The 57,671-nt window shown below is 60.0% G+C and carries 49 protein-coding genes and 3 pseudogenes (1 of these 52 running past the window's edge); 23 read left to right on the forward strand and 29 right to left on the reverse strand.

The genetic code is table 11. The features are described 5' to 3' along the window. The 3 genes from C9413_RS00720 to C9413_RS00730 all read right to left on the reverse strand — a co-directional run. Positions 1–971, reverse strand: a 971-nt coding sequence (locus C9413_RS00720) for a nickel/cobalt transporter (RefSeq protein WP_246703673.1), incomplete at its 3' end; no start/stop codon positions are given. Positions 972–1,024: 53 nt separating this feature from the next. Next, positions 1,025–1,666, reverse strand: coding sequence for a DUF1007 family protein (locus tag C9413_RS00725; protein WP_039846137.1), 642 nt, complete (start codon positions 1,664–1,666; stop codon positions 1,025–1,027). Positions 1,667–1,768: 102 nt separating this feature from the next. Continuing rightward, on the reverse strand, positions 1,769–2,662 hold the full coding sequence (locus C9413_RS00730) for a LysR family transcriptional regulator (protein WP_022715917.1): 894 nt from the start codon (positions 2,660–2,662) through the stop codon (positions 1,769–1,771). A gap of 524 nt (positions 2,663–3,186) precedes the next feature. Between C9413_RS00730 and odc2 the strand changes: the two genes are divergently transcribed. Beyond that, the gene (gene odc2 / locus C9413_RS00735; protein WP_028739747.1) at positions 3,187–4,320 is read left to right on the forward strand and encodes an ornithine/lysine decarboxylase; all 1,134 of its coding nucleotides are present in this window, start codon (positions 3,187–3,189) and stop codon (positions 4,318–4,320) included. 88 nt (positions 4,321–4,408) lie between these two features. Continuing rightward, positions 4,409–4,999, forward strand: coding sequence for an N-acetyltransferase (locus tag C9413_RS00740; protein WP_039846136.1), 591 nt, complete (start codon positions 4,409–4,411; stop codon positions 4,997–4,999). 40 nt (positions 5,000–5,039) lie between these two features. Here the strand turns inward: C9413_RS00740 and C9413_RS00745 are convergent, their stop codons facing one another. After that, positions 5,040–5,996 carry an NAD-dependent epimerase/dehydratase family protein gene (locus tag C9413_RS00745; RefSeq protein ID WP_039846135.1) on the reverse strand — a complete coding sequence of 319 codons (957 nt, stop codon included), beginning with the start codon at positions 5,994–5,996 and terminating at the stop codon, positions 5,040–5,042. A 151-nt stretch (positions 5,997–6,147) separates the two neighbouring features. On the opposite strand from C9413_RS00745, the gene C9413_RS00750 reads away from it, so the two are divergent. Next, a complete protein-coding gene (locus tag C9413_RS00750; protein ID WP_039847003.1) occupies positions 6,148–7,158 on the forward strand; it encodes a serine hydrolase in 1,011 nt (336 codons plus the stop codon). A gap of 53 nt (positions 7,159–7,211) precedes the next feature. On the opposite strand, the gene C9413_RS00755 is transcribed toward C9413_RS00750, so the two are convergent. The 3 genes from C9413_RS00755 to C9413_RS00765 form a co-directional block, all read right to left on the reverse strand. Further along, on the reverse strand, positions 7,212–8,201 hold the full coding sequence (locus C9413_RS00755) for a WD40 repeat domain-containing protein (RefSeq protein WP_039847002.1): 990 nt from the start codon (positions 8,199–8,201) through the stop codon (positions 7,212–7,214). Further along, on the reverse strand, positions 8,201–9,298 hold the full coding sequence (locus C9413_RS00760; RefSeq protein WP_039847001.1) for a GTP-binding protein: 1,098 nt from the start codon (positions 9,296–9,298) through the stop codon (positions 8,201–8,203). The genes C9413_RS00755 and C9413_RS00760 overlap by 1 nt, the downstream gene beginning before the upstream one ends. A 123-nt stretch (positions 9,299–9,421) precedes the next feature. After that, on the reverse strand, positions 9,422–10,213 hold the full coding sequence (locus C9413_RS00765; RefSeq protein ID WP_039846134.1) for a creatininase family protein: 792 nt from the start codon (positions 10,211–10,213) through the stop codon (positions 9,422–9,424). A gap of 87 nt (positions 10,214–10,300) precedes the next feature. On the opposite strand from C9413_RS00765, the gene C9413_RS00770 reads away from it, so the two are divergent. The 3 genes from C9413_RS00770 to C9413_RS00780 all read left to right on the forward strand — a co-directional run bounded on the left by C9413_RS00770 (position 10,301) and on the right by C9413_RS00780 (position 12,932). Beyond that, positions 10,301–10,813, forward strand: coding sequence for a MarR family winged helix-turn-helix transcriptional regulator (locus tag C9413_RS00770; RefSeq protein WP_039847000.1), 513 nt, complete (start codon positions 10,301–10,303; stop codon positions 10,811–10,813). A 123-nt stretch (positions 10,814–10,936) separates the two neighbouring features. Beyond that, the gene (locus tag C9413_RS00775) at positions 10,937–11,959 is read left to right on the forward strand and encodes a LacI family DNA-binding transcriptional regulator (protein ID WP_022715909.1); all 1,023 of its coding nucleotides are present in this window, start codon (positions 10,937–10,939) and stop codon (positions 11,957–11,959) included. A gap of 16 nt (positions 11,960–11,975) precedes the next feature. Beyond that, positions 11,976–12,932 carry a 2-hydroxyacid dehydrogenase gene (locus C9413_RS00780; RefSeq protein ID WP_170250112.1) on the forward strand — a complete coding sequence of 319 codons (957 nt, stop codon included), beginning with the start codon at positions 11,976–11,978 and terminating at the stop codon, positions 12,930–12,932. Positions 12,933–12,936: 4 nt separating this feature from the next. Here C9413_RS00780 and C9413_RS00785 read toward each other — a convergent pair whose 3' ends face one another. Next, positions 12,937–13,449: a GNAT family N-acetyltransferase gene (locus C9413_RS00785; protein ID WP_063855996.1), complete on the reverse strand. Its 513-nt coding sequence runs from the start codon at positions 13,447–13,449 to the stop codon at positions 12,937–12,939. A gap of 37 nt (positions 13,450–13,486) precedes the next feature. After that, positions 13,487–14,260 carry a gamma-glutamyl-gamma-aminobutyrate hydrolase family protein gene (locus C9413_RS00790; RefSeq protein WP_039846132.1) on the reverse strand — a complete coding sequence of 258 codons (774 nt, stop codon included), beginning with the start codon at positions 14,258–14,260 and terminating at the stop codon, positions 13,487–13,489. A gap of 294 nt (positions 14,261–14,554) precedes the next feature. Between C9413_RS00790 and C9413_RS00795 the strand changes: the two genes are divergently transcribed. Both C9413_RS00795 and C9413_RS34375 read left to right on the forward strand, forming a co-directional pair. After that, positions 14,555–15,661 (forward strand): TRAP transporter substrate-binding protein, encoded by a 1,107-nt coding sequence (locus C9413_RS00795; RefSeq protein WP_039846131.1) that lies wholly within the window; start codon positions 14,555–14,557, stop codon positions 15,659–15,661. A gap of 86 nt (positions 15,662–15,747) precedes the next feature. Next, positions 15,748–15,994, forward strand: a pseudogene (locus C9413_RS34375) (group II intron maturase-specific domain-containing protein); the annotation flags it as partial. A 45-nt stretch (positions 15,995–16,039) separates the two neighbouring features. Here C9413_RS34375 and C9413_RS00805 read toward each other — a convergent pair. Both C9413_RS00805 and C9413_RS00810 read right to left on the reverse strand, forming a co-directional pair. After that, the gene (locus C9413_RS00805) at positions 16,040–17,599 is read right to left on the reverse strand and encodes a TRAP transporter large permease subunit (RefSeq protein ID WP_039846130.1); all 1,560 of its coding nucleotides are present in this window, start codon (positions 17,597–17,599) and stop codon (positions 16,040–16,042) included. A 21-nt stretch (positions 17,600–17,620) separates the two neighbouring features. Continuing rightward, positions 17,621–18,160: a TRAP transporter small permease subunit gene (locus tag C9413_RS00810; RefSeq protein WP_039846129.1), complete on the reverse strand. Its 540-nt coding sequence runs from the start codon at positions 18,158–18,160 to the stop codon at positions 17,621–17,623. A gap of 320 nt (positions 18,161–18,480) precedes the next feature. On the opposite strand from C9413_RS00810, the gene C9413_RS00815 reads away from it, so the two are divergent. The 6 genes from C9413_RS00815 to C9413_RS00840 all read left to right on the forward strand — a co-directional run bounded on the left by C9413_RS00815 (position 18,481) and on the right by C9413_RS00840 (position 25,058). Next, on the forward strand, positions 18,481–20,784 hold the full coding sequence (locus C9413_RS00815; RefSeq protein ID WP_039846128.1) for an EAL domain-containing protein: 2,304 nt from the start codon (positions 18,481–18,483) through the stop codon (positions 20,782–20,784). 130 nt (positions 20,785–20,914) lie between these two features. Further along, positions 20,915–21,667 carry a hypothetical protein gene (locus tag C9413_RS00820; RefSeq protein WP_039846127.1) on the forward strand — a complete coding sequence of 251 codons (753 nt, stop codon included), beginning with the start codon at positions 20,915–20,917 and terminating at the stop codon, positions 21,665–21,667. Between the two features lie 118 nt (positions 21,668–21,785). Next, positions 21,786–22,010 carry an aa3-type cytochrome c oxidase subunit IV gene (locus tag C9413_RS00825; RefSeq protein WP_039846126.1) on the forward strand — a complete coding sequence of 75 codons (225 nt, stop codon included), beginning with the start codon at positions 21,786–21,788 and terminating at the stop codon, positions 22,008–22,010. A gap of 97 nt (positions 22,011–22,107) precedes the next feature. Further along, positions 22,108–23,265: a Re/Si-specific NAD(P)(+) transhydrogenase subunit alpha gene (locus C9413_RS00830; RefSeq protein ID WP_039846125.1), complete on the forward strand. Its 1,158-nt coding sequence runs from the start codon at positions 22,108–22,110 to the stop codon at positions 23,263–23,265. Next, on the forward strand, positions 23,255–23,653 hold the full coding sequence (locus C9413_RS00835; RefSeq protein ID WP_170250113.1) for a proton-translocating transhydrogenase family protein: 399 nt from the start codon (positions 23,255–23,257) through the stop codon (positions 23,651–23,653). The genes C9413_RS00830 and C9413_RS00835 overlap by 11 nt, the downstream gene beginning before the upstream one ends. A 10-nt stretch (positions 23,654–23,663) precedes the next feature. Beyond that, positions 23,664–25,058 (forward strand): NAD(P)(+) transhydrogenase (Re/Si-specific) subunit beta, encoded by a 1,395-nt coding sequence (locus C9413_RS00840; RefSeq protein ID WP_039846123.1) that lies wholly within the window; start codon positions 23,664–23,666, stop codon positions 25,056–25,058. A gap of 99 nt (positions 25,059–25,157) precedes the next feature. Here C9413_RS00840 and C9413_RS00845 read toward each other — a convergent pair whose 3' ends face one another. The 5 genes from C9413_RS00845 to rpsU (C9413_RS00865) form a co-directional block, all read right to left on the reverse strand. Further along, positions 25,158–25,637 (reverse strand): DUF992 domain-containing protein, encoded by a 480-nt coding sequence (locus C9413_RS00845; RefSeq protein WP_039846122.1) that lies wholly within the window; start codon positions 25,635–25,637, stop codon positions 25,158–25,160. A gap of 61 nt (positions 25,638–25,698) precedes the next feature. Continuing rightward, on the reverse strand, positions 25,699–27,357 hold the full coding sequence (locus C9413_RS00850) for a sensor histidine kinase (protein WP_039846121.1): 1,659 nt from the start codon (positions 27,355–27,357) through the stop codon (positions 25,699–25,701). Positions 27,358–27,575: 218 nt separating this feature from the next. Continuing rightward, entirely contained in the window at positions 27,576–28,640 is a 1,065-nt protein-coding gene (locus C9413_RS00855) for an FAD-binding oxidoreductase (protein ID WP_039846120.1), read from the reverse strand. Between the two features lie 27 nt (positions 28,641–28,667). After that, complete coding sequence (locus C9413_RS00860; RefSeq protein WP_039846119.1) at positions 28,668–29,537, reverse strand: tetratricopeptide repeat protein; 870 nt, start codon at positions 29,535–29,537, stop codon at positions 28,668–28,670. 135 nt (positions 29,538–29,672) lie between these two features. Further along, on the reverse strand, positions 29,673–29,885 hold the full coding sequence (gene rpsU / locus C9413_RS00865; RefSeq protein ID WP_003585885.1) for a 30S ribosomal protein S21: 213 nt from the start codon (positions 29,883–29,885) through the stop codon (positions 29,673–29,675). 366 nt (positions 29,886–30,251) lie between these two features. Here rpsU (C9413_RS00865) and C9413_RS00870 point away from each other — a divergent pair, with 366 nt between their 5' ends. The 5 genes from C9413_RS00870 to C9413_RS00890 all read left to right on the forward strand — a co-directional run bounded on the left by C9413_RS00870 (position 30,252) and on the right by C9413_RS00890 (position 33,794). Next, complete coding sequence (locus tag C9413_RS00870) at positions 30,252–30,461, forward strand: cold-shock protein (protein WP_039846118.1); 210 nt, start codon at positions 30,252–30,254, stop codon at positions 30,459–30,461. Positions 30,462–30,569: 108 nt separating this feature from the next. Beyond that, a complete protein-coding gene (locus tag C9413_RS00875) occupies positions 30,570–30,872 on the forward strand; it encodes a hypothetical protein (protein WP_039846117.1) in 303 nt (100 codons plus the stop codon). 52 nt (positions 30,873–30,924) lie between these two features. Then, on the forward strand, positions 30,925–31,161 hold the full coding sequence (rpsU, locus tag C9413_RS00880; RefSeq protein WP_022715889.1) for a 30S ribosomal protein S21: 237 nt from the start codon (positions 30,925–30,927) through the stop codon (positions 31,159–31,161). Positions 31,162–31,214: 53 nt separating this feature from the next. Next, on the forward strand, positions 31,215–31,445 hold the full coding sequence (locus C9413_RS00885) for a hypothetical protein (protein ID WP_039846116.1): 231 nt from the start codon (positions 31,215–31,217) through the stop codon (positions 31,443–31,445). Positions 31,446–31,625: 180 nt separating this feature from the next. Next, a complete protein-coding gene (locus C9413_RS00890) occupies positions 31,626–33,794 on the forward strand; it encodes an adenylate/guanylate cyclase domain-containing protein (protein WP_039846115.1) in 2,169 nt (722 codons plus the stop codon). Positions 33,795–33,798: 4 nt separating this feature from the next. Here C9413_RS00890 and C9413_RS00895 read toward each other — a convergent pair whose 3' ends face one another. Beyond that, the gene (locus C9413_RS00895) at positions 33,799–34,797 is read right to left on the reverse strand and encodes a FecR domain-containing protein (protein WP_170250114.1); all 999 of its coding nucleotides are present in this window, start codon (positions 34,795–34,797) and stop codon (positions 33,799–33,801) included. A gap of 245 nt (positions 34,798–35,042) precedes the next feature. Here C9413_RS00895 and C9413_RS00900 point away from each other — a divergent pair, with 245 nt between their 5' ends. The 4 genes from C9413_RS00900 to C9413_RS00915 are packed head-to-tail and all read left to right on the forward strand — an operon-like array spanning position 35,043 to position 40,195. Beyond that, positions 35,043–36,296 (forward strand): sarcosine oxidase subunit beta family protein, encoded by a 1,254-nt coding sequence (locus C9413_RS00900; protein ID WP_039846114.1) that lies wholly within the window; start codon positions 35,043–35,045, stop codon positions 36,294–36,296. Between the two features lie 26 nt (positions 36,297–36,322). Then, on the forward strand, positions 36,323–36,664 hold the full coding sequence (locus tag C9413_RS00905) for a sarcosine oxidase subunit delta (RefSeq protein WP_039846113.1): 342 nt from the start codon (positions 36,323–36,325) through the stop codon (positions 36,662–36,664). After that, the gene (locus C9413_RS00910; protein WP_039846112.1) at positions 36,661–39,654 is read left to right on the forward strand and encodes a sarcosine oxidase subunit alpha; all 2,994 of its coding nucleotides are present in this window, start codon (positions 36,661–36,663) and stop codon (positions 39,652–39,654) included. Before C9413_RS00905 ends, C9413_RS00910 begins: the two co-directional genes overlap by 4 nt. Continuing rightward, positions 39,647–40,195 carry a sarcosine oxidase subunit gamma gene (locus tag C9413_RS00915; protein WP_039846111.1) on the forward strand — a complete coding sequence of 183 codons (549 nt, stop codon included), beginning with the start codon at positions 39,647–39,649 and terminating at the stop codon, positions 40,193–40,195. The genes C9413_RS00910 and C9413_RS00915 overlap by 8 nt, the downstream gene beginning before the upstream one ends. A gap of 30 nt (positions 40,196–40,225) precedes the next feature. On the opposite strand, the pseudogene C9413_RS32975 reads toward C9413_RS00915, so the two are convergent. From C9413_RS32975 to C9413_RS00970, 12 genes and pseudogenes are all read right to left on the reverse strand, one after another. After that, positions 40,226–40,632 (reverse strand): annotated as a pseudogene (locus C9413_RS32975) (HIT family protein). Between the two features lie 73 nt (positions 40,633–40,705). Next, positions 40,706–41,194 carry a MaoC family dehydratase gene (locus C9413_RS00920; RefSeq protein ID WP_039846109.1) on the reverse strand — a complete coding sequence of 163 codons (489 nt, stop codon included), beginning with the start codon at positions 41,192–41,194 and terminating at the stop codon, positions 40,706–40,708. Positions 41,195–41,282: 88 nt separating this feature from the next. Then, entirely contained in the window at positions 41,283–43,262 is a 1,980-nt protein-coding gene (gene glgX / locus C9413_RS00925; protein ID WP_170250115.1) for a glycogen debranching protein GlgX, read from the reverse strand. Positions 43,263–43,272: 10 nt separating this feature from the next. Further along, positions 43,273–44,904, reverse strand: a complete 1,632-nt coding sequence (locus C9413_RS00930; protein ID WP_039846107.1) for an alpha-D-glucose phosphate-specific phosphoglucomutase — start codon at positions 44,902–44,904, stop codon at positions 43,273–43,275. A gap of 5 nt (positions 44,905–44,909) precedes the next feature. After that, positions 44,910–46,352: a glycogen synthase GlgA gene (gene glgA / locus C9413_RS00935; RefSeq protein ID WP_039846106.1), complete on the reverse strand. Its 1,443-nt coding sequence runs from the start codon at positions 46,350–46,352 to the stop codon at positions 44,910–44,912. Between the two features lie 4 nt (positions 46,353–46,356). Continuing rightward, positions 46,357–47,619 carry a glucose-1-phosphate adenylyltransferase gene (gene glgC, locus C9413_RS00940; RefSeq protein ID WP_039846105.1) on the reverse strand — a complete coding sequence of 421 codons (1,263 nt, stop codon included), beginning with the start codon at positions 47,617–47,619 and terminating at the stop codon, positions 46,357–46,359. Between the two features lie 22 nt (positions 47,620–47,641). Next, complete coding sequence (gene glgB / locus C9413_RS00945) at positions 47,642–49,849, reverse strand: 1,4-alpha-glucan branching protein GlgB (RefSeq protein ID WP_039846104.1); 2,208 nt, start codon at positions 49,847–49,849, stop codon at positions 47,642–47,644. Then, positions 49,846–52,308, reverse strand: a pseudogene (locus tag C9413_RS00950) (glycogen/starch/alpha-glucan phosphorylase). Before C9413_RS00950 ends, glgB begins: the two are co-directional and overlap by 4 nt. A gap of 276 nt (positions 52,309–52,584) precedes the next feature. Further along, the gene (locus C9413_RS00955) at positions 52,585–53,778 is read right to left on the reverse strand and encodes a pilus assembly protein (RefSeq protein ID WP_348648760.1); all 1,194 of its coding nucleotides are present in this window, start codon (positions 53,776–53,778) and stop codon (positions 52,585–52,587) included. 376 nt (positions 53,779–54,154) lie between these two features. Further along, complete coding sequence (locus tag C9413_RS00960; RefSeq protein ID WP_039846103.1) at positions 54,155–55,042, reverse strand: transglutaminase family protein; 888 nt, start codon at positions 55,040–55,042, stop codon at positions 54,155–54,157. Continuing rightward, on the reverse strand, positions 55,039–57,459 hold the full coding sequence (locus C9413_RS00965; RefSeq protein ID WP_039846102.1) for a circularly permuted type 2 ATP-grasp protein: 2,421 nt from the start codon (positions 57,457–57,459) through the stop codon (positions 55,039–55,041). The genes C9413_RS00960 and C9413_RS00965 overlap by 4 nt, the downstream gene beginning before the upstream one ends. A 14-nt stretch (positions 57,460–57,473) precedes the next feature. After that, positions 57,474–57,671, reverse strand: the 3' portion of a protein-coding gene (locus C9413_RS00970) for a transglutaminase family protein (protein ID WP_039846101.1). It continues 3,126 nt past the right edge of the window; only the last 198 of its 3,324 coding nucleotides appear in the window; its start codon lies off the right edge, out of view — the gene reads right to left on this strand; it ends in the stop codon at positions 57,474–57,476.

Here is a 57,671-nt window from a genome sequence, read left to right on the forward strand (position 1 = left end):
ATCGCCGGGAGTGCGCCACAAGTTGCGCACGGGGTGCCATCCGAGAGGGGCCCCGCGGAGCCATGGCCGCGGGGGGGGGCGGCGGGCGCGGTGGGGGGGCGGGAAAGGACCGCGAGGATGGCGACGGGGAGGGCCGTGCCAAGCGACATGGCGAGCACAAAAAGAATACCGCCGAGATAAAGGCCGTTCAGCAGCGAAAAGGTCATGACGAGCAGCGCGCCGGAGCAGGGGCGAAGGCCGACAGCTACGATCGCAGACCAGGCTTCCCGGACACTGAAACTGTCGCCGCCCAGCAGCGACGGGTCCGGCGCATGAGAGCGGCCGCAGGTTTCGCAGGCCATTCCGGTGATGAAGTTATGTCCCGCCTTGCGTGCCTGCTTCTCGCCGAAGGCATAAGCTTGCCTGCGGCTTTCATTGTCCTTCCAGTCGAGCATCATGCTGACCGGACCGGCAGAGGTCTCCACGACTTCACGCTTTGGCAGGCCGCTGATCATCGAACGCAATTTGCGAAAGAGCAGCCAGCCACCGAAGGCGATGACCATGACGAAGCTTGTGATCTCCATCGCATTCGTCGCCTGCGTCAGCGTTATGCCGCTGCCACGCAGGATGAGCCAGGCACCTCCGACGAGCGCCACTGCCACTGCACCTTGAATGAAGGCTGAGATGAAGGAGATCACTACGCCGCGCTTCAGCTCGATTTCGTTGGCGATCATATAGGAGGAGATCACCGCCTTGCCATGCCCAGGACCGGCCGCATGGAAGACGCCATAGGCGAAGGAAAGGCCGATCAGCGAGGCCAGCTGCCACGGGTCTTCACGCATTGCCTTCAAGGCGTCCGTCAGCGCGCGGTAGAAGGCCTGCTGTTCGTAATTGATGTAGGCAAGCAGCGGCGCCAGCGGTCCGCCTGTCGGCTGGAAACTCGGCTCCGCAGTTCCAATCCCGAGCGGCGATTGCGCATGCGCCACATTCATCAGCGCAAGCAGCGCGAATGCGACCGTTGGAAGGAACAGCAAAGCGTTCCGTTTCAGCATGAAACCTCCAGCCGGGTGGCAAAGAGCTTGGACATGTCCGTGCCGGTCGGATCGTTGAAGAAGGCATCGGTCAGCGACTGCTTGTTTTGAGAAATCACCTGATCGGCGTCCGGCCGCAGCACATCATTCTTGCAGTTCTTGAAGCCGTCGCCGACTGTTCCCAGCTCCTTGTCCGTCGGGAAGTCGATCGAGGTGTAGAGCGTGGGGTCGTAGACGCCGAAGGTGAGTTTGCCCTTCAGCGGCATCTTCTCCGAGGGCTTTACCGCGAAGAACATTAGAAGCTGGCCTTCCTTGTAGTCGACGTGAATGATGTCCGGCTTCTGCACGGTCACGTTCTTTCCGTCGATCGTCAGATTCATGTAGTAGTCGTAGTCCGAGAGCGACTCGCGGACAGTCTTGCCGACTTCGGCGAGCTCGTTCGGCTCCAGCTTCAGATCGGTGTTCTTGTCGAAATCCATGACGACGGAGGAGGAGAACACCTCGTCGAAACGCCAGACGTTTCGCAACTCCTGAACGCTCCCGTCGGGCGCTGCCACGACTTCGAGCCGCGCTTCCACGAAAATATGCGGGTGTGCCATGGCCGCGGCCGGCGCAAGCAAGATCAGCGCCGCCATCAGGTAAGTGGATTTTTTCATGTGTCGGGTTACCGCTCTGCCCAAATCGGTTGGTGTCTTCTTGCCGGAGAATGGGACGGAATTGGGACCGGCCTCAAGGTGGCAAAGTGAATCAGGCCGGCTTCAAGCCTGCTTCTTGAACCAAGCATGGAGGTAATCCACGAAGATGCGGACCTTTGCCGGCAAGTAGCGCCGATGCGGATAAACGGCATAAATCCCGCGATCGGTCGGTATATAGTCGTTGAATAGCGTCACGAGCCGGCCGTCCTCGATCGGCTTGCGAGCGATGAAGTCCGGGATGACCGCAATGCCGATGCCGGAAAGAGCTGCGCGCAACGTCGCATGCGGGCTGTTCACCTCGATCGGTCCGGAAACCGCGACGGCGAAGGACGTGCTGTCCGGATTGTAGAAACGGACGCTTGCCTGCGTGCGCGAGTTCGTATCCACGATGAAGGGAACGTTGGAAATGTCCGTCGGATGTTCGAGGTTCGGATAGCGCTCGAGAAACTCCGGCGTGGCGCAGACGTGGACGCGGAAATCCGAGATCTTTCGCGCGATCATTCCCGAATCTTCTAGCTTCGTGACGCGGATCGCCAGGTCGAAACCTTCTTCGATCAGATCGACGAACCGGTCGTCTGCGGCGATTTCCAGCTGCAGGTCCGGGTTCTCCTTGGCAAAATCGATCAACGACTGACCGACGTCGGCATCGACAAAGGTGCGCGGCACCGAGATCTTCAGCCGGCCTTTGAGCTGCGCGTTGTTCTCGCGGACCAGATCGGCGAGGTTGTCGATCTCCTTCAGGATGTCGGAGGCGGTGCGGTAATAAGTATGCCCAGCCTCGGTCATCGAAAACTGCCGGGTGGTGCGATTGAGCAGCAGGGCACCCAACTCGTCTTCCAGCTCGCGCACATATTTGGAAAGCAGCGCCTTGGAGCGGCCGGTGCGCCGCGCTGCGGCGGAAAAACCTTCCGCTTCAACGACATCGATGAAGGCGCGTATGCGCGTCAGTGTGTCCATGGCCATCTCCCGTTGGTGCGAAAGATTGAACAAATTGAGCGCGGCTGTTCAATTTATTTTTTTAGCGAGGGGCAAAAAAATTCTTGATTATGACTGCGAATATTCTTATCTCGTCCTCAGCCCAAAGTCGCACGTGCCCATGGGTGTCCGCCGACCCTCGATTAGGTGAGGTCATCGGTAAGGTACCTGGAACTAACCCCTCCAGTCGCTATTCCGGCCAACCGGGAAATGCGAGGACGCCTAAGCAACGACGGTGCGGGCCTTTCTGGTGTCTTCCGGCTTTCCATCAGCCGGGGTTACTGAAGAGGCACACCTTCATTGCCGGAAGTGCGGTTGGGATTTTCCCTCCAATCCATGGCAGACAAAGCCGAACTATGCCGCTGTCGTGGCGTTGGTTCAAAATTTGCGCATCGAGCGCTTGCTATGGTTCCGGGGTCTCCACCGGCTGGTTCCAATGCGAGCATTCGTATGCCCTTTGTCCTCCGGTTTTTGCCGGAGCTCTGGAATTGGAAGAGGGAATCGATATGACCACCCAGCGCATCCGCGACTTTCTCGCAACCCGACGTCCCGACGGTCCCTGCCTCGTGGTCGACCTCGACGTCGTGCGCGACAATTTCAACGCCTTCCGTCATGCGATGCCGGACAGCGCGATCTACTATGCTGTCAAGGCAAACCCGGCTCCGGAAGTGCTGAAGCTGCTGGCTTCCCTCGGCTCCAATTTCGATTGCGCGTCTGTCGCTGAAATCGAAATGGCCCTGGATGCCGGTGCGACCGCTGCCCGCATCTCCTACGGCAATACGATCAAGAAGGAGCGCGACGTCGCCCGCGCCTGTGCGCTCGGCGTCAGCCTCTTTGCGGTCGACAGCCACGAGGAAGTCGAGAAGATCTCGCGCGCCGCTCCCGGCGCCCGCGTGTTCTGCCGCGTGCTTACGGATGGCGAAGGCGCCGAATGGCCGCTGTCGCGCAAGTTTGGCTGCGTCCCGCAGATGGCTGTCGATGTTCTTGTCTATGCCCATCAGCTCGGGCTCGAATCCTATGGCGTCTCGTTCCATGTCGGTTCGCAGATGACCAAGGTCGATGCTTGGGATTCGGCTCTTGCCGATGCCAAGCGCGTTTTCGTGCAGCTTGCCAAGCAGGGCATCCATCTGCAGATGGTCAACATGGGTGGCGGCTTCCCGACGAAATACCTTCGTGACGTTCCGTCGGCCGAGGCTTATGGCCGTTCGATCTACCAGAGCCTGCGCGATCACTTCGGCAACCAGATCCCGAAGACGATCATCGAGCCGGGCCGCGGTATGGTCGGCAATGCCGGCGTCATCAAGGCTGAAGTGGTGCTTGTCTCGAAGAAGTCGGACAACGACACGGCGCGCTGGGTATTCCTCGACATCGGCAAGTTCGGCGGTCTCGCCGAAACGATGGATGAGGCCATCCGCTACCCGATCCGCACCGAACGCGACGGCGACAAGATGGAGCCCTGCGTCATCGCCGGCCCGACCTGCGATTCGGCCGACGTGCTCTACGAAAAGAACCTCTACCCGCTGCCGGTGAGCCTCACCATCGGTGACGAGGTTCTAATCGAAGGCACCGGTGCCTATACCACAACCTATTCGGCGGTTGCTTTTAATGGCTTTGAGCCGCTGAAGGCCTACGTCATCTGATCCAGCCGGCCCCGTAGCCAATCGGGGCGGCACCTTCACAATTTCCTTTCGACACCGTCTGAAACGGTTTTGAGTTCGGGAGGCCAAGATGGCCGCTGTTCTTGATTCTGTCCGCGCATTCTTTGCGCCCTCCATCTTCACCATCGATTCCGAGAATCCGTCGGATGTCGTACCGCGCGAGAACCTGCTCGATCGCGCCATGGGTCCGAACCGCCGCAAGAAGTCGTCGGAGAAGATCCGGCGCGGCCGCATCCCGGCAGAAGGCTTGGCACTTGTCGCGCGTGACCGCGACGGCCATGTCATCGGCACCGTCCGCCTCTGGAACATCGAAGCTGGCGTCAACGCCGACGGTACGTCGATCAATGCCTTGCTGCTCGGCCCTTTGGCCGTCGATCCGACCTTTGAGGGCAAGGGTGTCGGTTCGGCGGTGATGCGTGCGGCCATTCTCGAGGCCAAGAACCGCGGACATGGCGCGATCCTGCTCGTCGGAGATGCCGCCTATTACGAGCGCTTCGGCTTCTTTGCCGAGAAGGCTTGCCATCTCGTCATGCCCGGCCCGTTCGAACGCTCGCGCTTCCTGGCGCTGGAGTTGACGGAAGGCTGGCTTGACGGCGCAGCCGGCATGATTGTTCCATCGGGGCGCATGCTGGCCAAGGCGCCGCTCCGGAAGGCTGCCTGACGGGTCAAGCCTCTCCCTGAAACGGGAGGGGTTTTTTCTATTAAGCCCTTATGCGTCCTTGCGCGACAAGCCACTGGGCCGACTCCTGCACAGCCTGGAGGGAGCTGTGGCGCGGCGTGAACCCCAGCAGACGCCTTGCCTTCTCCATTGAGCAATTCGGGCTCCGGGCGATGTGCTCCCACGTCGCCCTTGCGTCCTCGGCGCTTTCCATTTTCGACCATTCGTCATAGGGGAAAAACTCAAGCTTCGGCTCATGACCGAACCAGCGAAACATCGCTTCGGCATATCCTCTCAACGTCAGTGCCTGGTCGGAAACCGCGTGGAAGCTTTCTCCGGTTGACGCCCGCCAATTGCTGATCGCTGCCATGAACATACCTGCGACATCGTCAGCGTGAACATGATGAACGGTCTCCAAACCGAGATTCGGCAATCTCAGCGTCTCGCCGCGCGCAATCGTCGAAAAGACGGAAATGTTGAAATGTCCGGCGGGGTTGAGTGGAGGCCAGCCCGGTCCAACGATATGGCCGGGATGGATGAGGGTTGCGGGAAAGGCCCTCCGTCGTGCCTCGCCTAGAAGATAGTCCTCGATTGCCTTCTTCTGCTCGCCATAGTCTCCAAAAGGCGTTTTCGGGGCATCCTCGCGCGTTGGAACCGAAATGGAATGGCCGTGCGTCCAGATGGTGCCGGTGTGCAGGAAATGACCGACATGGCCATCCAGTACTCCCGCCAGGTGGCGTGCGCTCTCCAACGTGAAGCAGATCATGTCGATGACGATATCGGGCCTCAGTGCGCGGACGGCGGGGCCGAAGCTGCCTTCCTCCTCCATCTGCGCCCGATCCATCTTTTGCCGTTCGACGCTCTGCCATGTTGCGTGGGGACGATAGGGGTCCGCTTTGCCGCGGCTGATTGCAACGACGTCATGCCCCGCCTCGACAAGACGCGGGACGAGATATGTGCCGACATGGCCAGTTGCTCCGATCACGATTACGCGTGCCATCGTTTCTACGCTCCTGCCGTGTGTTGAGCTGGTCCGGCCAGTATGTTGGGCGCCCGGTCGATAGGACAAGCCGGATCATAAACTTTCACGTCCGCGTGAATCGGCACTTCGGACGGATGAATTCTGCTTGGGATTGCGCTAGCTCATGGCGATGACCAGAGCCTTCCTCATATGGTTTGCCCTTTTCCTTTCCGCTGCGCCGGTCTCAGCCCAGCAGGAAAACGATCGCCTTGCGTCGCTGCTCGACAACTTCGCTTCCCGCGAGGAACTGAAATCGCTGAAAACCATCATCATTTCCCGGGACGGAAAGATTGTTGCCGAGCGCGGCTATCGCGGACATACCGCGTCAGAATCGACCAATATCAAGTCCGCTTCGAAAGCGATCATCTCCGCCCTTGTCGGCATCGCCATCAGCAAGGGTGTGCTCGAAGGACCGGACCAGAAGATTGCCCCGATCCTGAAGGCGGATCTGCCGCAATCACCCGATCCGCGGCTGAACGAGGTCACCATCGGAAACCTGCTGTCCATGCAGGCGGGGTTGGGCCGTATGTCGGGACCGAACTACGGACGCTGGGTTGCAAGCCGAAACTGGGTGCGTTTTGCACTCTCGCAACCCTTCGACGATGAGCCCGGGGGCCGAATGCTGTACTCGACCGCCTCGACACATCTCCTGTCTGCAATCCTGACGAAGGCGAGCGGCAAGACAACCCTTGCCCTGGCAAGGGAATGGCTCAGGCCAGTCGAAGGCTTTCGGATCGGCGCCTGGGAGCGCGACCCACAGGGCATCTATCTCGGCGGAAACCAGATGGCCATGAGCGCCCGCTCGTTGCTTGCTTTTGGCGAGCTCTATCGCAACGGCGGCAAGACGCGGGAGGGGCGACAAGTCGTTCCAGCCGAGTGGATTGCCGCGTCCTGGCAGCCGCGCACCAACTCGCGCTTCTCGGGCGATGCCTATGGCTACGGATGGTTTGAGCGCAATCTCGGCGGCGAGGACGTGCATTTCGCCTGGGGCTACGGTGGGCAGATGCTCTACATCGTGCCGTCGCTCAATCTGACCGTGGTAATGACCTCGCAGGAAAGCGGACCATCGGCCCGCAACGGCTACCGCGATGCCTTGCACGGCGTGCTGGGCGAGATTGTCGAAAATGCCCGGACATCCTGACCGGAAGGGATGGCGAAGGCACTCAGCCATCCCCATCGGAAGAGTTTGAGCGGTCAGGCAGAGATATCGACGACGCCGCAGTCGCCTGCTTCCGAGGCGAAGGCCAGCAGCTTGCCGTTCTTGCTCCAGCTCATCGCGGTGATAGCGCCCTTGCCGGGGCGGCGGATCAGCGCCTCTTTACTGTCTGCAATCCGCACGGCAAGGATCATGCCGTCGATGAAACCGATTGCAAGGATGTCCTCAGCCGGATGGAATTTGACCGCGGTCGCCATGATGTTGGCGCGCGTGCCGAGCTCCAGCGGCGCCTTGCCCATCGGGCCGTCCTTGCCCTGGAAGGGCCAGACGATCGCTGCTGGCGCGCCAGATGAGGCGAGCCACTTGCCCTTGGCGGACCAGGAAAGCGACTTCACCTTGGCCGGATAACCGGTCATGCGCATGTGACGCGCCTCAGCCCCCGGCTTGGCGTCAAGCTTCCATCCGTGCAGGGCGTTTTCCTGCATGGCGGTCACGAGGAAATTGCCGTCGGGCGAGAATGTGACACCCGTATGCGCGCCCTTCCATTCCAGATCGACCGGCTTTGCGTTCATGCCAACCCAGTGCAGCGATACTCCGTTGTAGCGCGCTGCAGCGATGCGCATGCCTTTCGGTGCAAAGGCAAGGCCTTCGACCGTCCGCTCCTCGGTGAATTCCTTGATGTCACCATTCGAAAGACGAACGAAGGCGCTCTTTCCATAGGCATAGGCGACGGCACCTTGCGGGCCGGCCGCCACCTGCGAAATCCATTTGCGCGGCACGTTAGCGATCTCGCTGACGCCGGCGTCGGCCGCAATGCGCAACACCTTGCCATCTTCGCCGCCGGAAATCAGGCTTTCGCTATAGGGATCGCGGATGCAGGTGAGCATGCCCTGATGGGCTTCGCAAACCTTCTCGCCGCCATCCAGCCGGTGAAGCGTGCCGGTGGCATTCGCGAAGAAGGGGACATCACCTAAAAATTCGACGGCCAGAATGTGGCCGTCGAGATCAAGCGGGGCGACTGTTGGCATCAGGCCGCGGCCTCGCATGCCTTGAAGGAGGCTTCGAGCTTTTCGCGGTCGAGTTCGCGGCCGATGAAGACGAGCCGCGTTTCATGCTTCTCGCCATCCTTCCAGGGACGCTGGTGGTCGCCCTCGACGATCATGTGCACGCCCTGGACGACATAACGCTCGGCATCGTCCTTGAAGGCAATGATGCCTTTAAGGCGCAGGATGTTCGGACCCTGCGTCTGGGTGATTTTCTGGATCCAGGGGAAGAAGCGCTCGGGGTTCATCTCGCCGCCGCGGAGCGACACCGATTGCACCGTCACGTCGTGGATCGGCGACACCGCACCGTGGTGATGATGGCCATGGTCATGATCATGGTGGTGGTGATCATGATCATGACCATGGTGATGGTGGTCGTGATCGCAATCCGGGCCACAGACGTGATCGTCGTGATCCTGCTCCAGGAAGTGCGGGTCGTTTTCCAGCGCGCGTTCAAGGTTGAAAGCGCCCTGATCGAGCACGCGGGCGAGATCGACGCCGGAGCGGCTCGTCTTGTAGACGCGAGCCGACGGGTTGATGGCCCGGACGATATCCTCGATCTGCGCCAGTTCTTCCGGCGAGACGAGATCAGTCTTGTTGATGAGGATGACGTCGGCAAAGGCAATCTGGTCTTCGGCCTCGCGACTGTCCTTCAGGCGCAGCGGCAGGTGCTTGGCATCGACAAGGGCGACGACGGCGTCGAGTTCCGTCTTGGCTCGCACGTCGTCATCCATGAAGAAGGTCTGGGCGACCGGCACCGGATCGGCAAGTCCGGTCGTCTCGACGATGATGCCGTCGAAGCGTCCGGGGCGACGCATCAGGCCCTCGACGACGCGGATCAGGTCGCCGCGCACAGTACAGCAGACGCAGCCGTTGTTCATCTCGTAGATTTCCTCGTCCGACTCGACAATCAGGTCGTTGTCGATGCCGATCTCGCCGAATTCGTTGACGATGACCGCGTATTTCTTGCCGTGGTTTTCGGACAGGATGCGGTTAAGCAGCGTCGTCTTGCCGGCGCCGAGATAGCCGGTGAGCACGGTGACGGGGATGGGCTTGTGCTGAATCGAAATTGCGTCGGTCATGAGAACCTCGAAGAATGGGCTTGCCGCCAAGGGGGCTTTAAACGGACGGTTCCATATAAGGATTTGGACGCGTCAGTTCAAAGGTTTTATAATGTTATAAGATCACATTGTTTTCGGATCGCTCTATTTGAGCTCGGATGTGTCAAACGCGTCCACATCCTGCAGAAGTTCTATCAGCCCCTTAACCGCATAGCCGACCAGCGCTTCGCCTTTCTCGACCGTTGCGGCAGCGGCGTTTCCGGCCGCGCCTTTGACGTTCAGATCGAGCATCTTCCAGCCGAAGGCGTGCGGCCCGTAGGCCCGTAGATGCTTGAAGCGCCTGGCAAATTCCAGCTGCCTTGAAGCGAAGTTCTCAACCTTGGACATGGCGACACTACCGGGATGCAGTGCCAGCATGACCGAGGTTTCGATATCGCCGCCGTGGATGTCGATCGCCTTGCTTTCAGCTGAAATCACCTCTTCCGGCACGCCGAAACGGGTCCAGCTGGTCGCAACGGCCAGCATGTTGAACTTCACCCGCGCTTCGGTTGCGACGATTGTCATCAAGGGTGAATTTCCGCCGTGGGCGTTCAACATCACCAGTTTGCGGCAGCCGAGATCGCGCAGCATTCCAGCAATTGCGAGCCAGCGGTTGATCGCTTCGCTGTACGTCAGCGTCCTCGTACCTACGACATCCATGTGTTCGATCGAGTAGCCGACCGGTTCTGTGGGCAGGAAAGTGACCGGCAATGTTGACGGGAGGGCGGCCTTTAGCCTTTCGACGATGCCTTCGGCAATCAGCGTATCGGTTTCGAAAGGAAGGTGCGGGCCGTGCTGCTCATGCGCGCCGAGCGGCAGAACCGCGATCCAGTTCCGGCGATCTTCGGCCGAAAGTGCGGCATCGTTGTCTGCGAAGTTCCGGGCAGGCGCTGTCATCCGGTTTCAATGCCCCTTGTTTATGACGTGAACCTGCGCAATGTCATAACGCAGCGTTGTCACGGCTTAAAGATCAAAGGGATGGCGATGGGGAAGAAGCACAAAGACGGCAAGAAAAACAAGTCCAAGAAAAAGGACCAGACCGCATATACGCTTGCAGATCTTTCGCCGGCTTTGACGCAGGCTGCGCGGTCGATGCGCACGGTCCTCTCCCGTAGTCTGCTTGAAAGCGGCCTTTACGCCGGCCAGGACGGCGTCATTCTTTCGCTTGCCGAAACCGACGGGATGACGGCAGGCGGCCTTGCTCAGAAACTCGGAGTCAAGGCGCCGACGATGACTCGCACCATCGGCCGCATGGAAGCCCAGGGCTTCCTGGAGCGCAAGCCGGATGCGGAAGATGCGCGACTGACGAAGGTCTACCTCACCGAACTCGGGCGCGGCAGCGTGAAGGCCATCGAGATGGCGGCGTCGGCCTGCGATCGGACGGCTACGCTTGATTTTTCGGAGAAAGAAATCCGCAACCTCGTGCGCCTTCTAAAGGCGATCGACAACAATCTCCAGGCAGAAGCAGTGCCGTTCGAAGAACCCGACGAAATTTGACGGTCGAGTAAAATTCGGTTTGCCTCTCCGCATTTAATCTTTTAATTAAACATTTTAAGGGGGCGCTCTTTTTCCGGTTCCGCGATGCGCTCCACCATCTCGCGCGTTGCCTGGGGAGGATGCGTGGCTCAAAAGATCAAACTTTCGACAATTGCCGAAACACTCGGCATTTCAACGGCAACGGTATCGCTAGCCTTACGCGACAGCCCGCTCGTTGCGGGCAATACGCGGGAAAAAATCAAGGAACAGGCGCGCGCGCTCGGCTATATCTACAACCGCCGGGCCGCAAGCCTGCGTACGTCTCGCTCGGGCATCGTCGGCGTCGTCGTGCACGACATCATGAACCCGTTCTACGGGGAAATCCTAAAAGCGATCGAGAGCGAGCTCGATCGCAGCCGTCATACCTTCATCCTGTCCAACCACTACGATTCGGTCGAGAAGCAGCGCACTTTCATCGAGACGCTGCTGCAGCTCGGCGGCGATGGCGTCATCATGTCGCCCGCAATTGGCACACCGCCGGAGGACATGCAGCTTGCCGAGGCCAACGGCATGCCGGCGATCCTTGTCGCGCGTTCGATGGAGGGGATGGACCTGCCGACCTATCGCGGTGACGACAGCTACGGCATTTCGCTTGCCACCAATCACCTGATCGGGCTCGGCCACCGCTCAATCGCCATGATCGGGGGAACGGATCAGACCTCGACCGGCCGCGACCGCTATCAGGGCTATGTCAATGCGCTGCGCAAGGCGGAGATCGAAGTCGATCCCAACCTGCGCATTCCCGGTCCGCGCTCGATGCAGGGCGGGTTCGAGGCGGCTGTGCATTTCCTGTCGCTGCCGCAAAAGCCGTCGGCGGCCGTCTGCTGGAACGATCTCGTTGCCATCGGGCTCATGAACGGCATTGCCCGTGCCGGTCTTGTGCCAGGCAAGGACATCTCGGTTACCGGCTATGACGATCTCGAGGAAGCCTCGCTCTCGACACCGGCGCTGACGACGGTCTGGAATGGGCAGGCTGAAGTCGGCCGTCTTGCCGCCCGGGCGCTTCTCGATCGCTTGGCCGGCAGTCACGAGCCGGACGGCATCCACCTGATCAAACCCGAGATGCGCATCCGCCAGTCGACAAGCCCTTACAGACCCCGCCAGTAAGACAAGAGGAAAAGCCATGTCCCGCATCGCCATTCTCGTTCCAGGGAAGATACACGAGCGTGTTCTTGCGACCTTGAAGGACCGTTTCGAAGTTGTCGCGGTCGAAAAAAGCGAGACGTTGGAACTCGACGCTGAAACCGCAAACCGCATTCGCGGCGCGGCCGTCAGCGGCGCGTTTCCCGGCAGTTGGATGGATCAGCTGCCGAGCCTTGAGGTGATCGCGAGCTTCGGCGTCGGCTATGACGCCGTGGACGTCAGGCATGCTGCGGAAAAAGGAGTGGTCGTCACCAACACACCGGATGTATTGAACGACGAGGTCGCCGATACGGCGATCGGCCTGCTGCTCAACACCGTCCGCGAGCTGCCGCGGGCGGCGAACTGGCTGCGTGAGGGCCACTGGACGCCGGGTTCGGCCTATCCATTATCGCGCTTTTCCTTAAAAGGAAGGCATGTTGGTCTCTACGGCCTCGGGCGCATCGGCCAAGAGATCGCCAAGCGCCTCGAACCGTTCAAGGTGAAAATCAGCTATCACACACGCACGAACCATCCAGATATCGCCTATGATTATCACCCGACGCTGAAAGGTCTCGCCGACGCTGTCGATACGTTGATTGCGATCGTTCCGAAGACGCCTCACACCCACAAGACGATCGATGCGGAGATCCTTTCCGCACTCGGCCCCGATGGCATTCTGATCAATGTCGGCCGAGGCTGGACGGTGGATGAAGCAGCGCTCGTTTGGGCGCTGAAGAGCGGCGCACTCGGCGCTGCGGGCCTTGATGTCTTCTACGGCGAGCCGGTGGTCCCGGCGGAACTCTTCAGCTTGCCGAATGCGGTGCTGCTGCCGCACGTCGCCTCCGCCTCGATCCCGACGCGCAACGCGATGGCCGATCTTGTTGCCGCCAATCTGATCGAATGGTTTGAGAAGGGCAGGCCGCTAACCGCGGTGCCGGAGACGCCTTCGGCAAGGTAAGTGCTCAGTCAACGATGCGCCGCGCCATAACGACATCATCGATTTCTTCGCCGTCGTGAATAATTCCGCCCGGAATTCGCCCGACTTGGCTGAAGCCCTCGCGCTCGTAGAAGCGGATTGCGGGCGGGTTCTGCGCGCTTACGGCCAGCTCCAGCTGTCTGATGCCGACCGCTCGAGCGTGCCCGGTCAGTCGTTGCAGTAGCGCCGAAGCGGCGCCCAAACCGCGAAAGCTCTTATGCACATAAACCATAATAATCGTGGCACGATGGGCCATCTTGCTCGATTGCTGCCGCATCAGGCCCATCATGCCAACTGGTTTTTCTCGGTGGAATGCCACAAACACTGCATTGTTCGTGAGGCGGTGACGCCATTCTTCGTTTGTTAGGCTCTCCCAATCGGCGGCGGTGCTCGCATAGGCCGCGGGCTCGGTCTGCAGCGCCTCCAAGCGGATTTGCCGAAAAGCCTCAATATCCTCGGGGCCGAGGAGCCGTATATTGATCTGCCCGCCGTGAGCCACTGTCGATACCTGTCGTTCTGCCGTGCAACCGGAGCGCCTAAGCCTTAACCTTCATGGAGACATTCTTATTCGCCGCATATTCCCTTGCCGCGTCCCCGAATGCCGCAAAGATCTGGTTCGAGGGCTTGTCGGTTTCGGCCCAGTATTCCGGATGCCACTGCACGCCGACGGCAAAAGCTTTGGCGTCGATGACGGAAACGGCTTCGATCGTCCCGTCTTCGGCGATCGCCTCCACCTGTAGGCGAGGCGCCGTCTTGGCGATTGCCTGACGGTGCAGCGAGTTCACGAGGACTTCGCCCGGACCGATGATGCGGGCGATGCAGGAGCCTTCCTTGACGAAAACGCTCTGGCGGATAGCATACATTCCGTCGCGATCGACATCGGCTGGCTTTCTGTGGTCCCAGATGCCCTCCTGCTCGTGGATTTCACTGGCAAGGGAACCGCCGAGCGCGACGTTCAGCTCCTGTATGCCGCGGCAGATCGCCAGCAGCGGGATGGCTCGATCGATTGCACGGCGGATGAGGGGTAGGGCCGTTGCATCACGCGCGGGGTCGAAGGGGCCATCGCTCTCGCGGGCCTCGGCAGCGTAGAGCGATGGGTGGACGTTGCTCGCGGAGCCCGAAACCAGCAGTCCATCCACTCGGTCAAGGATTGCGTCAGTGTCATAACCTTTCTCGAACGCAGGAATGATGAAGGCCATCACGCCCGCAGCGTTCAGCGCCGCGCGTACATATTGATGCTGGACGGCATGCCAGTCGGCGCCATCGAGGGTGCGGGTATCGGCAGGAACGGCGACGATCGGCTTCATCATTTTTGGTCCGGAAAGCTCTCGATTCTTCTATTGTGAAAACCGAGATCGGCCTCAAAGTCAACTTCTCGGCGCAATGGCAGGCCAAATTGCGGCGATCTGCGCCATTCAAAGCATAGAGACCTTGCTAAACTGCTGATTTTCGATGGAAACACGTCATTCGCCAAATTGCTGCCGTGATGCCAAAGTCTGATCGACTAAAGCTTGAAACACACGCGGCCGCATGCTTAGCTCGCCTCCATTGCTGCGGGCAGGGATGAAATTGTCCGCGCATGCCATCTGTACGGGAGGTTTTTGATGGATCGTCGTTCGTTTATTAAGAAGGCTGGAACTGCTGGGGCAGGTGCCGTTGCGGCAAGCGCACTCGCCGCGCCGGCGATCGCGCAGGAGAATCCGAAAATTTCGTGGCGCATGACTTCTTCGTTCCCGAAGAGCCTGGACACGATCTTTGGCGGTGCGGAAGATATCGCCAATCAAGTCGCCGACGCGACCAACGGTGCCTTCAAGATCCAGCCTTTTGCAGCCGGTGAAATCGTGCCCGGCCTGCAGGCGGCCGACGCCGTGAGCTCGGGTACCGTTGAATGCTGCCACACCTGCTCGTACTATTTCGTCGGCAAGGATCCGACCTATGCAATCGGCACGGCCATTCCCTTCGGCCTCAACGCCCGTCTCACCAACGCCTGGTTCTTCGAGGGCAATGGCATCAACCTGATGAACGAATTTTATGCCACCCAGGGCATGTTCGGTCTTCCGGCCGGCAATACCGGCGTCCAGATGGGTGGCTGGTTCCGCAAGGAAATCAATACGCTGGATGACCTCAAGGGCGTCAAGATGCGTATCGCCGGTCTTGCCGGGCGCGTCATGGAAAAGCTCGGTGTCATCCCGCAGCAGATTGCCGGCGGTGATATCTATCCGGCGCTCGAAAAGGGCACGATCGACGCGTCGGAGTGGGTCGGTCCCTATGACGACTTGAAGCTCGGCCTGCACAAAGTCGCCAAGTACTACTACTATCCGGGCTTCTGGGAAGGCGGTCCGGCGATCCACGCTTTCTTCAATCTCGAAAAGTGGAACAGTCTGCCAAAGCACTACCAGACGATCCTCGCCGACGCCTGCACCTATTCCAATACCAGGATGATGGCGAAATACGATATGAAGAACCCTTCAGCGCTAAAGCAGCTCGTCGCCGAAGGTGCGACGCTGCGTCCCTTCAGCCAGGAAATTCTTGAAGCCGCGTTCCAGGCTTCAACCGGTCTCTATGGCGAGCTCTCGGCTTCAAATCCATCTTTCAAGAAGATCTATGACGACCAGACCGCATTCAAGCGTGATGCTTACCTCTGGATGCAGCTCTCGGAATATACGTTTGACACGTTCATGATGATCCAGCAGCGATCGGGCAAGCTCTAGGCGGCTTCCCCGTCTGCGCGTTCATCGCATCGCCAACAGAAGCCCCGGATGGAAATCCGGGGCTTCTTCATTGTGCGCCCGGGAAGATCAACGAGGACAAGAGCTCGGTTTCCAGCGTGCTTGGCCGCAAGTTCCTCAGCTTCAGCCTCTGGGTGGCTCCGGGTGGTGCCGCTCAAGGCGTTCAAGCGTCGCATCCGGCAACTGACCCGCCGTTCGGGCGGGCGCAGTATGCAAGAAGTGGCCGAACGCCTGCGCGTCTACGTCCTGGGTTGGAAGGCCTACTTCCGGCTGGCGCAAATCCCTCGGGTCTTCAAGGAACGGGGGGAATGGATCGGCACCGGGTGCAGTCAAAACGACCGTCCCCTATGCCGATTGAATTCAATTGATCTTTGGAGGTTGGCTGAGATCCGGTGGCGGTGCTGGTTGTGCCGGATTGGCCGGTGCGGGCGTCGCAGGGGCTGGCTGCTGACCGGGCAGACCGTTCAGTGGCGGCAGGGTGAGACCGGGGATCTGTGGTGTACTGCCACCGCCAGGCGCGGGCGGCAGCGAGAGCTGATTGCCGCCGAATCCCGGTATTTCGATCTTGATCGTGTTGAGGTCCACGGCCGGACCCTTGTTCAGCCAGTAGGTCACTGATTGCGGCCAGAAGATCACGATCGCAACGAGGATGAGCTGCATGACGACCCATGGGATCGCGCCCATGTAGATATCCCGTGTCTTCACGTCACGACTGGCGATGGAACGCAGATAAAACAGCGCGAAGCCGAAGGGCGGGTGCATGAAGCTCGTCTGCATGTTCACGCAGATAAGCACGCCAAACCAGATCAGATCGATACCGAGCGCCGAAGCGACGGGTGCCAGCATCGGAATGACGATGAAGGCGATTTCGAAGAAATCGAGGAAGAAGGCGAGGACGAAGATGAAGAGGTTGACGAAGATCAGGAAGCCGACCGGACCGCCGGGGATGCCGGACAGCATGTGCTCGATCCAACGCGAACCATCCATGCCCTGAAATACGAGGCTGAAGCAAGTCGAGCCGATCAAGATCATCACCACCATCGAGGTGATATGCATCGTCGATGTCATAGCTTCGCGGACCAGCGGCCAGGTCAAACGCCGGTGGAGCGCTGCAAGCACGATCGCGCCCACGACCCCGAGGGCGCCGGCTTCCGTTGGCGTCGCAAGCCCCATGAAGATCGTGCCGAGCACGAGGAAAATGAGGATTATGGAAGGCACCATGCCGGCCAGTACCTTCATCAGCAGTGCCCAGTTGAACTCGCCGCGCACCTCCTTCGGCAGCGGCGGCATCAAGCCTGGCCGGAAGATGGACAGGAACAGGATGAAGCCAAGGAAGATCGCGACCTGCAGGATTGAAGGGCCGATGGCGCCGAGATACATGTCCCCGACTGATCTGCCGAGCTGGTCGGCGAGAACGACGAGCACGAGGGAGGGCGGGATGACCTGGGTGATCGTGCCCGACGCGGCGATGACGCCGGTCGCCAACCGCGGATTGTAGCCGTAGCGCAGCATGATCGGCAGCGAGATCACGCCCATGGTGATGACCGATGCCGCGACCGTGCCGGTGATGGCGCCGAGAACAGCGCCGACGAGGATGACGGCGTAGGCGAGACCACCAGGAACGGCGCCGAACAGCTTGCCGGTTCCCTCGAGCAGATCCTCCGCAAGGCCACACCTTTCCAGAATGGCGCCCATGAAGGTGAAGAAGGGGATGGCGAGCAGCAGGTCGTTGGAAACGATGCCGAACACGCGAAGGGGCAGGGCCTGCAGGAAGGCCTCGCTGAAATGGCCGGTTGCTATGCCGATGACCCCGAAGAAAAGTCCGACGGACGCGAGCGAAAACGCGACCGGAAAGCCGTAGAGCATGAAGATGACCATGCCCAGAAACATCGCCGGTGGAATGATACCGAAGTCAAACAAGTCCGTTCCTCCCGGAGAGCTTTATTGCAGAGGCTTTTCGTATTTCGTTTCGAGCTGGATGTAGCCGCGCACCGCGGCGATCCTCTTGATGAGTTCCGAAATGCCCTGCAGCACCAGGAGTGCGAAACCTGCAAAAAGTATAAGCTTGACCGGCCAGCGGATGAGCCCTCCGGCATTGGCGGAGATCTCGCCCTGCTGGAAGGCGATCACGAAATAGGGCCAGCACAGGAAAGCCAGGAAGGCGCAGGCCGGGATCAGGAAAACGATCAAACCGATGATATCGATCCAGATTCTGGCCTTGTCGGAAACCGATCCGTAGATTAGGTCGACGCGCACGTGCTCATTGTTGCGAAGCGTATGAGCCGCCCCGAGCACGACGACGTAGGCGAAGAGATACCATTGTATCTCCAGCCAACCATTCGAGCTGTAATTGAAGAGATAGCGGACGATTGCATTGCCGGCGCTGATGAAGCAGCACAAAAGCACCATGTAATCCGCGATTTTCCCTATGAATTGGCTGATGCTGTCGATCAGCCGGCTGACGCTTAGAAACGCCGGCATGCCTTTCCCCTTACTCTGCCTTTGCGGCAAGTTCTCACTTTTGAAATTTGTGTAAACTACGGTTTCCGAAATTGAAAGAATAAACGGCCGTATAGGATTTTAGTCGTAGACTTTGCGTGCGGCGGTTTAGATGCTGGCTGTACAACCGGCAACTTAAGCGCGGATCATTTTTCCATGAACTTCACTTCATAGCTGTGAAATTCGCCGTTAATCTTGAAATTCCCTCTTGGGTTTTAGAAAAAACAACCAAATGGATAGGGTCAAGGCAATCAATTTTTAAAAGGTTCCCCGTATCATCCCCGCGCACAGGGAAAGTATGGATGAAACCACATAACCCGAACAGGGTTCCGATCGACGTGTATCTGTCGTTTGTGAGTTCTCTTTCTGGGAACCGCATGACGCTGCTCGCCGGCGTCATCGTGCATGTGGCAACTTTCCTGGCGGTTGCAGCCAAAACACAGTCTTCCATCTATGTGCTGCTGTCGGCTGCCGCCCTCCTGGTCTTTTGCGTCCGCATGCTCACCTTCCGGCGGTTCGATCGTGTGGAAAAAGAGAAACTGTCGCGCGCCGGCATCGAGCGATGGGAGCGTGTTCTCGTTGCCGGTGCAGCCTGCACTACAGCCATCCTCGGCATCGGCAGCGGCTATGCCATCTTCGTCGTGCATGATTCCTTCGCAGAGCTTGCCTGCATTTCCGTCACCATGGCGACCATGGTTTCCGTCGTCGGCCGCAACTACGGCTCGCGGCTGGCAGTTGACCTGCAGACTTTCTCCTGCTGCCTGCCGATGATCGTCTGCAGCCTGATGGCGCTGGATTTCTATCGCGGCATTCTCTCTATCTTCCTTATTCCCTTCTGGCTGACGACGCGCGCGATGGCGAACGGCGTGCGCGAGTTCCTTTATGAGAATGTCATTGCTCACAGGCAGATCTCTCTGATTGCCGATCGTTTCGATACCGCGCTCAACAATATGCCCCACGGTCTCGTGATGGTCGATCAGTCGAACCGTATCCAGGTGATCAACCGGAAGGCCTGCGAGCTTCTAAAGATCGGCGATCCGGACCGGTTAAAGGATCGCGACCTCGGTGCCGTCCTGCGTTACGGCGCGCGCTACAGCTTCATGGATGCCTCGCAACCGGAATTGATCCTGCGGCAGCTGACACAGGTTGCCGAGGAAGGCCTATCGCGAACCCTGATCCATTTTCCTGAAAGCCTATCGCTGGAATTTTCCGCGAAGCGTCGTGCCGACGGCGGCGCCGTTCTGATCTTCGAGGATGTGTCGAGCCGCGTGAAGGCGGAGCAGAAGATCCTGCATATGGTCCGCTTCGATGCTCTGACCGGCCTGCCGAACCGAGAATATTTCGGTCATCTCGTAAAGGAATATATCGAGCGCCACCCGAAAAGGCGTGGGCCGCTTGGTTTCATGGTCCTCGACATCGACGAGTTCAAGCACGTTAACGACATGCGCGGCCACATCACCGGCGATCACCTGCTCTGCGCGATCGCGGCGCGGATCAAGGACGAAGCAGGCAATGCCATCGTCGGTCGCCTCATGGGCGACCAGTTCGTCATATTCTTCCCGCATGCCAAGAACAACGAAGCGCTCGACGCCGAAATCCGCCGGATGCATGCCGACATTCAGGGCAATTATGAAGTGGACGAGGTCACGTTCTTGGTGTCGCTCAGCGCCGGCTACGCGACCCTCGAAAGCAATGCATTTGCAATGGAGGAGTGGAGCATCAAAGCGGACCTCGCCCTCTTTGAAAGCAAATCACGACTGCGCGGCGGCATCACCGGCTTCGAACACGAAATGGATGGCCGCTACATCGAGCAGCAGAAGCTGAAAGCGGACTTGCGCGAAGCGGTGGCTGCGGGCGCGCTCAGCGTCGCGTTTCAACCGATGTTCAAAGCCGATGGGACACGCATCGAATGCGCCGAGGCGCTGGCGCGCTGGGTCCACCCGGAAAAAGGCGCCATTCCGCCGGACGTTTTCATCCGCCTCGCCGAAGAGATGGGCATCATATCGGACATCACGCGGTTCATTCTTTTCAAGGCCTGCAGCGAATGCATGACCTGGCCCGACCACATCGCGATATCGGTCAATCTCTCGGCACGCGACCTGCGTGACAACGATATCCTCGCCGTCGTTTCGGAAGCACTTTCAACATCCGGCCTCAAGGCGTCGCGGCTGCATCTGGAAATTACAGAAAGTTGTCTCATCGACGAGCCTGCGGCGGTGCGCGCCATCCTCGCCGAATTGCGCTCCCACGGCATCACCATAGCGATCGACGACTTCGGCACGGGCTTCTCCAGCCTCAGCTATCTCGACACGTTGCCGCTCGATATCGTCAAGATCGATCGCTCCTTCGTTCGCAATATCGCGGAAGACACGCGCCGTCTGAAGCTTTTGTGCGGTACTGTAAATCTCGCCCGCGAGCTCGGGCTCAAGATCGTCATCGAGGGTGTGGAAACTGTTGAGCAACTGGCATTGCTCAACAAACATCGCAGCGCGGATCTCGTGCAGGGCTATGTCTTTTCTCCGCCGGTCCCCTCAAAGGAGATCGGCATCCTTTCGCAAGCACTCAGCCGTCGTGTCACCCAGCGCCGCCGCAGCAAGGTCGCCTGAGCCCTCGTTGCCGCCATCGCAACAAGAGCCCCGTTAACCTTAATAATTCAAATACGTCAGAAACTTTTGATATTTCTTGCTCTTTGCGCGGCCAGATATGATTAATGGCCCGTTAACGGCGGGAACATCAATGGCGTCAATCCCCTTGAATACAAGTGACTTTTCAAGAAAGCTTCTCGAAATTCTGGACCATGTCGAATATCGCCGCATCGAAAGCAGCGAGGACATGGAGGATGTCGAACGGTTGCGATGGAAGGCCTACAAGGCCCATGATGTGCTGGCGCTTGCACCAAAAGGGCTGTTGGACGAAACCGATTTCGACAGCCATGCTTATGTCTTCGGTCTTTACTATTACGGCGAACTGGTCAGCACGGTCCGACTTCACTATGTAACGCCGGACCATCGCGTCAGCCAGTCCGCCGGCGCCTTTCCTGAGGCGATGGATTCGCTTCTGGATGCAGGGCTGACCTTGATCGATCCGGCGCGCTTTGCGGCCGATCCGGAACTGACCGCCGACCTGTCGTGGATTCCCTACCTGACGCTGAGGCCAAGCATCGTTGCGGCGGCGCATTTCCGTGCTGACCGCGTTCTTCAGTTTTGCCGGCCCCCGCATGCCGCTTTCTACAAGCGGGTCTTTTATGCAGATACCATCGTGCCCGGCCGGCTTGCGAAGAATTACGGAATCGACATGACGCTGATGGCGACGAATGTGATCGAGGTTGGCCGAAAGCTTCTGACGCGCTATCCCTTCTTTATTTCCAGCGCCAGCGAACAGCGCATGATGTTTTCCCGCGGCCCCGACAGCAGGCTGCCATCGCTCACCATCATCCCGACCGCTCGCTTCGTGCCGGAGGGCCAGTTCGGCACCGATCTGCCGCTCTGAGGCCGCGCTCCTGAAATGCCGCAAAGCGTACCGGCTGCGGCATTCTCATGCATTGCGCTTTTCCCAGGCTTTGTGTAAGCCCTGAATGGGATTATGGCATTCAGGGAGACGAAATTTCATGGCCGAAGAACACAACGGATCCGTCGAAGTCGGCGCGCCGATGGACTACAAAGAACATGAACAAACCTACAGTCTGTTCATTTCGGCTGCGAAATACGGCACGATTTTCCTCATCGCCCTGCTGCTTGGCATGACGGCCGGTTTTTTCACCAGCAGCGGCTTTCTCGGCGGCCTGCTGGTTTTTCTCATCATCTTCGTTGCCGGCATCGTCTTGCTGCGCTGACCTGCAGCTGGCGAGGAACGGCATTTCCAATTTTTGAATAGGTGCTTGGCCTGAGCGGTGAGCCCGCGGTGGTTTGGCTGACCCGGAGGAGGGGCAGTTGGGCAGTATCGTTTTCATTACAAAAGAATCGATCGGTTCCGAGACACGCGTTGCGGCGTCTGCCGAAACCGTGAAGAAGATGAGGAACCTCGGCTTCGACATCATGGTCGAGGCAGGTGCTGGGGTTTTGTCGCGCATACCGGACAGCGAATTTGAGGCTGCAGGGGCGCGGATCGGCTCGGTTGGCGATGCGGCAGGCGCGGATGTGGTGCTCAAAGTGCGCCGCCCGACGGAGGCGGAGATTGCCGGCTACAAGAGCGGCGCGGTCGTCATCGCGATCATGGATCCCTACGGAAACGATGAGGCGATTGCCGCGATGGCGAAGGCAGGGCTTTCAGCCTTCGCGATGGAACTGATGCCGCGCATTACGCGCGCCCAGTCCATGGATGTTCTTTCCTCACAGGCAAATCTCGCCGGCTATCAGGCTGTCATTGAAGCGGCGTCCGTCTATGATCGCGCCCTGCCGATGATGATGACGGCCGCCGGCACCGTTCCGGCCGCCAAGGTCTTCGTGATGGGTGCAGGCGTGGCAGGCCTCCAGGCGATTGCGACGGCGCGCCGCCTCGGCGCTGCGGTCTCGGCCACCGACGTTCGCCCCGCTGCCAAGGAACAGGTCGCCTCGCTCGGCGCCAAGTTCATCGCCGTTGAAGACGAGGAGTTCAAGGCAGCGGAGACGGCGGGCGGCTACGCCAAGGAAATGTCCAAGGAATACCAGGCGAAGCAGGCAGCCCTCGTTGCCGAGCATATCGCCAAGCAGGACATCGTCATCACCACGGCACTGATCCCCGGACGCCCTGCGCCGAAGCTCGTATCGCGCCAGATGCTGGCTTCGATGAAGCCCGGCGCCGTTGCCGTCGATCTTGCGGTCGAGCGTGGCGGCAATATCGAGGGCGTGGTTGCCGACGAGGTCGTCGATGTCGAAGACGTCAAGGTGATCGGTTTCACCAACCTGCCGGGCCGGGTCGCCGCCAGCGCTTCGGCGCTCTATGCCAAGAACCTCGTCACCTTCCTCGAGACGATGCTCAACAAGGAGACGAAGAGCGTCGTCCTCAACCTCGACGACGAACTCATCAAAGCGACCATGCTGACCTATGCAGGCGATGTCGTGCATCCGGCATTCGGCGGGACGAAGAAGGGGATAGCTGATGGCCAGTGAAGCAATGGAAAAGGCGCTGCAGCAGCTTGACCAGGCGGTCAACGCAGTCGTGGCGGCGGCCGCGCAGGCACCGGATGCGGCAAGTGCGGCAACGGGTGGGGCGATCGATCCCTTCGTTTTCCAGTTCGCGATCTTCGTGCTGGCGATCTTCGTCGGTTATTACGTCGTCTGGTCGGTGACGCCGGCGCTGCATACGCCGCTGATGGCCGTCACCAACGCCATCTCTGCAGTCATCGTCGTCGGCGCGCTGCTTGCAGTCGGCATTTCGGCAAGCGGGCTTGCGACCGGTTTCGGCTTCGTCGCGCTCGTTCTCGTCTCGGTCAACATCTTCGGCGGTTTCCTCGTCACGCAGCGCATGCTGGCGATGTACCGCAAGAAGGACAAGTGAGGCCGGACGAATGACCAATATCGCAGCTTTCCTCTATCTCGTCTGCGGCGTGCTTTTCATCCTGGCACTGCGCGGCCTCTCCCATCCGGCCACCAGCCGCAAGGGCAATCTCTACGGCATGATCGGCATGGGGATGGCGATCCTCACGACGCTGGTGCTGGCAACGCCTTCTTTTGCCGGCTTCGTGCTGATCGTGCTCGCACTGGCGATCGGCGGCGGGGCGGGGGCCTATATCGCCCGCGTCATCCCGATGACCTCGATGCCGCAGCTGGTGGCGGGCTTCCACTCGTTGGTCGGCCTTGCCGCCGTGCTGGTTGCTGCGTCTGCGCTTTATACACCGGCCTCCTTCGGCATCGGCGATATCGGCTCGATCCATGGCGAGGCGCGTATCGAGATGGCGATCGGCGCGGCAATCGGGGCGCTTACCTTTACCGGCTCGATCATCGCTTTTCTCAAGCTTGACGGGCGCATGTCCGGCAAGCCGATCCTGCTTCCCTTCCGGCATATCATCAACATCGCGCTTTTGGTGCTGATCGTCTTCTTCATCATCGGGCTGGCGGCAACCGAAAGCCATTTCGATTTCTGGGCGGTCGTGGCGCTTTCGCTGGCGCTCGGCGTGCTGCTGATCGTGCCGATCGGGGGCGCCGACATGCCGGTCGTCGTCTCCATGCTGAACTCCTATTCGGGATGGGCGGCAGCCGGTATCGGTTTCACGCTCGGCAATCTCGCTCTGATCATCACCGGCGCGCTGGTCGGCTCTTCGGGTGCGATCCTGTCCTACATCATGTGCAAGGGCATGAACCGCTCGTTCATATCCGTCATTCTCGGCGGCTTCGGTGGCGAGACCTCCGCAGGGGCTGCGGACAATTCCGACAAGACCGTCAAGCTCGGCTCGGCAGAGGATGCCGCCTATCTGATGGCAAACGCTTCCAAGGTCATTATCGTGCCGGGCTACGGCATGGCGGTTGCCCAGGCGCAGCACGCGCTTCGCGAGATGGCCGACAATCTCAAGAAGGCCGGCGTCGAGGTCAAATACGCAATTCATCCGGTCGCCGGCCGCATGCCCGGCCACATGAACGTGCTGCTGGCCGAAGCGAACGTGCCTTATGACGAGGTCTTCGAACTCGAAGACGTCAACTCCGACTTCGGCCAAGCCGATGTCGCTTATGTCATCGGGGCCAACGACGTCACCAATCCAGCCGCGCGCGATGACAAGACCTCGCCGATCTACGGCATGCCGATCCTCGATGTCGACAGGGCCAAGACCTGCCTCTTTGTCAAGCGTTCGCTCGGCTCCGGCTATGCCGGCATCGACAATACGCTGTTCTACAAGGATGGCACGATGATGCTGCTCGGTGATGCAAAGAAGGTCACAGAGGAGATCAACAAAGCAATCGGCCACTGAGCCAAGGCACGGCTCCGAGCCGGGCTTTTATTGCAAGCGACGCCAGGCGAAGAAAAAGGCCCGCCGAAGCGAGCCTTTTTCCATCTCCGCCGACCTATGTCAGATAGCAGCGGGCGCCAGCGTCATTTTCTCCACGCCGATCGCGAGATTGAGGCCCTCCTGGGCCTGCACATTCAGCGGCTGCAGCATGAAAGCCTTGTTGGTGCCACCGGCGATCACCTTAGCACCGGCACCCGCGCCAAGGCTGGCATCGGCGCCGATCCCGTAGTATTCACCGGCAAGTGCAAATTCCGGAATGTTTGTGCCGGTCTTGGCAAGAACCTGCCAGATCATAACGCTTTTGCCGGTCTCGCCGATATCCAGGCCAAATTTCTCGATCCTGCCGGCGTAGACGGCTTTCGGGCCGCCTCCGGCAGGCGTGTAGGTGCAGATCAGATTCTTCTGCGAAGTGATAATCAGCCCCTGACCGCCTTCCGATCCGCAGACCAGACGGCCGAGGCTGATATAGTTCGCAGCGCCTGCCGGGCTTGCAAAGACTGCTGCCGCCGCCGTTGCTGCGATCATGATGTGCTTGAACATGGCCGTTCTCCTTTCGGATGACCTATCGGAAACGAATTGGTTCTTTTGATTGTTCCGGCCGTTATTCGCGCTCGAGCGCGCTTCGCGGTGCTGTCAGGGTCCAGATCAGGCCCTGCGGCAGGTAGTCTACCTGCACCGATCCGCGGAAGGCTGCTGCGGCATGCGTCTTGATGACAGTGGTTCCAAAGCCGGAGCGGGACGGTGTAGCGACCTCGGGACCGTTCCGTTCCTCCCAGATAAAACGGATTATTGCCTCGGACTGATCCTCGACCTGGATATTCGACCAGGAGAAGGAGACGCGGCCCTGCGGCACCGAAAGCGCACCGTATTTCACCGAATTGGTAGCCAGTTCATGCAGCGTCAGGCCGAGGTTCTGGACCGCCTCCGGCTTGACCACAAAATCCTCTCCGGAAATCTCAAGCTGTTCTGCCGCCTGCGGGAAGGCCTCCAGATGAATGTCGATGACCCGGCGGAGCGAGGCACCGGACCATTGCTCGCTTGTCAAAAGCTCGATCGAACGGACGAGCCCGTCGAGGCGATTGGAAACGGCCGACTGGAAGCCTTCGACGCTGTCGGCCTGTTTGGCGAGTTGGCGCATCATCGCCTGGGCGAGCGTGAGCAGGTTCTTCGTTCGATGCACGAGCTCATGCATTATGAAATGCAGACGGTCTTCCGTCTGGCTGCGATCGAACGAGGCATTGGACAGGGCAACGGCGACCTGGTTTGCCTCGATGACGCTGGTATCGATCGGCGCTACGATTTGGCCCTCGCCCATGCTGCTTGCCATGTCGGCTATATCGCGGATCGTAGTGCGCACCTGCCGCGCCACGGCATAGGCCGCGAGCACGGCGACCAGAAGCAATGCGATGCCGCCGACGATCAGGAAACGCCATGTCGTGAGGATCGATGCCTGCGCCGTGGCAACCGGTCCCCAGACCACCGTTTTCCAGGACCAGCCGGGAATTTGGGCATAACCGAGGAGTTCATTCGGCAGAATATCCTGGTCCTCGAAGACGCCGCGCGAAGCGATAAGCGACGGCAGGATACGCTTGTCGAACGGCGTTCCGGGGGCAATGCTTGCCATGCCGCTCGAAGCCACCACGTGGCCGCCCTGATCGATCACCGCAGCCGACCAACCCGACGCAAGCCCTTCGGTCGTGACAAGTCTGGCGAGGTCCTTGGCGTTCTGGGTGACGATCAGGGCCGCGACTCGACCTGCATCCAGCGGCATCGTGACATTGTAGACCCACTCGCCGCTTGTCGCTCCCTTGAAGACGTCGGATGCTTCGATACGGCCGGACTCGATGGCCGATTTCATCGCTGGGATATTGGCTGTCTTGCTGAGCGGCGTGCCGAAATCAAGGCGCGTGTTCAGTAGCTGCTGACCGCTTCGATCGACGGCTATCACGTAGAGTGTATCGCCGCGCAGGGCCGTTTCGGTCCGCTCATGAAACGAGGCGAAGTCGTTGTTCTCGAGTTCGGGCGAGGTTGAGAGCAGACGAAGTGTCGTCGCCATGTCCTGCAACTGTCGGTCAATAGAGCGAGACAGGGTCAGCGCGTCTTGCGCCGTCTCGCGCCGCAGCGTCGTCCGCTGATTGTCCTCGAGCTGTAGAAGCAGGAGTGTGACGAAGGCAAAGATCGGCACGGCGATCGAGACCGCCATGGCAACCAGATAGGTGCCGATCGATGCCTTGGGAAACAGCCGCGTGCGCAGACTCATGGGCATAATCTTTGCAGGCTTTCGAGGGCGAATGGCCCGGCCGGATTTTCGCAAACAGTTACGAAAGCAAAAAACTGCATCGCCGTCAGTGCCCTCAACGCGTTCGGATTCCCGATAGCCTGCTATCGAAGCAGCGATATGTTAGGGGCAGGGGAAAGTGGTTGCAACACACTAAAACATGCTGACGGCAGAATTGTAATGGTCATACAATTGTGCCGTCAGGCGAACCGGGAGAGCCGAAATGATCGAAGGCTTGCCTCAGTTGCGCCTGACAGAATCTCGTTTGCCGCCAGCGTGCCGACCAACGGAGCAAGCGTCACGCCGGAATGCATAACGGCGATATAAAGGCCGCCGATGCCGCAATTGCCGATGATCGGGAAGCCGTCTCGCGGCGTCGGGCGATATCCGAGAGTGACGAAATCCATTGTCAGCGCGTCGCTTTCCAAAAGGCTGGCTTTGACCTTCGCAAAGAGAGCGGCCGCGGTCGCCTGGCGGTCTTCGCCCGGATCGCCGCCGCCGAAGTCGCTGCCCGCGATGATGCGTCCTTCGGTCGTCTGGCGCATATGCAGTTCCGTCGCAATCACCAGGCCGTTCAGCCGTTTCTCGAACGGGCGGGAGTGGACGATCAGGCCGGGGGGCGCGTCAATCGGCAGCGTAATCCCGGCTGACGCGGCTATGGGAATGGATCCTGCGCCGCAAGCGAGGACGACATGATCCGCATCGATCAGGCCTTGCGACGTCACCACGCCGGCAATGTGATCTCCGCTGCGGATGAGGCTGCGAACAGCAGCGCCGATGAATTTCGCGCCTCGCGCTTCGGCATCCGCCAGCATCATGCGCGCGGCTGCGACCGGCTCGACTGCGCCTTCCTCAGCGACAGCGAGGGCGAAATCGGGCGCATTACTAAGATAGGGTTCGCGGCGAGCGATCTCACTGCGCTCGATGCGGTTGATTCCGTAGCCCCAGCCGCCGTGCTCCTTCGCGTAAGCTTCGAGTTGATCGCGGGGCAGGTCCCAGCAGATGCCGCCGCACCAGGAAAGCGGCAGGCCCGGAAGCTCCGCAGCGAGCCGCTTCCACTCCGCCATCGAGCGGCGCCGAAAGTGAAAGTAGAATTCGGGGTTTCCCCAGCTGGCATTGATCCAGGCGAAGGAATTGGGTGTTGCGACGCCGCCGGTTTCTTCGGCGATGACCGTCACGGCGGCACCGGCCTTCGCCAAATGCCAGGCGATCGAGGCGCCTATGATACCGGCGCCGACGACGATCACATGCCGTTTCGCCGCCATCGCTATTTTCTCCGTGATCTGCAGACATTAGCCGCTGGTTGCAGCGCCAACTCGGGCCAGGCCGTCGCGGGCCGGCTGGTATTTCGGGTCGAGGCCGATCGCGTGGCGATAGGAACGGGCCGCCTTCTCCTTGTCACCGCGGCGCTCATAGACGAGCGCCTGGTTGGCCCAGGATTCGGCGATGTTGCCGTTGAGCTCGATCGCATGGTTGAAGTCGGCGAAGGCATTGTCGTCGTCGTTCAGCGCGATATAGGAAATGCCACGACCGTTATAGGGCTCGGCCGAATTCGGTGACAGCGAGATCGCCTTAGAGAAATCGTCGATCGCTTTGTCCTGCTGATTGCGCTTCTGGAAAATCAGGCCACGATTGTGATAAGCGCGGCCATCCGTCGTGCCGAGCTGGATCGCGCGGGCGAAATCGTTGAATGCCGCATCGTCCTGGCTGGCCTGGCGATAGACGTTGCCGCGACCGATATAGGCGACGTCGTAGCTCGGGTTGATCTGCAGCGCGGCGTTGTAGTCGGCGATCGCCTGTTGCTGCTGGCCCATATTGCGATAGACGAGCGCGCGGTTGGCATAGGCCTGGAAGAAGCGCGGATTGATCTGCAGGGCGGTATTGAAATCGTTCAGCGCGGCCTTGAACTGACCGGCACGGCCGTAGGCCGAGCCTCGGACGTTATATGCTTCCGGATCACGCGGATTGGAATTGATCACCGAGGTCAACGAGGCAATGTTCTCTTCGGAACCCTGAGCCTTGTCGAGGCGGATCACAGCATCGGAGGTGTTGTCGGTCTGGCAACCGGCAAGGCCGATTGCGGCAAGGACTGCAAGCACCGGCAAGAGCGTCGCTTTCGGCGCGCGCAAGGACCGGAGCGAGGTGAACAAGAAATCAGCCATTCGTGCGCTTCCCCCATGCGTCATATCCGGGGGCAATCGGATATGCGATCTTCAGCAAAAACAAAAAGGCGGCGGCGACACGTAATCGCCCCCGCCAACATGCATCTGAAAACGTCGAAATAACGACGGCACCGTTTAGCGTGCGACCAGACCTTCGCGCTGTGCCCGCTTGCGAGCCAGCTTGCGAACGCGGCGAACAGCTTCGGCCTTCTCGCGGGCGCGCTTCTGCGACGGCTTCTCGTAGTAGTCGCGCATCTTCATTTCGCGGAAAATGCCTTCGCGCTGCATCTTCTTCTTGAGAGCGCGGAGAGCCTGATCGACATTGTTATCGCGGACGAGTACCTGCACGAGAATCACGTTCCTTTGGTTTTGGTTGACACCAGCGGCGGCACAGCGCCAGGGCAAAATTATACGCTTCGCGCGGCCGGAGCCTTGCGATTGGTGATGCGGGATAACAGATCGATGTCACGAAGTCCAGACTGATATGGCGATGTGCAGAAAAAATGGCGGATAAGCCTTCCACCTGCCTGGCGGATGCGGTGCTCAGAAATGCATTTGCTATTGCGGTATGCAGAAATACCCCTATATATGAGCCTATCGAATATTGCTTGTGGCCTTTGTCACGCGCTGAGCGCTCTGTCAGATTTCCTCTCAACTCTCGATAAGAGCCGGCGAATATTTCCCGGCAGTGCAGCGATTGAAAGGAGATCGTTCATGAATTCAGGCACAGTTAAGTGGTTCAATAGCGCCAAGGGCTTTGGCTTTATTCAGCCGGACGATGGTTCGACCGACGTATTTGTCCACATTTCCGCCGTGGAGCGTGCCGGCTTGAGCGCGTTGTCCGACGGGCAGAAGGTACGCTACGATCTCGTCCGGGACAAAAAGTCCGGCAAGAACGCAGCGGATAATCTTCAGGCCGCGTGATTTGTCATTTGCCACGGCTGACCACGGATGTACTGGCAGCAGGCTGAATGACGGGGAGAGGTCGGGTAAAACGCCCGGCCTTTTTGACATTTTGAAAAGAGCACCGTGATGCCAAAGCCGAACTATAAGGCAAAGCCGACCTATAAAATAGGTGACTTTGTCGTGCTGAAGTCCGGTCTCACCCGAACAGCCACTGCCGACAGGCGATGCGAGGTCGTTGGCATCCTGCCGAACGACCATGGACATGTACAGTACCGTGTTCGCTTCGAGGCCGAGAACTTCGAGCGCAGGATAACAGCGCTTGATATCGATGCGACCGAATCCCCGCCGCGGATTTCAGGCGCTCAGGTAGCCCAAACTTCCAATGCCGAGCCTTGGCTGAAGACGTCCAGCATCAAGGTTCGAAAGTAACGCCTCCCCTCGTTAACGATACGGCATACCATTGCCGCGAAAGGATAAGATTTTGCAAGTTCTCGTCAGGGACAACAATGTCGACCAGGCTCTTCGCGTTCTCAAGAAGAAGATGCAGCGCGAAGGTCTGTTTCGTGAAATGAAGGCGCGCAGCGCCTATGAAAAGCCATCCGAGAAGCGCGCCCGCGAAAAGGGCGAAGCTATCCGCCGTCAGCGGAAACTCGCGCGCAAGAAGATGCAGCGCGAAGGTTTGCTGCCGATGCCCAAAAAGGCCGCAAACACACGTTGAGTGTCGCTTGCGAGCGTGGTTTTCAAAATCGCGAACCATCCAAGGAAAAGTGAATGACTGCCACAAAGGACGCATTCTTCAACGCCACGAAGATGTCGGCCCGCGACAAGGCGGAAGCCACGGATCACACGGCGCGGGCGATTATTGCAGACGAAGCAAAACTGCGTGAAAAAAAGACGGAGAAGCTGAAAGCCCTCCGTCTGCAGCGGCAGGCCGAAGCTGAGCCCGAACTTCCGGCTCCGAAAAGGAAGCGCAAGGTTTCAGTCAAGTCGGCCGGCCAATAGGTCCATTGCAAAACGTGGTCCTTCCTCGGACCGCGGCTGCCTGTCTGATTCCCACGTGCTCCAACACAATCTCTCTTTATGCTGCATGCCAGCTCTGCGACAGGATGGCGTTCGTCGCTAAAGCGGCGTAGCCTTTCTTCGCTGCTCAGCGGCTTGCAGCGTAGGGGGCGCCATCGGTTCATGACACGCGCGCAGCAAATCGGTGTCATCATCGGCTTGGCGATTGTTGCCGTGCTCACGCTGCTGCGGGCCAGCGATCCACAGCTGCTGCGATTAATCCGCGATGTGACCTTCGACGAATACCAGCGAGTATCGCCGCGGTCCTTCGAAGAGCTGCCGGTTCGGGTAATCGATATTGACGAGGCATCGCTGCGCGAATTCGGGCAGTGGCCGTGGCCGAGAGACAGGCTGGCTCTGCTCGTCGACAGGCTGTCCGAGATGGGTGCGGCCGCGATCGCTTTCGACATTCTCTTTGCCGAGCCGGACCGGCTTTCGCCACGGACTGTCGTCGGCAATGTGCCTGGCATCGATCCGTCGCTGCTGTCGCAATTGCCGGACAATGACGAGATTTTCGCCGATAGTATTGCCGATAAGCCTGTCGTGCTCGGCTTCGGCTTGACCAACGAGGGAACCTATCGCCCCTCCGTCAAGGCAGGCTTCGCCTTCACCGGCGAGAGTCCCGTCGGCGCGCCCCCGCATATCAATGCCGCAACGCCGTTACGTCCGCGCCTTGAAGCGAACGCCGCCGGCATCGGTCATATCAGTCTCAATCCGGGTAGCTCTTCGTCGGTCGTGCGGGCAGTTCCGTTGTTTCTGACGGATGGGGAGCAGCTTTATCCGAACCTGGCCCTGGAGGCGCTGCGTGTTGCGCAGGGTGTCTCGACCTATGTGTTGGCGGGCGCGCCGGATGCAGCCGGCGTCATGGTCTCAGTCAAGACAGGCGATTTTGTCGTCCCCGTGACGGCGGCGGGCGAGCTGTGGCTTTATGTCAGCCCCGACCGCGCGGAGAGATATGTCTCCGCGCGGCATGTGCTCGCAGAAGAAGGTGCCTCGGCAAAAGTCAGCGCGGCGATAAACGGAAGTATCGTCTTTATCGGCACATCGGCGGCGGGGCTGCAGGATATCCGCGTCACGGCGCTTGGAGAGAATGTGCCGGGGGTTTCGCTGCACGCGCAGACCCTCGAGCAGATTTTGAACGGCCGCTATCTGTCGCGGCCGGATTGGGCGGATGGCCTGGAGATATTCGCCATTGCAGTGCTTGGCAGCCTTTTGGTGATACTGACGACCTTCGTCAGCCCGGCGGTGGCCCTGGCCTGTGGTTTGGCCATTACTGCGCTTGCTGTTGTCGCCTCGTGGCTCTGCTTTTCCTACGCCGGGCTTCTTTTCGATCCGCTGGCCCCGATCATCAGCGGATCAGTGACACATTTCGCCGCGACGTCGTTCCGCATCCTGGTGATCGACCGGGAAAGGCGCGAGGTTCGCCGCGCCTTCGGGCAATATCTGTCACCGTCGCTTCTCTATCGTATCGAGCATACGCGCGACGCACTGCGCCTTGGCGGCGACGATCGGCAACTGACGGTCATGTTCGTCGACGTGCGTCATTTCACCGAAATCAGTGAGCGGCTTCCGCCGACGGCCGTCGTCGGGTTCCTGAACACGCTGCTCGACGCGCTGAGCCGCCATGTCGTCGCCAATGAGGGTACGCTCGACAAGTTCATCGGCGACTCGATCATGGCCTTCTGGAATGCGCCAGTCGATGTTGCCGATCACGAGACGAAGGCGGTGCGCGCTGCTCTGGCCATGCGGGAAACGCTTGGCGAGCTCAATGCTGCCGATGCCTTCGGCTTTGGCAAGGATCAGCCGGTGGGCATCGGCATCGGCATCCATACCGGCGTTGCCTGTGTGGGAAATATGGGAGCCGAATCGCGCTTCAATTACTCCGCCGTCGGCGATGCCGTGAACGTTGCTGCGCGGATCGAATCCTCCTGCAAGGACATCGGCTTTGATATTCTGATTTCGGAGGACACAGCGCGGCTGCAGTTAGGTGCTGCGCTGCTTGAGGCGGGCACCATCGGCCTGAAGGGAAAGAGCAGCCGGACGCGCCTATTCGCCGTCGTCGGGGATGAGCGCGTGATGCAATCGGTCGAATTTGCAGAGCTGCGGCAGCTCCACCATCAGCTTGTCGAGGCATTTCGCTCGCGCTCGCCCGACACGCGCAGGATCGTCAGTGCCATCAGGTTGAAGACCAAAATGATCGCCGGCCTGGCAGAATTTTATCGCCGGATTTCCCGCAGGGCCGATCATTTCCGTGATGAACCGATTTCTGAGGAAGCGCGCCCAGCAGAATGACGGATCAGCGATGGTGGTTCCGTTCGCCGCGATCCCGATCGCGGTCCTTGCCATGGTGATGGTCGCCCTCGTCGCGGTCTCTGTCGTGATCGCCCCGGTGGTGATCATGTGATTTATGCGGCCTGTCGTGGTCATGCGGCTTGTCCGGCTTATGCGGCCTGTCGGGCTTGTCGGGCTTGTCCGGCTTGTGCGGCCTGTCGGGTTTGTGTGGTCTATCGGGCTTATCCGGCTTGTCAGGTTTATTCGGTTTCTCCGGCTTATTCGGTTTCTCCGGCTTCGGCTCCGGAGGCGAGACGGCCGGCGCCTGGCGCTGAAGGTTATCGGGCCGCTGCAGTGCCGCCGTCAATCCGCAGCCGCCGCCCATCATGCCGGAAAGCGACTGACTGCCGGAAAGGAATGGGAGGGCGCGTGGCGTTCCCAGTCTTCGAAGGACGCCCTGGTTTACGCGCGCGACATCCGTCATGTCGCCGTTGGGTGTCGCAACGACACAGTCGCAACGGCGTGGCAGTTGCATGCAGCCGCCCGGGCCGCAAAACTGGGCGGCGCCATTCAGCATGACGACGGCCGTCGTTCCATCCGGGCCGACATAGAAATCGAAGGCGGTGCCACGCACGCCAATCGTGCCCGCAGGTGTCAGGATCTGGTAGGCGGATGATTTCGAACTGCCGCTGATCCAGCGGAAAGTTCCCTTCGCTGCGCGGATGCTCAACTTTTTGACCGATTGAGAGTCATCGAAGATGTATTTGTCGATGACGACTGACGAACCCCAGCCGACCGCAAGCTTGGTGCCGTCACGGAAAACAAACTGGCCGAGGCCGGATCTCGATGTACGAATGCGCTCGTCGCGATGGACTGCGGCATTTACGGTCAGCGGTCCCGTTTGACCGGTCACTTCCGTCTTGATGAGGACGGCCTGGCCAACCTGCTCGGCTGCGGAGGCCGGCATGGAGCTGGAAAGCACCGCGCTGAGCACCGTGGCTGTGGCAAGACGCACATACGACATGGGAGCACCCCTAAGGATAGGAACATTTACATGTAATTTCGCATCTCGTCTTCCTGCCCTCTTGGGTTAGTCGGACTAATCCGGTGCGGGCGGGCGGATGCGGCAACCTCAGTGTCACCAACACTTGTTCCACCCATGTCAAACAAAAGCCCGTTCGCGTCGCAAAAGAAACGTTGTGCCGCATTTCGATTTGCGATTTGTATGGCCACGAAGAAAATGCCTTTCCCTGAAGGAGATGAAGGCGGATGCGGAAATACTCGGTTTTTGCCGTGGCACGGGAAGCCCTCAGAGGCCACAAGGGCTGGGAGAGGCAGTGGACTTCGCCGGAGCCGCGTGCGCAATACGACGTCATTATCATCGGCGGTGGCGGGCATGGTCTGGGAGCAGCCTACTACCTTGCCAAGGAGCACGGCATCACCAACGTCGCGGTGTTGGAAAAGGGCTGGCTCGGCGGAGGCAACACCGGCCGTAACACCACCATCATCCGCTCGAACTATCTCTATGAAGAGAGCATGCACATCTACGAGCATTCGATGAAGCTCTGGGAGAATCTGTCACAAGATCTGAATTACAATGTGATGTATTCGCCGCGCGGCGTGATGATGCTTTCGCACAACGTCCACGATCAGCAGTCCTTCAAGCGGCATATCCATGCCAACCGGCTCTATGGCATCGATAATGAATGGCTGACGCCGGAGCAGGCGAAGGCTTATTGCCCCCCGCTCGATATTTCGGCAGCTGCCCGTTATCCGATTAACGGCGCCGCCTTGCAGCGCCGCGGCGGTACGGCGCGTCATGATGCGGTCGCCTGGGGTTATGCCCGTGCGGCGTCGGATCGCGGCGTTCACATCATCCAGAATTGCGAAGTCACCGGCATCCGCCGCGGACCGGACGGGCGGGTTGTTGGCGTCGAAACCAATCGCGGCTTCATCGGCGCGAAGAAGATCGGCGTCTCCGCGGCCGGCCACTCGACGACCGTGATGAAGATGGCGGACGTGCGCGTGCCGCTGCAATCGAGCCCGCTGCAGGCACTGGTTTCCGAACCACTGAAGCCGATCTTTCCCTGTGTCGTCATGTCGAACACGGTGCATGCCTATATCTCGCAGTCCGACAAGGGCGAGCTGGTCATTGGCGCTGGCACGGACCAGTATAATTCCTATTCGCAGACAGGCGGCCTGCAGATCATCACGCATACGCTTGATGCGATTTGCGAGCTCTTCCCGATGTTTCGCCGCGTCAAGATGATGCGCTCCTGGGGCGGCATCGTCGATAATACGCCGGATCGTTCGGCGATCCAGTCGAAGACGCCGGTTCCGGGGCTTTATGTCAACTGCGGCTGGGGAACGGGCGGCTTCAAGGCGACGCCGGGTTCGGCCAATCTCTTTGCGCACCTGATCGCCCGCGACGAGCCGCACAAGTTCAATGCCGGATTGACGCTGGAGCGCTTCCGCACCGGGCGCCTCATCGACGAAGCGGCAGCCGCCGCCGTCGCGCACTGACCACGCACTTCCGACAAGGGAATCCAATGCTACTGATCTACTGCCCATACTGTCAGGAAGAGCGCTCCGAGCTCGAATTCCGTGGCGCTGGCGACGCGCATATTGCGCGGCCCCAGACTATCGCTTCGATTTCCGACGAGGAATTCGAGGCGTATTTCTTCATGCGCGACAACCCGAAGGGTCTGATCTTCGAACGCTGGCGGCACATCCACGGCTGCGGCCGTTTCTTCAATGCAGCGCGCGACACCATCAGCGACAAATTCATCATGACCTACAAGGCAGGCGAGCCAAAGCCTGAAATAGGCGCTGCGAGCGTCCCGCACGCCCCCGTCGAAACCTATGAAGCGACGGAAGGAGAGGCGAAATGAGCGGCGCGAACCGAATTCCAGGCAAGGGACGCCTGACGCCGGCGAGAACCGCCCGCTTCACTTTCGATGGCAAGAGCTATACCGCGCTCGAAGGCGACACCGTCGCTTCGGCGTTGATCGCCAACGGCGTGCATCTCGTCGGCCGCTCCTTCAAGTACCACCGCCCGCGCGGCATCCTTTCAGCCGGTGCGGAAGAGCCGAATGCGCTGATTGACGTTGCCCGAGACTCGGCGCGAAAGCAGCCGAACGTGCGCGCCACGGTTCAGGAAGTCTTCGACGGTATGATCGTCAAGTCGCAGAACCGCTTCCCGTCACTTGCTTTTGACGTCGGTGGCATAAGCGATCTGCTTTCGCCGTTCTTTGCGGCGGGATTCTACTACAAGACCTTCATGTGGCCGAAGGCCGCCTGGAAGCATGTCTATGAGCCGCTCATCCGACGTTCCGCCGGTCTCGGCGTCGCGCCGACGGAAGGCGATCCGGATCACTACGCAAGCCGCTATGCGCATTGCGACGTGCTCGTCGCCGGCGCGGGCGTTGCCGGTCTGTCCGCTGCCCTTGCCGCGGCTGAGGCGGGCGCCCGCGTCATCATCTGCGACGAGCAGGCGGAATGCGGCGGTGCGTTGCGCTTTGACTGCGGCGTGAAGATCGACGGCATCGAAGGCTACGTCTGGGCGCAGCGGGCGGCTGCCAAGCTGAAGGCGATGGACAACGTGCAGGTTCTGACCCGCACGACGGCCTTCGGCTACTACAACCATAATTTCATCGCTCTTGCCGAGCGCGTGACCGACCATATCGCCAAGCCAGGCCGTGACCTGCCGCGCGAGCGTCTCTGGCAGGTCCGCGCCAAGCGGGTAATCCTCGCCAGCGGTGCAATCGAACGGCACATGGTATTCCGAAACAACGACCGTCCGGGCATCATGCTGGCGTCTGCCGCGCGCATGTACCTGAACCACTACGGTGTCGCCGTCGGAGCCAAGGTCGGTGTCTACACCGCCCATGACTCGGCCTATGAAGCCGCTTTCGACCTGAAGCGTGCCGGCGTGGCAATCACTGCGATCGTCGATTGCCGCCAGACGCCGGGGGCTGCAGTTCTTGCCGAAGCGCGTTCGCTCGGTATCGAGGTGCTGGCTGGACAATCGGTCATCAATACTTCGGGAAAGCTCCGCGTCTCATCGATGACCGTCGCCCGCAACGGCGGCGGCTCGCCGCGCAAGATTGCGGTCGACGCATTGCTGGTTTCGGCCGGCTGGACCCCGTCGGTGCACCTCTTCTCGCAGTCGCGCGGCAAGGTGAAGTTCGAGCCGGAAAGCCAGCGCTTCCTGCCGGGCACCTATGCGCAGGACTGCCTGTCGGTCGGCGCCTGCAACGGCACCGACGGCCTGCAGCAGACGATCGAAGAGTCTCTTGCGGCCGGCGAGCTGATGGCGCAAGCCGTCGGAAAATCGGGCAGTGGCAAGATTAGCGTCTCGGCCGAGCAGGCCTATGACTGGACCGGAGGTATGATCGGTGCTGCCGAAGGTGCCGGCCCGGAGACGAGCGCCAAGGCCTTCATAGACTTCCAGCACGATGTCTGCGCCAAGGACATCCGTCTTGCGGTGCGCGAAGGGATGCACTCGATCGAGCACATCAAGCGCTTCACGACGAACGGCATGGCCTCCGACCAGGGCAAGCTCTCCAACATGCACGGTCTGGCGATCGCCGCCGAAATGCTCGGCAAGGAAATCCCGCAGGTCGGCCTCACGACCTTCCGTGCGCCCTATACGCCGGTCACCTATGGCACGCTGATCAGCCATTCGCGCGGCGAGCTCTTCGATCCCGCGCGTAAGACGCCGATGCATCAGTGGGAAGCGGCACATGGCGCTGTGTTCGAAGACGTCGGAAACTGGAAACGTGCCTGGTTTTATCCGCGCGCCGGCGAGACGATGCATCAGTCAGTTGCCCGCGAATGCAAAACGGCTCGCGATATCGCAGGCGTTTTTGATGCCTCGACGCTCGGCAAGATCGAGGTCGTCGGCCCGGATGCGGCCGAGTTCATGAACCTGATGTACACGAATGCCTGGGACACGCTGAAACCCGGCAAGTGCCGCTATGGCATCATGACCCGCGAAGACGGCTTCGTGTACGACGACGGCGTTGTCGGGCGTCTTGCAGATGACCGTTTCCATGTCACGACGACGACAGGCGGCGCGCCGCGCGTTCTTCATCACATGGAAGATTATCTGCAAACGGAGTTCCCGCATCTGAAGGTGTGGCTGACCTCCGTTACTGAGCAATGGGCTGTGATTGCCGTGCAAGGTCCGAAGGCGCGCGAGATCGTTGCGCCGCTCGTTGAGGGGCTCGATATTTCCAACGAGGCCTTCCCGCATATGAGCGTTGGCGAGTGCAAGGTCTGCGGCGTACCTGCGCGCCTCTTCCGAGTGTCGTTTACTGGCGAAGTCGGCTTCGAAATAAACGTTCCAGCCGATTTCGGCCAGTCGGTGCTGGAAGCGGTCTGGGCAAATGCCGAGCCGCTTGGCGCCTGCGTCTACGGCACCGAGACGATGCACGTCCTTCGCGCCGAAAAGGGCTATATCATCGTTGGACAGGATACGGACGGCACTGTTACGCCGGATGACGCAGGTCTTTCCTGGGCCGTTTCCAAGAAGAAGACCGATTTTGTTGGCATTCGGGGGCTGAAGCGTCCCGATCTCGTCAGGGAAGGCCGCAAGCAGCTTGTCGGTCTCGTCACGAAGGATACGAAGCTGGTGCTCGAAGAGGGCGCACAGATCGTCGCCAATCCGAACGAGCCGAAGCCGATGACCATGCTTGGTCATGTGACCTCGTCCTACTGGTCGGAAAACCTCGGCAAGTCGATCGCCTTCGCGCTGGTCGCTGGCGGAAGGGCGCGCACAGGCGAGACCCTTTATGTACCAATGCCCGACAAGACGATTGCCGTTGAAGTGACGGACATGGTGTTCTTTGACAAAGAAGGAGGCCGGATCAATGGTTGATGTGGCAATTCGCAAATCCGCTCTTTCCGGCAGCCACGGCGGTTCTGCCACTGTGCGGCTGACGCCTGCGCCTGCGGCGAGCCGGGTGGCGCTACGGGCGCCTTCAGCTTCGCTCAAAGCTCTTTCATCGGCTCTCGGCCTCTCGATCCCGGATAAGCCGAAAACCTCGGGCCGCAAGGGCGGACGCTCAGTGCTCTGGCTCGGCCCCGACGAATGGCTGGTGATCGATGACGACGGCGCAGATCTGATGGCCTTGTTATCAGGTGTCAGCCTCCTTCATTCGGCGACGGATGTCTCCCATCGCAATGTCGGCATCATCGTCTCTGGCCCCGGCGCCGAAGCCGCGCTTTCAGGCGGCTGCCCGCAGGACCTGTCGATAGGCACATTTCCGGTCGGCGCCTGCTCGCGCACGCTGTTCGGCAAGGCGGAAGTCGTGTTCTTCCGCACCGAGGACGATACGTTCCGGATCGAATGCTGGCGATCGTTTTCCGACTATGTCTTCGGTCTGCTGGCCGAGGCGGCAGAAGATGCGGGGCACTGACAGGCTGGCCGTGAAATCGCGCGAGAGCGGCTAAGGACGCAGGGCCGCTTTCAGCAATTCAATGGCCGCTGAAACGGAGGAGCCCTTGATCGGGGTCGTTCGCAAAATTCCCGCCATGCCAACGGCGTTAACTCCGCGCCATCAGGGGCTTGGCGGGATATTCCGCAAGGTCCTCAAGGACCCGATATCGGGCATCCTCCCAAAAGAGTGTCTCCACCCAATCATATATCGGAACCATGTGGAAATGGATCGGTAGCCCGGGGCGTGTCCATATCGGCCGATGTAGACGCGCCGCGCCTGCAGAACCGTGGCAGCGCGTCCTCGACCTTTGCCAGTAGCGGGCCGAGTTCTGCAAGCGCGCTGGCCTGTAATTCGGAAAGTTCACTTGCAGGCGCCTTGGAACCGACCATAAGATAACCCGGCAACGCCGAATTCATCCTGTGGTTTACAAGCCGCTCCCGGTTTCGAGTATATCATTAAACTGTGTGGGATTTCCAAAGAGCCTGCTCCTCAGGTTTCCTCCGGCCGGTCCTTCGGGTCGAACTGGATGATGGTGATCCAGTTCGCAGTAAGCGCGGGTTTCTTCTCGTTCTCGATCTCGATGGACACTTCATATGTGGTCATCAGCATGCTGGCGCCGCGAAAGCGTGCGTCGGCGAGGACGAAATGGCCGCGGATGCGGGTGCCGGATTTGACCGGCGCCATGAAGCGCACCTTGTCGAATCCATAGTTGATGCCCATCGTCTGCTCGCGGATTTTGGGCAACGCATTGTAATTCATTGTGGAAAGCAGAGAGAGCGTCAAGAAACCGTGGGCGATCGTGCCGCCGAAGGAGCTTTCGGTTGTCGCGCGGGCCGGGTCGGTATGGATGAACTGATGGTCGTTGGTGGCGTGCGCAAAAGCGTCGATCATCGCCTGATCGACAAGAATCCAATCTGAAAGCCCTGTTTTCGTGCCAATGAGCCCGCGGACTTCCGCGAGCGAAATTTCCTTGACCATACATTCCCCATGAAAAAAGCCGCCTGCTCAATTGCTACAGTGGATTTATGACAATTACGACAACGATTCAGATTCGTTGCGGCTTGAATCAAATCCCGACGCAAAAGATGGCCGACCGCGGCGGAACGATCACGGCCGCGCCAAGCTTCCCGGAATTGCCGGACGGGCTCAACAGCCGCCAGGCGGCAGTGTCTGGGGGCGGGAGGACGAAGTCTATCGCATTGTTCGATCGGTTGAAAAGCACGGCCAGGCGAACCTGTCTGCGGCTGTCGCGGTCGCGCGTTGTGAGCAGCATGCCGAGCGTGGAAAGATCGGCAGTCTCCCACTCTCCAACGGTCATCGCATTGCCCGAGGAGGATATCCATTCGACATCGCCGTTGCCGTCAAAGAAGCCGGATTCGGAGAAGACGGAGAAGCGCTTTCGCAATGCTGCCACGAAGGCGGTGTGGGCGATCAATTCTTCATCCAGAGCCTCCCAGTCGACCCAGGTAATTTCGTTGTCCTGGCAATAGGCGTTGTTATTGCCGCGCTGTGTTCGCCCGCCTTCATCACCCGCCGTCAGCATGATGCTGCCGCGGCTGGCAAAGAGCGTCGAGATCAGCGCCTTCAGATCGCCACGGCGCTTCTTGATGATATCGGGATAGCGCGTTTCGCCCTCGATGCCGTTGTTCCACGAATGGTTCTCATTGTGGCCATCGCGGTTTTCCTCGCCGTTCGCTTCGTTGTGCTTATGACTGTAGGCAACGAGATCCTTCAGCGTGAAACCGTCATGGGCAGCGAGGAAATTGACGCTGCGAGTCGCTGTTCCGCCGTTTCGCAGGAAAATGTCGGAGGAGCCGGCCAGTGCTGTTGCGAGCGGCCCGGTCTTCCAGTCGTCGCCGCGCCAATAGCTGCGGATATCGTCGCGAACGCGGTCGTTCCATTCGAGGAAGGGAGCTGGAAAATTGCCGAGTTGATAGCCGCCCGGACCGATGTCCCAAGGCTCGGCGATCATGACGCGCTCGGCGAGCACGTCATCGTCGAGGATCGCCGAGAGTGTCCCTCCATGGGTCTCGAAGCCGTTTGCCGTGCGGCCAAGAACAGGCGCCAGATCGAAGCGGAAACCATCGACGCCGGCGCCGAGGACGAAATGTCGCAGACTATCGATGATGAGCTGGCGGACATAGGGATGATCGCAGGCGACGGTATTGCCGGTCCCGGTGTCGTTGACAAGCTCGCCGGGCCGGCCGGGCAGATGCCGGTAGAAGGAGAGATTGTCGAGGCCGCGCAGCGACAGCGTCGTGCCGTAACGGTCGCTCTCGCCGGTATGGTTGAAGACGAGGTCAAGAATGACGCCGATGCCTTCGGCCCGAAGTTTCGCAACCGTGTCGCGCAGTTCGGCCATGCCGCCCGGCGCGAGGCGCGGATCGAGCGCCATGAAGGCAACGGGATTGTAGCCCCACCCGTTCGTTAGTCCGAGCGGCGGCAAATGGCGCTCGTCGATCCAAGCGATGATCGGCATCAGCTCGACGGCATCGACACCGATCCGCTTGAGATGAGCGATCACCGAGGGATGGGCAAGGGCGGCGACGGTGCCGCGCGGCGTCTCGGGAACGTCCGGGTGGAGGATCGTGAAGGGTTTGACCGCGACTTCATAGATAAAACCGCCTGGCTTGAAGAGGGGTTTCGCCAGCGTCACTTTCGTATCGCGGGTCACCTTCGCCTTCGGCATCAGGTTCTGCGTGTCTTCGCCGAAGATGCCAAGACGCGGATCGTGGCGGAACGGCCGGTCGAGCAGTTTGGCGTACGGGTCGACCAGAAGCTTGGACGGATCGAACCAGAGACCGTTTTCCGGAGCATAGATGCCGTCGACCCGAAAGCCGTAACAGGCGCCTTCCTTCAGACCGTCGACGAAAAGGCGGTGCACATGGCCGTTTTCGCGCGCCATCGGCAGGCGCGCGAGTTCCTTGTTGCCGGTTTCATCGAAGAGGCAGAGCTGGATCTCTGTGGCATGCTGCGACCAGACGGCGAATTCGACGCCGGTTTCGAAAAGGGTCGCGCCCCCTTTAGCCCTGTTGTCCGCCCGCATGAGCCTCCGATCAGGTGATCACCGAAGGTGCATCACGGCCCGTGCGCTTGCGGATGTCCGCGATGCTTTCGGCGGCGGCGACCAGGTCGGCGAGCGCCTCCTGCGTCTCGATGTTGTGCCGGGTCGAATCTGGCTCGTACCGCTCCAGGTAAACGCGTAGCGTCGCACCGGACGTCCCGGTGCCCGAGAGGCGGAACACGACACGCGAGCCGCCCGAAAAAAGAATGCGAATACCCTGATGTTCGCTGACCGACTTGTCGACCGGATCGTGATAAGCGAAGTCGTCCGCTTTTTCGACGGTCAAGCCGCCGAAGTTCTTGCCCGGCAGGGCCAGAAGCTGACTGCGCAAACTATCGATCAGGCCGTTTGCAGCGTCGGTATCCACGCCTTCATAGTCATGGCGGGAATAGTAGTTGCGGCCATAGGTCTGCCAATGCTGGGTAACGACGTCCTGAACGCTTTCGCCGCGGACGGCAAGGATGTTCAGCCACAGGAGTACGGCCCAGAGGCCGTCCTTCTCGCGGACGTGGCTGGAGCCTGTTCCGGCGCTCTCCTCGCCGCAGATCGTTGCCATGCCGGCATCGAGCAGATTGCCAAAGAATTTCCAGCCGGTCGGCGTTTCGTACATGCCGATGCCGCGTTTTTCGGCGACGCGGTCGGCAGCACCGCTGGTCGGCATGGAGCGTGCGATGCCTGCCAGGCCGCCGGAATATCCCGGCGCGAGATTGGCGTTGGCCGCGAGGATCGCCAGGCTGTCCGAAGGGGTGACGAAAATGCCGCGGCCGATGATGAGGTTGCGGTCGCCGTCGCCGTCCGAAGCGGCGCCGAAATCGGGCGCATCCTCGCCCATCATCTCGTCATAGAGTTCCTTGCAGTGGACAGGATTCGGATCCGGATGATGCCCGCCGAAATCCGGCAGAGGCATGAAATTGCGCACCGAGCCGAGCGGCGCGCCAAGACGGTTTTCGAAGATTTCCTTGGCATAGGGGCCGGTAACGGCGCTCATCGCATCGAAGGCGATGCGGAAGCCGAGGCTGATCAGATTGCGGATCGCGCCGAAATCGAAGAGCTCCTCCATCAGCGCGGTATAGTCCTCGACCGAGTCGATGACCGAAAGCATCATGCCGCCGGGCAGTTCTTCCTTGCCGATGCGATCGAGGTTCACGTCAGGGAAATCGGCGATCTTGTAGCTGTCGATCACCCTGGTGCGCGCATAGATCGCGTCGGTGATCTTTTCCGGCGCTGGCCCACCGTTGTTGACGTTGTATTTGATGCCGAAATCTTCGGTCGGGCCGCCGGGATTGTGGCTGGCGGAAAGGATAATGCCGCCGAAAGCCTTGTATTTACGAATGATGTGTGAGGCAGCCGGGGTCGAAAGAATGCCGCCTTTGCCAACGATGACCTTCCCAAAGCCGTTGGCGGCGGCCATTTTGATCGCCTTCTGGATGACCTCGCGATTGTAGTAGCGTCCGTCGCCGCCAATGACGAGGCACTTGCCCTGATAGCTTTCCAGAGAATCGAAAATCGATTGGATGAAGTTCTCAGCATAGTTTGGCTGCTGGAAGACCGGGACCTTCTTCCTGAGACCCGACGTGCCGGGTTTCTGGTCCTGGTAGGGCGCTGTGGATACAGATTTGTTCATTTCTGTCACTTGCCTTTCGGGGCGAGGCTTGAATAGAGGGCAGCGTAGCGCTCGGCGCTCTTCTCCCACGAGACATCCGATTTCATGCCCTGCTTTTGCAATTGGGTCCAGACTTTTTGGTCCGCGAAGAGATGTAGTGCACGCCGGATTGCCTGCAACATACCCTCTGCGGTGACGGGAGAAAACTGTATCCCCGTTGCGACTTTCGCTGCAAGCGCGGCGTGATTGGCATCGATCACGGTATCGTTGAGACCGCCGGTGCGTGCCACGATCGGCACGCAGCCATAACGCAAGCCGTAAAGCTGGGTGAGACCGCAAGGTTCGAAACGCGAGGGAATGATGATGGCATCGCAGCCGGCCTGCATGAGGTGCGACATCGGCTCGTTATATCCGATCGAGACGCCGATGCGGCCGGGATGACGGGCGGCTGCGGCAAGCAGCGAGCCTTCAAGCGCTGGATCGCCGGAGCCGAGGACGGCAAGCTTGCCGCCAAGGGCGACGATTGCGTCGGAGGTCGCAGCGATCACGTCCATTCCCTTTTGCCAGGTAAGGCGGCTGATGATGCTGAAGATCGGCGCGCGGTCATCATGCAGGCGGAAAAATTCGGCGATCGATTTGCGGTTCTCTTCGCGATTTTTAAGTGTCGTGACACCGTAGTGTGTGTGGACGACCGGATCGGTTGCCGGATTCCAAACTTCAGCATCAATGCCGTTGACGATGCCGTGCAACACGTCGCGACGGCTGGCGATGACACCTTCCAGCCCCATGCCGAACGCGTTCGTCAGGATTTCCTCGGCATAGGTGGGGCTTACGGTGGTGATCGCGTGCGCGGTCTGAAGGCCACCTTTCAGGAAGCCGATATGACCGTAATATTCGATGCTTTCGGTCGAAAACGCATGCGGCGGCAGGCGCAGGCTCGGGAAGATGTCGGCGCTGAACTGACCCTGGAATGCCATGTTGTGGATTGTCAGAACGGTCGGCAGCTCGGGCGTCGGATAGTAGCGCATATAGACCGGCGTCATGGCGGCTTGCCAGTCGTGGGCATGGACGAGGTCCGGCCGCCAGTCCGGCATCAGGCCGGCGGCGATTTCGGCAGCCGCCAGCGATAGCGCCGCAAAACGCCGCCAGTTGTCGGCATAGTCCTTGCCCGTGTGGTCGAGATAGGGACCGCCTGCGCGATCGTAATATGCAGGGGCGTCGAGAACGAGGATATCGAGGCCTTCATATTCCACTTCCAGCACCGTCGCGGGCGCTCCCAGCAGATCATCGAACTGCAGGCGAACGACCGGATCGCGAATGACCTTCATGACTGCCGGATAGCCGGGCATGAGGGTCTTCGTCTCAATGCCGAACCGCTTGAGTGCGATTGGCAGGGCGCCGGCCACGTCGGCAAGGCCCCCTGTCTTGATCAAAGGGAAGACTTCGGACGCAACCGAAAGAACTTTCATATGTCTAAAGATCCAACTTATCAATCATCGGTTGCGTAATCAGGCAAATACCGCTTTCCGTCCGCCGGAACCGCTTGGCATCGAGTTCCGGATCCTCGCCGACGACAAGGCCCTCCGGAATGACGACGCCATGATCGATCACGACGTTTTTCAATTGCGCGCGCCGGCCGACCTTCACGCTCGGCAGGACGACGGCACCCTCCAATTTCGAATAGGAGTTAGCGCGAACACCGGTGAAAAGAAGGCTTTTGTGAAGCGTGGCGCCGGAGATGATGCAATCGCCGGCGACGACCGAGGAGGTTGCCGAGCCACGGCGGTCTTCGTCGTCATGGACGAATTTTGCCGGCGGCGAGATTTCCGCATAGGTCCAGACCGGCCAGGATTTGTCATAAATATCAAGTTCCGGAACGATCGCCGTCAGATCGATATTCGCCTGCCAGTATGCTTCGATCGTTCCGACGTCGCGCCAATAGGGTTCGTGTTCGAAATCCGAGCGGACGCAGGACTGGCCGAAGCGGTGGGCGACCGCCTTACCGTTCTTCACGATATAGGGGATGATATCCTTGCCGAAATCCTTGCTGGAATTCGGATCGGCTGCGTCGCGGCGCAATGCGTCGATCAGGAACTTGGTGTGGAAGACATAGATCCCCATGGACGCCAGCGCAAAATCAGGTTTGTCCGGAATGCCTGGTGGATTGGCGGGCTTTTCGACGAAATCGATGATCCGGTCGGCCTTGTCCACATGCATAACGCCGAAGCCGACGGCTTCCATGCGCGGCACTTCCAGGCAGCCGATGGTGACATCCGCGCCCGAATCGACGTGCTGCTGCAGCATCCACTCGTAATCCATCTTGTAGACGTGATCGCCTGCAAGGATAACCATGTACTCGACGCCGTAATCCTCGATGATGTCGATGTTCTGATAGACGGCGTCGGCAGTGCCTTCGTACCATTGCGTTTCCGAGACGCGCTGGCTGGCCGGCAGGATGTCGAAGCTCTCGTTTCGCTCGGGCCGGAAAAAGTTCCAGCCGCGCTGCATATGGCGGATCAGAGAGTGAGCCTTATACTGCGTCGCGACGCCGATGCGGCGGATGCCGGAATTCAGCGCGTTCGAAAGTGCAAAGTCGATGATACGTGATTTGCCGCCGAAATAGACCGCCGGCTTGGCGCGCCGGTCGGTGAGTTCCTTGAGGCGGCTTCCCCTGCCGCCGGCCAGAACATAGGCCATTGCGTCGCGGGCAAGTGGCTGAATGCGCTTTTCTACCATTGTCTACTCCTCCCACCAGTCTTCAAGTCTCAGGTTCAAGCATGATCGTCGCCAGCGGCGGCAAGGTGATCGACGCAACGATGCTGCCGCCGGCGTTGACGGCCTGCACGCGCCCGCCATTTCCCTTGCCGCTGCCGCCGTAGATATCGGCATCGGTATTCAGGATTTCCCGCCAGCGGCCTTCGAGCGGCAGGCGGATGGAATAGTTCTCGCGGTAAGCCGGCGTGAAATTGGTGATGACGGCGATCGGCTTGTGATCCGGTGCCTTGCGCAGCCATGCAAAGACGGAGTTTTCGTGATCGTCGGCGATCAGCCATTCGAAACCGTCGCCTTCGCAATCGCGCGCGTGCAGCGCCGGCTTGGAGCGGTAGGTGAAGTTGAGGTCGCGTACGAGGCGGCGCATGCCTTCGTGCATGCGGTATTGCAGCAGGTTCCAGTCGAGCGAGGTTGCCTCGCTCCATTCGCTCCATTGCGCAAATTCCTGGCCCATGAACAGCAGTTTCTTGCCGGGGTAACCCCACATGAAGGCATAGTAGGCGCGCAGGTTTGCGAATTTCTGCCAGTCGTCGCCAGGCATCTTTGCGATCAGCGAACCTTTGCCGTGCACCACTTCGTCATGGGAGAGTGGCAGGACAAAGTTTTCCGAATAGGCGTAGAGCAGGCCGAAGGTCAGTTCGTTGTGGTGATGCTTGCGATATATCGGATCACGCTTCATGTAGCTCAGCGTGTCGTGCATGAAGCCCATGTTCCACTTGAAGCCGAAGCCGAGGCCGCCTTCATGCACCGGCTGCGAGACCTTCGGCCAGGAGGTCGATTCCTCGGCAATGGTCATGACGCCCGGGTGCTCGGCGTAGATGCGGGTGTTCATGTCCTGGAGGAAGCGGACGGCCTCGAGGTTTTCGTTGCCGCCGTATTCGTTCGGAATCCATTCGCCGTGGTTGCGCGAGTAATCGAGATAGAGCATCGAGGCGACGGCATCGACACGCAGGCCGTCGAGATGGAATTTCTCCGCCCAATAGAGCGCGTTGTTGACGAGATAGGATTGAACTTCGGTACGGCCGAAATTGTAGATCGCCGTATTCCAATCCGGGTGGAAACCTTTGCGCGGATCCTCATGCTCGTAAAGCGCGGTGCCGTCGAACCAGCCGAGGCCGTGCTCGTCGGTGGGGAAGTGCGCGGGCACCCAGTCGAGAATGACGCCGATGCCGACCTTGTGGCAGCCGTTCACGAAACGGGCAAAACCCTCCGGTTCGCCGAAGCGGGCGCTCGGCGCGTAAAGCCCGGTGGTTTGGTAGCCCCATGACGGATCGTAGGGATGTTCGGTAATCGGAAGGAATTCGATATGGGTGAAGCCCATGTCGGCGCAGTAGGGGATGAGGCTGGAAGCAAGCTCGTCCCAGGAGAGGAAGGAACCATCCTGGTGGCGCTGCCATGAACCGGCATGCACCTCATAGATCGAGATCGGCTGGCGACGCTTGTCGGTCTCGCTCCAGTGTTTGAGGTGGTCTTCGTCCTGCCATTCCTGCAGAAGTTCAGGCGCCACGACGGAGGCCGTCTTCGGACGAAATTCGCTGCGCCGCGCAAAAGGATCGGCTTTCAGCGGCAGGAGAACGCCGTCATGGCCGCGGATCTCGAACTTGTAAGGGACGACCGTCGGGACATCCGGCGCAAAGATTTCCCATATGCCGGCGCTGGCGCGAAAACGCATCACATGTCGGCGTCCGTCCCAATTGTTGAAATCGCCGACGACGGAAACGCGCTGGGCATTCGGCGCCCAGACGGCAAAATGGATTCCCTGCGCGCCTTCGTGCTTGATCCAGTGCGCCCCCATCTTATCGAAGAGGCGCAGATGGGAGCCTTCACGCGCGTAGTAATCGTCCATCGGGCCGAGCACGGGGCCGAAGCTGTACGGGTCGGTGACGGCCCATTCCGCATCGTCGCGACGGGCGCGGTAGCGCACCGGCTGCCGTTTCGCCAGCGCGACGGGGCCGGCGAAAAAGCCATCCGGATGGAGCTGCGTCAGTTCACCAATGACGCTGCCGTCGAGCGTCAAGGCGGTGACTTCGTCGGCGCCGGGAATGAAGCAGCGGGCAGCGTAGCTGTCACCTGCCTCATGCACGCCGAGCACGGCAAATGGATTGGCGTGCGAACCGGCAAGGATTGCCGTTATTTCGTCTGCCGAAATTTCCCAGGGACGCTTTACTTCAAGGGCGGCTTTCGGCGTTTTCATCCGGCTCTCCAGATTTCATCGGCATACTGCCGGATCGTGCGGTCGGAGGAGAACCAGCCCATTCGCGCGGTATTGTTGATGGTCCTGGCATACCAGGAGGAAGGCTGGTTCCAGATCTGGTCCACGTCCCGCTGGGCGGCTGCATAGGCGTCGAAATCGGCGGCGACCATGAACCAGTCGTGCGAATAAATGCCATCGATGAGCTGGGCGTAGCGATTGCGGTCATCCGGCGAGAAGACGCCGCCGGCAATCGAAGCCAGCGCCTGCGACAGTTCCCGGGAGCTTTCGATGATGGCGCGTGGGTTGTGTCCATCGGTGCGGGCATCGGCGACTTCATCGGCGCGCAGGCCGAAGATGACGATATTGTCGGCGCCGACATTGTCGCGCATTTCGACATTCGCCCCGTCCAGGGTGCCGATCGTGAGCGCTCCATTCAAACCGAACTTCATGTTGCCGGTGCCGGAGGCTTCCATGCCGGCCGTCGAAATCTGCTCGGAGAGGTCGGCGGCGGGCACCATGACCTCGGCAAGCGAGACGTTGTAATTGGGCACGAAGACCACTTTCAGGAGGCCGCGGACGGCCGGATCGTTGTTGATCGTGCGGGCGACGTCGTTGATGAGCTTGATGATGAGCTTGGCATTGTGATAGCTCGGCGCCGCCTTGCCGGCAAAGAGCTTCACACGGGGCACCCAGTCGAGTTCGGGATGCGAGCGGATCTGGTCGTAGAGAGCGACCGCCTCGACGACGTTGAGCAATTGGCGCTTGTACTCGTGGATGCGCTTGATCTGAATGTCGAACATCGCGGAAGGATCAAGCTTCACACCCATGCGGCTGGCCACAAGATTGGAGAGCGCCACCTTGTTTGCGCGCTTCACGGAGCCGAACTTTTCCTGGAAGCTCGGATCGGTGGCGAATTTTTCGAGCGGCTTCAGCTTTTCGGCGTCATCCATGAATTCGTCGCCGATCGCCTCGCGGATGAGACTGGTGAGCCCGGGGTTGCATTGCTGCAGCCAGCGGCGTGGCGTGATGCCGTTCGTCTTGTTGTTGATCCGGTTCGGATAGAGCTTGTGCAGGTCCGCAAAGACCGTGACCTTCATGAGTTCGGTATGCAAGGCGGATACGCCGTTGATCGAATGCGAGCCGACGAAGGCGAGATTGCCCATCCGCACCCGGCGGTCGCCGCTCTCGTCGATCAGCGAGATCGCCCGGATTTCGGTGTCGGAGAAGTTCTTTTCCCTGCGGGCCTCAAGCAGAATCTTGGCATTGATCGCGTAGATCAGCTGCATGTGACGCGGCAGCAGCCGTTCGAAGAGCGGGATCGGCCAGGTTTCGAGAGCTTCCGGCAGCAGCGTGTGGTTGGTGTAGGAAATCGTGCGGCGGACGATATCGAAGGCCTGCTCGAAATCCATGCCGTGAACGTCGCACAGCAGGCGCGTCAGCTCGGCAACCGAAACGGCGGGGTGCGTGTCATTCAGCTGGATCGCCACCTTGTCGGGCAGCGACGTGAAGTCGTCATACTGCTGCAGGTGGCGGCGCAGGATGTCCTGAAGCGAGGCGGAGGAGAAGAAGACTTCCTGGCGAAGGCGCAGCTCCTGTCCGGCGGGCGTCGCGTCTGCCGGCTAGAGCACGCGCGTCAGGCTTTCCGCCTTGTTGCTTTCGCGCAGAGCACCGATATGGTCGCCGGCATTGAAGGCGTCGAGCAGAATCGGGTCGATCGGCTGGGCAGACCAGAGACGCAGCGTGTTGACGCGCTTGCCGCGCCAGCCGACCACCGGTGTGTCGAAGGCAGCGGCGATGACGCGCTCTGCCGGCTTCCAGACATAGCGCGGCTCGCCTTCGGCGTTGTTGGCGACGTCGACGGTGCCGCCGTAGCCGATTTCATAGGCGCTTTCGCGGCGTTCGAATTCCCAGGGGTTGCCATGCGCGAGCCAGCTTTCCGGCAATTCCACTTGCCAGCCGTCGGCAAGCTGCTGACGGAAGAGGCCGTGGACATAACGGATGCCGTAGCCATAGGCCGGCACTTCGACTGTTGCCATGCTTTCCATGAAACAGGCCGCGAGGCGCCCGAGTCCGCCGTTGCCCAGAGCAGCATCCGGCTCGAGGCCGGCGATCACGTTGACATCGACGCCGAGGGAGGCCAGCGCATCGCGCACCTGCTCCATCAGGCCCATGTTCGTGACGGCATCCCGCATCAAGCGGCCGATCAGAAACTCAAGCGACAGGTAGTAAACGCGCTTGTCGCCTGTCGCGTAGACCTTGCGCGTCGACTCCATCCATTTGTCAATGATGCGGTCGCGAACGACGAGGATCGTCGCCGTCAGCCAGTCATGCGGCTTGGCAACTTTTGCATCCTTGCCGATGCGGTAAGTCAGACGTTCGATGATTTCTTCGGCTAGAATTTCCGGGCGGGAACTGCGCGGGGCGGGAGAAGGGATGGTCGGCTTGGAAACGGGGTTCATCGTCATATCTCGCCAATTTTGATTTAGTTTCAGTGCGTTACGTCTGACGAAGCCGACTTTGCACGCACGCCGGTCACGGCAGTTTATGCATCGTTACCAAGCACTTGCAACAAGGGATTTAGCGAAAGCAGAAATTTGCGAAACCGTCCTGTTCACCGGCATAAGGGACTTGATTTCAATTGGTTTTCCCAGTCTGATGCGCGAGATTAGCCCTAAACGAAAAGCCGCCCCGGTTTGTTCCGGAGCGGCTTTTCCCTGAAAGGATGAGCGCCGAATTTATTGGGTGAGGCGTATGCTCTGTTTGGCGGCCGATGAGCCGATTATCTTAAAGGCCGCGACGAGCGAGGCCATGTTCTCGGCTGCGAAATAGGTTGAAGAGCTCGTCGCGCAGTAGCTTAGCAGCGCCTTGCCGCGATCGGGAGCCATGAACGCAACCGTATAGACCGTGATATTTTTGTCGCGCGCCAAGTCGCACCAATTTTTGGTTTCAGTATCGGCTGAAGTGTAATTGTTGTTGCCGTCCGTCATGAAGACAATGTATTTGTCAGGTGTCAGGCCGTTCTTGTTCAAGTGCGCTGTATTCTCGGCTTGGTCGATAAGCTTGCTATATGCCATCTTAAAGGCATCGCTTGAATCTGTCCCGCCTATCGCGGTCAAAGCGTTGACGTAGGTTGACACGGCAGACGTTCCCCAGGCCAGATTCAACGCCGACTGCATTTGGTCATTGTAAGAGACACTGCCGGTGCGGACGTATTGCAGATTAGGGTCGGCGGTATTCAACTGGGTCAGCAGGCTCGAAACGGCCAGCTTCAATGCCTCGATCTTGGTGTAGTAATCCGTAACGGTTCGATCGCAGGTCTTTGGGTTCTTTTTCGATCCACAGTTGTAGCTTTCCGTGTACGTATGCGAGGTCGTAGTATCCTCTGCCATCGAGCCCGAACGGTCGAGCACGAGATACATCGAGAGCGAGCTCTTTGTGACGGTGTTTTCGGTGCTGCTCTGCGTTTCGGACAATGAGCCGATTTCCGTGCTTTCCTTGCCCAAGATGCGCATCAGCGCGCTATTGTCCATGTTGTAGGCAGTTTTGACCTCAACCTTATAAGTCTTGCCGCCCGACCCGGATGCGGTTTCTGTGACAACAACAGACATTGCATCCTTTAGGGCAGCGATGGTGTCGGAATCGTCAATGTAGTTCGACATCTGGCCGATGACAAAGTTCTTGGCAAGCTCCTTGGCGCCGTTCACATCGACCTTTTCGGCGACGAGCGCGGAGGCTGCGGCCAGAGCAGCCGAATCGGAGGCTTCCTGCAACTGACGTTGCGAAAGCATCATGTTGGATACGTCGACGGCGAGCCCGGCGGCGCCAATTGCGACTGGCATCAAAATCGCCGTCATCATGGCGAAATTGCCGGAACGATCGCCTAAGACGCGTGCAATGTTGGCGCGCAGAAAAGATATGGGAGACATCATGTCACCTGCAGCAAGAGAGGATTTATGCTGGTTCCATACCTACAGCGCGGTTGTTACCACAGGTCTTAAGGTAATCGTTAAAATTGCAGGTAACTTGCGATTTCGGGACATGATCTACTGCGTTTGCGGGATAACTTTCTCGCCAAGAGGATAGCTGGCGCTTTTGCGCGTTAACGTCTGTGGCGGCGGGTTCTGGTTCAGTCCTACACACTTTCCCTCGCCATTGGCCCATTCCGACACAGAGGCCAGGAAGACATGCGAATGCTTCCGCCAAGGTCGGTTGATTTCGGGATTCAGGCGGGCAAAAACATATGAGACGGGGTTTGTCTTGCTGGTCGCGAGGCTCCAGGAAGCAACGGCTATTCCTGTCTTTTGATCACTTGATCGGAATAACGTCGACGGCCTGCACGGCGCGATGGCCGCCGTAGCTTTTCAAGACGCCGATGACAGGGGCGACGTCGGAATAGTCGCGGCCATAGGCAACGACGATGTGGTCGGTGCCGGCGGGCATGTCGTTGGTCGGGTCGAGTTCGATCCAGCCCAGGGTTTCACCGCACCAGACACGGACCCAGGCATGCATGGCGTCAGCGCCTTCGAGCCGTTCCTTGCCGAGCGGTGGGATGGTCCGCAGGAAGCCGGAGACATAGCCCGCCGGAATGCCGAGGCTGCGGAGCGCCAGGATCATCACATGGACGAAATCCTGGCAGACGCCGCGTTTCAGAGTGAAAGCATCGAGAGCCGTGGAATCTACCGTCGTTGCTTCCGTATCGTAGGTGAAATCCTTGTTGATGCGGGTGCACAAGGCATTGGCGATCTGCAACACGGTCAGGCCGGGCAGCGCGCAGTCCCTGGCATAGTCCGAAATGGCGCGGGTTTCGGTGAGACGAGGGCTGCTGGCGAGGAAATGATGCGGAGAGTCAGGCTCCAGCGACCAGACGCCGGCGACTTCCTTCGGCAGGCGGTCGAGGTCCGGCGAGAAATCGGCGGCGATCGAACGGCTTTCGACCTGCACGCGCGCCTGCATGCGGATATCCAACGTCTCGTGCGGCGACCGCAGCAGGATGGATGTTGCCGGATGGAGGAAGAAATCGGTGAAATGCGATTGCTCGTCCGGCGACGGAGATATGGTAATCGACCCTGCGACCAGCCGCTGCCGGTCGGGCAGCGAAAGCGGCATCAGCCGAATGATGTGACGCGCGCCGGAAGCCGGCGTGTCGTAGGTGTATCCCATGTGCAGGGTGAGGTCGTAGAGCACGGCGGTCACCCGAGGTAGGTCTGGGCGAGAAGGTCGGACAGCTGCTCGAGCTCGCGTTCAAACTTCTTGTAGAACTCGCCGGTCATCGTTTCCGGGGTCATGACGGCGAGGCCGGAATGCAGGCGCATGGCCTCGCGGTAGAATGGCGACATCTGGCCGTTGACGAAGGCGTTCGGCAGCTGCTCGACCTCGCGATGGATCTCGTTCATCTGGAAGAGAACCGATCGTGGGTTCAGCGGGTCGAGCGCCAGAAGGTCCGTGACGGTCAGGCGGGCGGTGTTGACGTTGTACCGGCGGCGGTGGGTCATGACGCTATCGCCGATTTCGAGCAGCATATCCAGCGCGCCATCAGGGGCATCGGGGCCGGACATGTGGCCGAGAAGTCGGGTCATGTGCAGGCCGCGCTCGATATAGCGACCGAGCGAGAGGAAGCGCCATCCGGTGAAGCGATACATGTTTTCATGCACGAGACCTGCAAAGCCCGCGAGCTTGCGCAGCAGGATCGTCATGGCATGGCTGGCGTCGTCGCCTGCCGCAACGCTGACTTGGAAGCGGTGCGCGGTCTTGGCTAGGTCGTTCAGGGCCAGCCAGCCATCCGGCGAGAACCGGTCGCGGATATTACTGGCGGAATAGACGGCACTGTCGATGTTGCGCAGCAGCGTTTCGGGCACGGCTTCTTCCGTGCCGATGTCGACGGCGGCGAGATATTCCGAAACATCGGCAAGCAGCGGCTGACTGGGATCGGCAGCTTCGGCGTAACGGGCGTGCCAGGCGCGAAGGATGCGCAGCGCCCCTTCGGCGCGCTCGATATAGCGGCCGAGCCAGAAGAGATTGTCGGCCGCCCGACTTGGCAGGCTGCCCGGCATGTTGCGGGTGAAGCTTCCTTCGGCGGGCAGAAGGGTATGGCGCTCGACCGGCTTGTCGCTGACGATCCAGACGTCTGCCGCCGCACCGCCCGACTGCATGGCGATCGCAGCGGCGTCATCGCCGGCGCCGATGCGGGCAAAGCCGCCGGGCATGATCTGCCAGCCCTTCGCCGTGCGGGCGGCGAAGACGCGAAGCGACATCGGCCGCGGCGTCAGCTTTCCATCTACCCAGGCCGGCGTCGTCGACAGCGTGACGACTTCCTGGCCGACGAGCTTCGGGCCGTCGGAGTTCAGCCAGTCGGTGATCGAATCCTTTGCCGTTGCGCGCAGCGACGAGCCGAGGACGGACTCGCCGCTATCGTCGAAGAAGGGGGCGCGCGAATAGGCGGGACCGATCACCATCTTCTCGATGTTCCTCGCGACGTGTTCGCGCTCCTCCTTCTGCCCGCACCACCAAGTGGCGATCGAGGGCAGGCGCAGTTTTTCGCCAAGCAGGCGGCGGCAGATCGTCGGCATGAAAGCGAGCAGGGCGCGAGTCTCGAGGATGCCGGTTCCAAGAGCATTGACGATCGTCACCGATTCAGCACGCAGTGCCTCGACCAGACCGGGGGTGCCGATATGCGAATTCTGGTTCAGCTCCAGCGGATCGGCATAGGCGGAATCGAGGCGACGCCAGAGGACGCCGATCGGCTTCAGGCCGGCCACCGTGCGAACCATGACGCGGCCGTTGACCACCGTCAGATCTTCGCCTTCGAGCAGCATGAAGCCGAGATAGCGGGCGATATAGGCGTGTTCATAGTAGGTTTCGTTTGCCGGGCCGGGAGTCAGAACGCCGATGCGGTCGTCGCCGGAATGTTTCATCGTCTGCAACGCATCGCGGAAGGCGCCGAAGAAGGAGGCGAGACGGTGAACCGGGGTTTCGGCATAGATATCGGAGAAGGCGCGCGTGGTGGCAACGCGGCTTTCAAGCGCGAAGCCTGCACCTGAGGGCGCCTGTGTACGGTCGGCCAGAACCCACCAGTTTCCGTCCGGGCCGCGGCCAATCTCGAAGGCGCAGAAATGCAGGTAGTGGCCGCTCGCGGGTTTTACGCCTGCAAGCGGGCGTTGGAATTCCGGGTTGGCGGCGATCAGGCCAGGCGGCAGGAAGCCTTCCTCGACCAGCTTGTTGTCGCCATAGATATCGGCAACGATCGCCTCAAGCAAATCGGCGCGCTGCACCAGGCCGGCCGAAAGCGCCTGCCATTCGCGCTCGTCGATCAGGACCGGGATGTGCGACAGCGGCCAGGACCGCTCGCCGGTGCCCTTGCTGCCATAGGCCCGGTAGAATACGCCGGCATCGCGCAGATAGCGGTCAGCTCGGGCGAAGCGCTCGGCCAGTTCCTTTTCGGGAATTGCCCCGAAGCCCGCAAGAAAGCGCTGCCAGACCGGGCGGATGGCGCCGTTGTTGTCGACCATCTCGTCGGCAATGCCGGGCAGGGGCGCATAGCCGAAGGCCGCATCGTTGCCGCCGCGCCTTGGAACCTCGTCCCTACGTTTCTCCATTGCCGGTTTCTTGCCCATTAAAACCTAGCTCGTCAAATGCCTGCCGGCCTGCGGAGATCCAGCGTCAGCGGGAATTCCGGCGATCCCATCTCGGCGCGCGGAATGAAGCCGCCCGCCGTATGTCCCCACGGTTCGAATCGGGAGAGCCGCCTTGCTTCCGCTTCGTTGCCGTTTACCGGGAAAGTGTCATAGTTGCGCCCGCCCGGATGGGCAACATGATAGATGCAGCC

The sequence above is a fragment of the Rhizobium sp. SEMIA 4085 genome (assembly GCF_013004495.1).
GTDB classification, from domain to species: domain Bacteria; phylum Pseudomonadota; class Alphaproteobacteria; order Rhizobiales; family Rhizobiaceae; genus Rhizobium; species Rhizobium gallicum.

Coding starts and splice junctions, on each gene's coding strand:
- C9413_RS00725 (WP_039846137.1), bottom strand. CDS start 1,666: ATGAAAAAATCCACTTACCTGATGGCGGCGCTGATCTTGCTTGCGCCG.
- C9413_RS00730 (WP_022715917.1), bottom strand. CDS start 2,662: ATGGACACACTGACGCGCATACGCGCCTTCATCGATGTCGTTGAAGCG.
- odc2 (WP_028739747.1), top strand. CDS start 3,187: ATGACCACCCAGCGCATCCGCGACTTTCTCGCAACCCGACGTCCCGAC.
- C9413_RS00740 (WP_039846136.1), top strand. CDS start 4,409: ATGGCCGCTGTTCTTGATTCTGTCCGCGCATTCTTTGCGCCCTCCATC.
- C9413_RS00745 (WP_039846135.1), bottom strand. CDS start 5,996: ATGGCACGCGTAATCGTGATCGGAGCAACTGGCCATGTCGGCACATAT.
- C9413_RS00750 (WP_039847003.1), top strand. CDS start 6,148: ATGACCAGAGCCTTCCTCATATGGTTTGCCCTTTTCCTTTCCGCTGCG.
- C9413_RS00755 (WP_039847002.1), bottom strand. CDS start 8,201: ATGCCAACAGTCGCCCCGCTTGATCTCGACGGCCACATTCTGGCCGTC.
- C9413_RS00760 (WP_039847001.1), bottom strand. CDS start 9,298: ATGACCGACGCAATTTCGATTCAGCACAAGCCCATCCCCGTCACCGTG.
- C9413_RS00765 (WP_039846134.1), bottom strand. CDS start 10,213: ATGACAGCGCCTGCCCGGAACTTCGCAGACAACGATGCCGCACTTTCG.
- C9413_RS00770 (WP_039847000.1), top strand. CDS start 10,301: ATGGGGAAGAAGCACAAAGACGGCAAGAAAAACAAGTCCAAGAAAAAG.
- C9413_RS00780 (WP_170250112.1), top strand. CDS start 11,976: ATGTCCCGCATCGCCATTCTCGTTCCAGGGAAGATACACGAGCGTGTT.
- C9413_RS00790 (WP_039846132.1), bottom strand. CDS start 14,260: ATGATGAAGCCGATCGTCGCCGTTCCTGCCGATACCCGCACCCTCGAT.
- C9413_RS00795 (WP_039846131.1), top strand. CDS start 14,555: ATGGATCGTCGTTCGTTTATTAAGAAGGCTGGAACTGCTGGGGCAGGT.
- C9413_RS00810 (WP_039846129.1), bottom strand. CDS start 18,160: ATGCCGGCGTTTCTAAGCGTCAGCCGGCTGATCGACAGCATCAGCCAA.
- C9413_RS00815 (WP_039846128.1), top strand. CDS start 18,481: ATGAAACCACATAACCCGAACAGGGTTCCGATCGACGTGTATCTGTCG.
- C9413_RS00820 (WP_039846127.1), top strand. CDS start 20,915: ATGGCGTCAATCCCCTTGAATACAAGTGACTTTTCAAGAAAGCTTCTC.
- C9413_RS00825 (WP_039846126.1), top strand. CDS start 21,786: ATGGCCGAAGAACACAACGGATCCGTCGAAGTCGGCGCGCCGATGGAC.
- C9413_RS00835 (WP_170250113.1), top strand. CDS start 23,255: ATGGCCAGTGAAGCAATGGAAAAGGCGCTGCAGCAGCTTGACCAGGCG.
- C9413_RS00840 (WP_039846123.1), top strand. CDS start 23,664: ATGACCAATATCGCAGCTTTCCTCTATCTCGTCTGCGGCGTGCTTTTC.
- C9413_RS00845 (WP_039846122.1), bottom strand. CDS start 25,637: ATGTTCAAGCACATCATGATCGCAGCAACGGCGGCGGCAGCAGTCTTT.
- C9413_RS00850 (WP_039846121.1), bottom strand. CDS start 27,357: ATGAGTCTGCGCACGCGGCTGTTTCCCAAGGCATCGATCGGCACCTAT.
- C9413_RS00855 (WP_039846120.1), bottom strand. CDS start 28,640: ATGGCGGCGAAACGGCATGTGATCGTCGTCGGCGCCGGTATCATAGGC.
- C9413_RS00860 (WP_039846119.1), bottom strand. CDS start 29,537: ATGGCTGATTTCTTGTTCACCTCGCTCCGGTCCTTGCGCGCGCCGAAA.
- C9413_RS00870 (WP_039846118.1), top strand. CDS start 30,252: ATGAATTCAGGCACAGTTAAGTGGTTCAATAGCGCCAAGGGCTTTGGC.
- C9413_RS00875 (WP_039846117.1), top strand. CDS start 30,570: ATGCCAAAGCCGAACTATAAGGCAAAGCCGACCTATAAAATAGGTGAC.
- C9413_RS00885 (WP_039846116.1), top strand. CDS start 31,215: ATGACTGCCACAAAGGACGCATTCTTCAACGCCACGAAGATGTCGGCC.
- C9413_RS00890 (WP_039846115.1), top strand. CDS start 31,626: ATGACACGCGCGCAGCAAATCGGTGTCATCATCGGCTTGGCGATTGTT.
- C9413_RS00895 (WP_170250114.1), bottom strand. CDS start 34,797: ATGTCGTATGTGCGTCTTGCCACAGCCACGGTGCTCAGCGCGGTGCTT.
- C9413_RS00900 (WP_039846114.1), top strand. CDS start 35,043: ATGCGGAAATACTCGGTTTTTGCCGTGGCACGGGAAGCCCTCAGAGGC.
- C9413_RS00905 (WP_039846113.1), top strand. CDS start 36,323: ATGCTACTGATCTACTGCCCATACTGTCAGGAAGAGCGCTCCGAGCTC.
- C9413_RS00910 (WP_039846112.1), top strand. CDS start 36,661: ATGAGCGGCGCGAACCGAATTCCAGGCAAGGGACGCCTGACGCCGGCG.
- C9413_RS00915 (WP_039846111.1), top strand. CDS start 39,647: ATGGTTGATGTGGCAATTCGCAAATCCGCTCTTTCCGGCAGCCACGGC.
- C9413_RS00920 (WP_039846109.1), bottom strand. CDS start 41,194: ATGGTCAAGGAAATTTCGCTCGCGGAAGTCCGCGGGCTCATTGGCACG.
- glgX (WP_170250115.1), bottom strand. CDS start 43,262: ATGCGGGCGGACAACAGGGCTAAAGGGGGCGCGACCCTTTTCGAAACC.
- C9413_RS00930 (WP_039846107.1), bottom strand. CDS start 44,904: ATGAACAAATCTGTATCCACAGCGCCCTACCAGGACCAGAAACCCGGC.
- glgA (WP_039846106.1), bottom strand. CDS start 46,352: ATGAAAGTTCTTTCGGTTGCGTCCGAAGTCTTCCCTTTGATCAAGACA.
- glgC (WP_039846105.1), bottom strand. CDS start 47,619: ATGGTAGAAAAGCGCATTCAGCCACTTGCCCGCGACGCAATGGCCTAT.
- glgB (WP_039846104.1), bottom strand. CDS start 49,849: ATGAAAACGCCGAAAGCCGCCCTTGAAGTAAAGCGTCCCTGGGAAATT.
- C9413_RS00955 (WP_348648760.1), bottom strand. CDS start 53,778: ATGATGTCTCCCATATCTTTTCTGCGCGCCAACATTGCACGCGTCTTA.
- C9413_RS00965 (WP_039846102.1), bottom strand. CDS start 57,459: ATGGGCAAGAAACCGGCAATGGAGAAACGTAGGGACGAGGTTCCAAGG.